Source organism: Paractinoplanes ovalisporus (assembly GCF_016834655.1).
Taxonomy (GTDB): domain Bacteria; phylum Actinomycetota; class Actinomycetes; order Mycobacteriales; family Micromonosporaceae; genus Actinoplanes; species Actinoplanes ovalisporus.
The window spans coordinates 736909-791005 of the sequence record NZ_JAENHP010000001.1 but is presented as its reverse complement, the minus strand read 5'-3'; the positions used below and the strand labels follow the sequence as shown (position 1 = coordinate 791005).

Sequence of the window (54097 nt, the reverse complement as noted above, 5' to 3'; positions counted from 1 at the left end):
GGCGGCCGATGACCTCGGCGATGTCCCGGACGGCGTCCCCCTCGTCGGCCACCGCGTGCCAGGCGGTGCCGGCCGGTGCCTTCTCCAGGGCCAGCCGGAAGAGCACGGCGGCGTCGAGCGCGTGCACGGCCGGCCAGCGCTGGGTGCCGTCGCCGGGATAGCCGGAGACGCCGGTCCGGCGGGCGATCTGGGTCAGCAGCCCCGCGAATCCGCCGTCGCCCGCGTTGTGCACCGTGCGCGGCATCCGGACGGCCGAACTGCGGACCCCGCGCGAGGCCAGGTCGAGCACCCCGATGACCGAGCGGCCGCGACCGCCGACCGGTCCCTCGGTCGGCACCTGGTCGGCCTCGGTCGAGGCGCGGCCCGGCACCCACGGCGTACCCGAAACCGTGACGAACGGCCGGTTGCTGCCGATAAGTTCCTCGCCGATGGCGGCCACGGCGGCGCCCTCCTCGGCCACCGACCGGGCCACCGCCTCGGCGCTGCTGAAGTCGTTGCCGAAGGCCAGGTGGATCGCGCCCTCGCTGCGGGCGGCGCCGGCCCGGATCGCGTCGAGGTCGGCCAGGCCGCCCCGGATGACCTCGGCCCCAGCTGCCTCGGCGGCCGCCGCGGAGGCGTCGGAGCGGGCCAGCGCGAGAACGGTGTGGCCGTGCGCGAGCAGTTCGGCGACGACGGCGGAACCGATCAGGCCGGTGCCGCCGGTGATGAAGACGTGCATGGGACGCTCCTAGTGATGGGACTCTTGTCCCGTCACGCTAGCACGATGACGGGACAAAGGTCCCGTCACTATGATGGTGGTCATGGCTCGTTGGGAACCCGGAGCGCGGGAGCGCCTCGTTCTGGCCGCGGTCGACCTGTTCGCCGAGCAGGGATACGACGCGACCACGGTGGCGCAGATCGCCGAGCGGGCCGGCGTCACCAAGAGCACCTTCTTCCGCCACTTCCCCGACAAGCGCGAACTGCTGGTCGCCGGGCAGGAGGCGCTGAGCCGGCTGCTGGCCGAAGGGGTCGCCGAGGCCCCCGCCGGGGCCGGGCCCCTCGAGGCGGTCGCCGCCGGGCTGGAGCGCGCGTCCGGGGCCATGGGGCCGATGAACCGCGAGCTGGGCCCCCGCATGAAGGCCGCCATCGCGGCCAGCGCCGAGCTGCAGGAACGCGATGCGCTCAAGAGCGTCAGCATGGCCGCCGCGCTGACCGGGGCGCTGGTCGCCCGGGGTGTGCCCGACGCGACGGCCGCCCTCGCCGGTGAGCTCGGCATGCTGGCCTTCAAACGGGGGTACGCCGCATGGTCCGAGGCCGCCGATGACGACCTGGCGCCCCACGCGCTGGCCGCCCTGGCCGAGCTGCGGGCCGCGACCGCAGCCCTGTGACGCGGCCCCTGAGGCCGTACTCCTAAGGTTGTGGTCATGGAATTCGCCGAACTGGGGTTGCGGCCCGAGCTTCTTCGCGCCCTGACCAGCCTCGGCTACGAGGAACCGACGCCGATCCAGCGCGAGGCCATCCCGCCGCTGGTCGAGGGCAACGACCTCGTGGGTCAGGCGGCCACCGGCACCGGCAAGACGGCCGCGTTCGCGCTGCCCGTGCTGCAGCGGCTGACCGCGGGCAAGCGCGCGGGCGGCCCGGCCGCGCTGGTGCTGGTGCCGACCCGGGAGCTGGCCGAACAGGTCTCCCAGGCGGTCCACCGCTATGGCCGCGACCTCGGCGTGCGGGTGCTGCCGGTCTATGGCGGGCAGCCGATCGGGCGCCAGTTGCAGGCGCTGGCCCGCGGCGTCGACGTCGTCGTGGGCACGCCGGGCCGGGTGCTCGACCACATCGAACGCGAGACCCTGCAGCTCGGCGACGTCGGGACGGTCGTGCTCGACGAGGCCGACGAGATGCTCGACATGGGTTTCGCCGAAGACATCGAGGCGATCCTGGCCGAGACCCCGGCCGAGCGGCAGACGGTGCTGTTCTCGGCCACGATGCCGCCCCGCATCGACAGCATCGCCCGCCGCCACCTGCGCGAACCCGTCCGCATCACGATGGGCCGCCAGGCTCCCGAACCGGGCGAGATGCCGCTGGTCAGGCAGAGCGCCTACATTGTCGCCCGCGCCCACCGCCCGGCCGCCCTGGGCCGCATCCTCGACGTCGAGGCGCCCTCGTCGGCGATCGTCTTCTGCCGCACCCGCGAAGAGGTCGACCAGGTCACCGAGACCCTGAACGGGCGCGGTTACCGGGCCGAGGCGCTGCACGGCGGCATGAGCCAGGACCAGCGCGACCGCGTCATGGGCCGGCTGCGCAGCGGCTCGACCGAGCTGCTGGTCGCGACCGACGTGGCGGCCCGCGGCCTCGACGTCGAACAGCTCACCCACGTGATCAACTTCAACGTGCCAGCGGCCCCCGAGGCGTACGTGCACCGCATCGGCCGGGTGGGCCGGGCCGGTCGCGAGGGTTCCGCGATCACGCTGGCCGAGCCCCGGGAACAGCGGATGCTCAAGGCCATCGAACGGCTCACCGGCCAGCGGATCACCCTGGAGAAGCTGCCGACCGTCACCGACCTGCGGGCCCGGCGGCTCGAGAACACCCGGACGGCGTTGCAGGCCAGCCTCGAGACGGACGACCTGGAACGGTTCCGGGTCGTGCTCGACTCGCTGGCCGACGAGTTCGACGTCGAGAACATCGCCCTGGCCGCGGTGAAGCTGCTGCACGAGGCGGCCGGCGGCGACGTCGACGAGGCCGAGATCCCGACGCCGTCGAGCGCGCCCAGCCGCCGCGAGCCGGGCCCGGGCCGCCGCGAGTCGACCCGCCCCGGCAACGCCCGCCCGTCGCAGGACGGCGTCACCCGCCTGTTCTTCGGCATCGGGCGGCGGGCCGGGCTGCGCCCGCAGGATCTGGTCGGCGCGATCGCCGGCGAGTCCGGGCTGAGCGCCCGCGAGATCGGGGCCATCCAGATCACCGACCGGTTCTCGCTGGTCGAGGTGCCCGAGCCGGCCGCCGACATGGTCATCTCGGCGATGCAGCGCAGCACGATCCGCGGTCGCCGCCCGACCGTGCGGCGGGAGCGGTTCGTCCGCTGACCCGTCAGCCGCCTCGGCCGCTGGGCGTTCCGTTGCGGTCGTTCCGGCCGGTGGGCGTTCCGCGCCGGGCGTTTCGGCGGCTGGGTATCCGTGCTGGGCGTTCCGCGGGACGCTCGGTAGGGCGTGAGCTCAGCCGAACGTGAACACGTACGCCTGGGCGCCGGCCTCGGTGAAGACGATCTCGAGGTGGCGCTCTCCGAACGGGCCCGGCTGGCGGATCAGCTGGTACATGCGGCCCTCGGTGAGCACACCGCGGCCGTCGGGGGCAGTGTCCTCGCCGTGGGCGTCGCCGGGCGGCTCGCCGTCGAGGAACACCTGGAACGGCACCGGGGAGGCGGGCGTGGTGAGCACCAGGTTGGCGTCGCGGGCCTCGAAGCGGAACGCGATGCTGCCGCCCGGGGCCTGCACGGAGGCGTATTCGCTGGTCAGCGCCCAGTCCCCGGCGAGCGCCCACTGGTTCGACCCGAGAAAACCCGGATAGCTGTACGCGTGCGGCCCGCCCACCGAGGCGGAGCGCTCGCCGCGGGCGTACCCGAGATAGGTCTCCGGTGTGCGCAACCGCTCCCAGTCGGCCTCGGCCTCGACACCGCGCGCCTCGACCACGGTCGCCGGCCGGGCCACGCCGAGCAGGCGCTGGATGGTCCGCTCGGTCTCGGCGTAGCGGCCCTCCCCGAAATGGGTGTCGCGGATCATCCCGTGCCGGTCGGCCAGATAGAGCGCCGGCCAGAAGTGGTTGTCGAACGCCTTCCACACCGCGTAGTCGCTGTCGACCACCACCGGATAGTCGATGCCACGGGTGGCGACGGCCCGGCGGATCAGATCGGGGTCGTGCTCGAAGGCGAACTCGGGCGTGTGCACCCCGACGACGACCAGACCGTCGTCGCGGTAGGCCCGCCACCAGGCCCGTCGCCAGGGCGCCGTGCGTAGCCAGTTGACGCAGGTCAGCGTCCAGAAGTCGTAGAGCACGACGTGACCGTCGAGGTCGCGGGGCCCGGAGTCGAGCCACTCGGCCTCGTCGAGCGAGGGTGCTCGCATGGCGCCTCCGCTGTCGGGTGCCGTTGGAGCCGAACTCGCCGAGCCTAGGCCCGGCCCGCTCGCGGAAAAGGCGCCCGGGGCGAAGGTGTGCAGACTGAGCACAATGGCCGTCAGGTCGGACCGCTGGGATACGCCGTTCGGCGACACGCGCGGCCCGCAGGAGTGAGCGGCGCAGCGCGGTGCCGGAGTACCGGTCAGGACACCCAGTTGCCTATCAGGGCGCCGCGGACGACAGGCCCGGGCTCTTCGCGGATCAGTGCTCGGGCGCTGATTCGTCCGCACGATCCGCGGCGGACTCCAGCGGCGGCGCGGGTGTGGTGGGTGGCTGCGCGGTTGGCGTGGAAAGAGGGTGTGCGGCCGCCGGGGCGTCCGACCGAGAGAGCGGCGTGGTGGGCGGCTGCAACGCGGGTGGGGCGGGCGCCTGTGTGGCGGACGGGACGGGCAGCGGGCCGGGGCGCGGGGGTGCGACCCGGCGGCGGCGCAGGCGGGGCCAGCGCTTGCCGAGCAGCAGGTAGGCCGCGTAGAAGACGGCGGCCACCGCGACCAGCACGCCCCGCCAGCCCTCGTGGATCACCAGCGGGGGAGCGGTCGACAGCAGCGCCATCGCCAGCACCAGGCGGTGTGTGGGCAGGCGTCCGGGGCCGCCGCCCCGTCGCCCCGCCGATGATCTCGTCCCGTTGCCCACCGAGGCCAGGTTAGACCCCGCTGCCCCGGACCCGGGTCATCCCCTCCAGGCGCCGGGCCCGGGGCAGCGTGGATCAGACGGCGAGCCACCGGTCGGCGGCCCGTAGATCAGACGGCGAGCCACCGGTCGGCGGCCCGTGGATCAGACGGCGGGTCGCCGACCGGCGGCCCCTGGGTCAGGCGGCGAGCCACCGGTCGGCGGCCCGTGGATCAGGCGGCGAGCCGGTAGCCGGCCGGACGCGTGGCGAAGGTCGCCCGGCCCTTCGTACGACTGCGCAGCTCGGTCGCGTAACCGAACAGCTCGGCCAGCGGCACCACCGCCGTCACCGACCCGGGTGTCGAGCCGGTGACCTGGCCGCGGCGGGCCGCGAGGTCGCCGAGCACCGTGCCCAGGGCGTCGGCCGGCGCGCTGACCGTCACGTCGGCGACCGGCTCCAGCCGCGCCATCGTGCACGCTGCCAGGGCCGCGCGCAGACCGGCCCGCCCGGCCGTCCGGAACGCCATCTCGGACGAGTCCTTCACGTGCGTGCCGCCGTCGGTCAGCGTGACCCGCAGCCCGGCCACCGGGTGACCGGCGAGCGGACCGTCGGCCAGTGCGTCCCGGCAGCCGGCCTCGACCGCCCGTACGTACTCGGCCGGTACCCGCCCGCCGGTCACCGTCGAGGCGAACTCGAAGCCGGTGTCCCCGGGCGGGAGGAGCGGCGTCACGTCGAGCACAATGTGGGCGAACTGGCCGGCCCCGCCGTCCTGCTTGACGTGCCGGTGCACGTGACCGGTCACGCCGCGCACGACGGTCTCCCGGTACGCCACCCGGGGACGCCCGACGTTCACGGCCACTCCGGCCTCGCGCAGCCTGGTCACGGCCACCTCCAGTTGCAACTCGCCCTGCCCGGACAGCAGCGTCTGCCCGTCCTCGGCCCCGACCCGTACGGAAAACTCCTCGGCCAGCGCCGCGAGCGCCGCCGGAAGCCGTTGCGCGTCGGCCCGGGTCCGGGGTTCGACCGCGACCGACACCAGAGGCGTGGCCGTCGCCGGAGCCTCGAGCAGCACGGGGTGCTCCCGGGTGGACAGCGTCGTCCCGGCCCGGGCCCGCTTGATCCCGGCCAGCGCGACGATGTCCCCCGCCTCGGCCCGGTCCAGGTCGGTGAGCCGGTCGGCCTGCACCCGCAGGACCCGCCCGGCGCGTTCGGTCCGGCCCTCGGCCGCGTCCCACACGGTGCCGCCCTTGACCAGCACGCCGTCGTAGACGCGGACGAACGTCAGCCGTCCCTGCCGGCCCGTCTGCACCTTGAACGCGAGCGCGGTCAGGGGAGCGGACGGGTCGCCGCCCGGCGCCGGGAGGTAGTCGACCACCGCGTCGAGCAGCGGTTCCACGCCGACGTTGCGATAGGCCGCGCCGCCCAGCACGACAACCGCCTCGCCCGAGATCGTGAGGTCCCGGAGCGCCGCTCTCAAGACAGTGTCCGAAATGTCACCAAGTTCCTCCAGGGCGGCCGGGTGCAGCTCCGCAACGGCCTCCTCCAAACGCTGCCGTGCCTCTCGCGCCGGCCCGAGATCGGCTGGTGCGGGAGCGTCGTTCCAGGTCAGAACCCGCATGGAGACCAGATCGACCACGCCGCCGGGGAACGGCCACTGCACGACCAGCGGAGTCACCCCGAGCCGGTCCCGCAGCGACTCCACGGCCAGGTCGAAGTCCGCGCCCGCCCGGTCCAGCTTGTTGACGAACGCGATCCGCGGCACCCCGTACCGGTCGGCCTGCCGCCACACGGCCTCGCTCTGCGGTTCGACCCCGGCCACGCCGTCGAACACGACCACGGCCCCGTCGAGCACCCGCAGCGACCGTTCGACCTCGTCGGTGAAGTCGACGTGCCCCGGGGTGTCGATCAGGTTCAGTTGTTCGCCGCGCCAGTCACAGCTGACCGCGGCCGAGAAGATGGTGATGCCACGCTCGCGCTCCTGCGGGTCGAAGTCGGTGACCGTGGTGCCGTCGTGCACCTCGCCGCGCTTGTAGGTGGCGCCGGTGAGGAACAGGATGCGTTCGGTCAGGGTGGTCTTGCCCGCGTCGACGTGGGCGAGGATGCCGATGTTGCGCATGGTTGAAGTGGACTTTCCGGGAGTTCCGTCGGATGGGCAGCGCCATCCCGCCGCGCGTGGGAAACGCGGTCAGGAACGTCCAGCCCCGGTGGCGCAGCCGAGGCTGGGCACACGGGACACGAGGAGGAGCGCGGTGCGGTGTCGCACGACGGCCTCCTCTGCGGACTCTCCGGGGCTTCCAGAAAAAGATCAACTGCTATTCACCGTACGGGGATTCGGCCGCGCGTGTCGAAGCATTTAGGGCTTGCCTCTTCCAGGTCACGCCGAGCAAGGCGGCGGTGACCAGGCTGATGCACACGTCGGAGAGCAGCGCCATCGCCGGCGTCGAAACCGCGTAGGTCGGCACCAGATAGGCGATCGCGGCCGAGACGACGAGTCCGGCCCCCCAGCCGGCCAGCACGTGTGCTCGTCCCCAGGTGTCGCGCCGTGACCACCGTACGACCGCCACCGCGACCAGCCCGGTCACCGCGACCTGGATCGCCAGGCCGGCCCAGCCCTGGGCCAGGTCACCGCTGAGGTGGGGGAGGGCCGCGATCACGGCGACGATCAGCGGGTGCGGCATCCAGCCACCGGTCTCCAAGTGCCGGCCGGTGCTTTCCGTGGGCATCTGGGCGGCGCTCTCCGTAGGCGGCCGACGCCTGACGATGTGCGGCCGTCGCCGGATCAGCGCCGCCGCGACGAGGGCGATCACGACGACCATGGTGAACAGCAGCTGCGCGGACGATGGGAGGAAGTGCCCGTTCTCGTACGAGTCGCGGAAGATGAGCAGGCTGCCGAGCACGTAGAGCACCGCGATCACGGCCAGGCCCCGGCGCCCGAGCCACGGCGTCCGGCGGCCGAACGTCTCGACGATCGCGATCGGTGCGCAGATGCTCAGCGCGACGTGCCCACCCACGTACGCGAAAGCCTGTTGTGCACTGAAATCGAGCCCCGGCACCCAGGTGGCGCGGGCGGCGGCGGCATCGGAGGCGAACTGGGTGTCGTCGAGGAACGCCGGGTTGAACAGCGACTGGTCGACGAGCCCGGCCTGCACGAACCCGAAGGCGGCGGCGAGCAGCACGATCGCCGGCCAGCCACCGCCGGTACGCCGGGCGATCTCGCGGATTCCGACGGCGGCGCCCCCGTACATGGGCGCCAGGATGACGACGACGAAGGGCCAGTCGACGACCGTGAAGCCGCCCCAGACACATTCGGCGGTCCACGGTGCGAGCGCGAGAAGCGCGAGAACGGGTGCCATGCCGTCACTGTCGCGATGCCACCCGGCTGCTCGTAACGGCCGACGGTCGCGGCCGGGCGGTCCATCGTCTTTCCCCGGGCGGTCCATCGTCTTTCCCCGGGCCGACTGAAGTCGACGCGGCATTACCCTGGTGGGCGTGCCGCCGACCCGCCTGAACCGCGTCGCCGTCCTGGTGCTCGAGGGGGCCAAGCCGCTCGACGTGGGCATTCCGGCCCAGGTTTTCACGACCAGGGCGAGCATGCCGTACGAGGTGAGGGTCTGTGGCCCCGCGCCCGGCCTGGTGACCGGTGGTGACGGTTTGTCCTACCACGTGGCTGACGGTCTCGACGCCCTGCAATGGGCCGACATCGTGTTCATCCCGGGTTACCGGTTCCCCGACCGCGAAGACCCGCCGCCCGTCGTGGTGAACGCGCTGGTCGCCGCGCACGAGCGCGGTGCCCGGCTCGCGGCCATCTCGACCGGCGCGTTCGCGTTGGCCGCCACCGGGCTGCTCGACGGCAAACGGGCCACCACGCACTGGCACTACACGCGCCAACTGGCCGTCAAGCACCCGCTGATCAAGGTCGACGAGAACGTGCTGTTCGTCGACGAGGGCAGCGTGCTCACCTCGGCCGGCGCCGCCTCCGGCATCGACCTCTGCCTGCACATCCTGCGCGGCGACCTGGGCGTGGCGGCCTCCAACCACGCGGCCCGGCGGCTCGTCGCGGCACCCTACCGAAGCGGCGGCCAGGCCCAGTACGTACCCCGCAGCGTGCCCGAACCCCTCGGTGAACGCTTCGCCGCGACCCGCGAGTGGGCGCTGCACCGGCTCGGCAAGCCGCTCACACTGGAGATTCTGGCCCGGCATGCGGCGGTCTCCCCGCGTACGTTCTCCCGCCGTTTCGCCGAGGACACCGGCTACACGCCGATGCAGTGGGTGATGCGCGCTCGTATCGACCTCGCCCGTGAACTGCTCGAACTCTCGCAGCTGCCGGTCGAGCAGATCGCCGCTCAGGTCGGTCTCGGCACCGGGGCCAACCTGCGCCTGCATTTCCAGCGCATCCTCGGGACCACGCCGAGCCAGTACCGCCGTACGTTCGTGGCGTGATCCTTTCGAACGGTGGCGCGGTCGCCACTGTCGGCTCCCCATGCTCCCGGCCAGGCTTGAGGCATGACTCGCATCGCCATCAACGGATTCGGCCGGATCGGACGCAACGTGCTGCGGGCCCTGCTCGAGCGGGACAGCAAGCTCGAGGTGGTGGCCGTCAACGACCTCACCGAGCCGGCCGCACTGGCCCGGCTGCTCGCCTTCGACACCACTTCCGGGCGTCTCGGCCGTCCGGTGTCGGCCACCGAGAGCGGACTGATCGTCGACGGGCATCCGATCGCCGTGCTCGCCGAGAAGGACCCGGCGAAGCTGCCCTGGTCCGAGCTGGAGGTCGACATCGTCCTCGAAGCCACCGGACGCTTCACCGCCGCCTCGGCCGCGCGGGCCCACCTGGAGGCGGGCGCCCGCAAGGTGCTGGTCGGCGCGCCCTCGGCCGGCGCCGACGTGACGCTGGCCTTCGGGGTCAACAACGCCGCGTACGACCCGTCGGCCCACACCATCGTCTCGAACGCCTCCTGCACGACCAACGCCCTGGCCCCGCTGGCCTCGGTGCTGGACGACCTGGCCGGCATCGAACACGGCTTCATGACCACGGTGCACGCCTACACCCAGGAGCAGAACCTGCAGGACGGCCCGCACCGCGACCCGCGCCGCGCCCGGGCCGCCGCCGTCAACATCGTGCCCACCACAACCGGCGCCGCCAAGGCGATCGGCCTGGTGCTGCCCCGCCTGGAGGGCAAGCTCTCGGGCGACTCGATCCGCGTGCCCGTCCCGGTAGGTTCGATCGTCGAACTGAACACGGTCGTCTCCCGCGACGTGACCCGCGACGAGGTGCTTTCGGCCTACCGTGCCGCCGCCGCGGGCCCCTTGGCCGGCATCCTCGAATACTCCGAGGACGCCCTGGTCAGCTCCGACATCGTCGGCAACCCGGCGTCGTCCATCTTCGACTCGGCCCTGACCCGGGTCGACGGCCGCCACGTGAAGGTGGTCGCCTGGTACGACAACGAGTGGGGCTTCTCCCACCGGGTCATCGACACGCTGGAGCTGCTGGCCGCCTGACCCTTGGCCGCTGCCGTGTCGCCGCACTTGGCCCGGCGGCTGAGCCGCTGTTCGGACGCTTCGTGGGCAGCCCGGGAGTTATCCACAATTCCGGGCTGTCCACAGGCCGGGCACTTCGGTGACCCGTTGATCGGCTCCACCTTGGATAATGGCTGTGGGGAGGCCCCCGGGAGGGTGGGCCTTTGGGTGCGACCACTACCCGGTGATCAAGCGAAGCCGGCCGGGATCACCAACTGAGGGGCCACGGCGTGGGGTCAGGCCCGGGGCAGCGCCTCGCCGGTGGGCAGCGTCCGGCCACTGAGAAGGGCGACAAGCGGCCCACTTCCGGCCCGCACCAACCGGCCGTCGCCCCAGCTCCAAGCCGCGTCAGTGGCTTCGAACCGCAGACCGGTCAGGTCGAGCCCGAACAAGGACCCACCGGCGCCGACCAGCACGTCGAGCACGGCCGTCATCGCCTCGAGCGGTGCTACGGCGGGGCGGTCGAGGGCGATCGTCACGTCCAGGGAGTGGATGACGGCGTGGCTGCGCGCGCCCTCCGCGCCGCCGCCCGGTGGCTGCCACGCGTGCAGAGCGGGGGACCGGAGTTGGCCCAGCAGGTCGGCGACCGGCAGCGAGGCGTCCCGCGCGGCCACGGTCTCGGAGAGCACGGCGAAGTCGCCACCCGCGGCCGCCATCTCGGCCCCGAACGTCTCGGGGGTCAGGCGCACCGGCATCGTGACGTGGGCGACCACATGGCGGACCAGCCACTTCGAACACAGCGTGGGCGCATCCCAGGGTGCGCCGTCGAGGAGATCCGCAAGCCCCTCGTACGTCGTTGCCACCTCGGACTTCATGAGCGGTCTCCTCGGGTCAGCCGGGCCAGATGGTCGTCGAGCTTGTCGAGTGAACTGCTGAAGCCGGCGCGGGCCTCGGGCGTGCGCATCGGCTCGGGGACGTGCCGCTGGTGGATGACGACCGACGTGGTGCCGTCGCCCAGGTCGTCGAGCGTGCTCGTGGTGTGCAGCCCGCTCGCGGGTTCGAACCAGGCCAGCCGCTCGGGCGCGACGACCTCGGTGAAGGTGGCGACCATGCGATGGCGGCCGTGTTCACCGATCATCAGCGTCTCGAAGCGGCCGCCCGGCCGGAGCTCGACCACGATGCCGTCGACCGGCGTGGTCATGCCGCGCGGCCCCCAGAACTGGGCCAGCTCGGCCGGCTCGGTCAGGCACCGCCACACCAGGTCGCGCGGCGCCCGGAAGACCCGGCGGTAGACGAACTCGTCGCTCATCCCTCCGTCCGCTCCTGCAGGCGGGCCAGATGGGTGTCGAGCCGGTCCATGCGCTCGGACCAGGTGCGCCGGCTCTCCTCGATCCACGACGCCGCGAGCTCGAGCGCCGTCGGTTCGAGCCGGCACGGGCGGGTCTGCCGGTCGCGGCCCCGGCTGATCAGGCCCGACCGTTCCAGCACCTGAATGTGCTGGGACACGGCCTGCAGACTCATCGCGTACGGCTCGGCCAGCTCTTTGAGCGTGGCCTCACCCGCGCTGAGCCGGGCCACGATGTCGCGCCGCGTCGGATCACTGAGCGCGGTGAACAGCACGTCCAGCCGCGAACCGTCCAGGGTCGTTGCCATGCCCCGTACTCAAGCACCCTCTTTATAAAGCGTCAACTTGAATAATCGAGGCGCAGGATCGTCTCTTCGATCTCGGCCCCGCGCGCGTTGGCGAAGCCGGAATCGGTTCCGACGATGACGAAACCGGCCCGCTGCAGCACCCGCAGCGAGCCGGCGTTGTCGCTCGCGGCCCGCCCGAACACGGGTCGGTCGGGCACCCGCTCCAGGAGCAGGGCGAGCGCCCGGCCGGCGATGCCCCGCCCCCAGAACGGGCGCGCGATCCAATAGGTGACCTCGGTGTCGCCCTCCATGACGAAGCTGCCGATGCTGCCGACCAGCTCACCGTCGAGCGTGACCGCGAACTGCACCGCGTCGGGCCGGGCCGCGATCTTCGCCATGTGGGCGTCGAAGGCGGGGCGGTCGTCGGGGTCCTTCGCGGTGAAGGCCGCCATCCGCACCGACTCCGGATCGCGCATCTGGTCGAACAGGAAATCGTGGTCGGCCTTCTCGATCGGCCTCAGCGCTACCTCGGACACGAGCACCCCCATGTGGTCTGTCGGTCAGGGCACGAACGTGGCGAGCTGCTCGTCGAGCCACGGGTAGAGCTCCTCGGCCTTCTGGTTGAGCCGGGACTTCAGGTAACGCGTGGACTCGTCGGCCAGCACCTCGATCGAACCGTCCGCGACCGCATCGTAGGCCTGGGCTACGACACTTTCGGGGCTCACCTTGGGCACGTCCCAGCGGGCCGACATCGGGGTGTCGATCATCCCGACGAGCAGGCCGATGACCTGCGTGCCGCGCGGGCCGAGCTCCGTACGCAGGGCGTTGGTGGCCGACCACAGGGCCGCCTTGGAGGCGCCGTACCCGGTCGGCACGTTGATCCAGGCCGCGGTGGACAGGACGTTCAGCAGCGTGCCGCCGCCGTTGGCCGCCAGCACGGGGGTGAAGGCGTTCGCGACGCGCAGGTTGCCGAAGAAGTTCGTCTCGAACGTACGGCGGAGCTCCTCCTCGGGTCCCGAGATCGAGTCGCCCGCGGGTGCCACGGCCGCGTTGTTGACCAGCAGGTCGACGTCCGGGGCGGCCGCCGCGGCCCGCGCCACGCTCGCCGGGTCGGTCAGATCCAGGGCCAGGGCCCGTACGCGGGAATCCTCCCACTGCCTCGGGGAACGCGCGGTCGCATAGACCGTCGAGGCGCCGCGCTCCAGGGCCTGCCGCACGAACTGCTCGCCGAGGCCGCCGTTGGCCCCGGTCACGAGCACCGTACGGCCGTCGAGTGACTGCTTCATCTAGACTCCTTCAACAAGTGGGGAGCATCCCCGGATCGACTATGCGGGGACTCTCCCCACTTAGGCAAGGAGGAGTGTTGATGGCCACTGTCCGGAAGCTGCGCGCCGACGCCCAGCGCAACCGCGACGCGATCCTCGACGCCGCCCGCGCGACCTTCGAGACCGAGGGCGTGCTGACCTCGCTCGACGGCATCGCGCTCAAGGCCGGCGTCGGCAACGCCACCCTCTACCGCAACTTCCCGACCCGCGACGACCTGCTGGCCGCGGTCATGGCCACGAGCATCGAGGCCGCCCTCGCCGAGGCCGACGAGCTGTCAAGCAGCCGTACGCCCCGGGAGGCCTTGTCCGAGTGGCTGGTCCGCCTGACCTGGCAGCTGCGCATCTGGCACGACCTGCCGTACTGCCTGGCCACCGCCCACCACGACGGCGATTCGCCGATGCGGCCGGCCACCGACCCGCTGCTCGACCGTACGGGAGCTCTGATCGAGGCCGCCCGGACCGCGGGCGACGTGCCCGCCACCGTCACCGCGGGGGAGGTCTACGAGCTGGTCCTGGCCCTCTCATGGGCGGTCGACCGCTTCCAGGACGACGAGCCCACCGCCCGCCGACGGGTCACGATGGCGACGGCCGGTCTGTTCGCGTGACGCCGCGCGCCACCGCGCCCGGGCGACAAAGGCGGCGGCCACCGGTGCGGGTGCACCGGTGGCCGCCGGATTCAGGTCAGTATCGCGTTCGGATCAGGGGTAGGCCACCACATTTCGCGGGGTGGTGTTGCCGGCCGGGTTGGGGACGGAACCGCCGGTGTCGTTGACGACGTTGGCGATCGTGCCGACGTCGCCCAGCGAGACGGTCAGGACGCTGCGGAGCTGGACGCCGGACCGGTTGGGCACCTCGAACGCCCGGTCCACCCGCACGCTCGGGTTGACGTTGAAGTAGGCGTACGAGCCGCCGCCCCACAGCTGGTGATCGGTGACGTTGTCGGCCACCTTGTAGGCGGCGTAGCCGTTGCCGCGGGGGCCGATCCAGGCCGCCTGGTTCGGCACGTCGTACGGCTTCTCGTTCTGGAAGAAGATCGTCTTCCCCCGGTTGCCGTTCCAGATCACCTCGTACTTCTGGTAGTGCTCGACGAACAGGCCGGTGGCGAGAACGTCGTCACCGTTCACGAGCAGGCCGGTCTCGCCGGGGTTGACCGTCCAGCCGGTGGGCGCGCCACCGTGGTCGGCCCGCCAGGCCCAGATGTGGTCGATGATCGTGTCGTCGGCGTGCACGGCGAGGGTGGTGGTGGCCTTGCCCTGGACGCTGCTGCCGATGCGGAAGAAGACGTCCTGAAGGCTGATCGGGTTGGCCGCGTGGTCGGTGTGGACACCGGCCCGGCCGACGCTCATCAGGGTCGGGCTGTTGACCGTGCCGGCGTCGAACGTGATGCCGCTGACCTTGACACCGTCGACGTCGGCGATGTTCAGCGCCTCGTTGCCGTTGGTCGGGATCAGCGTCGGGTAGCCGATGCCGGTGACCACGGTGTTGGCCCGGGTGACCCGGATGGTGTCGTTGAGCTGGTAGGTGCCCGGGGTGAAGAACAGGTTCAGGCCCTGGGCCAGCGCCTGGTTGATGCGGGCGGCGCTGTCACCGGGCTTGGCGACGTAGAACTCCCGCATCGGGATCGAGGTGCCGGCGGTGTTCGGCCAGCTGGCGCCGGCCGAGTTGCGCCGCAGGGCGGGCACGAAGACGCGGTAGTTGGCCGAGCCGTCGATGTAGAGGAACGGCTTCTCGCGGGTGACCGGGGTGGTCGCCAGCGTGGTGTGCGGCGGGTTCGGGAACGCGTTGCCCGGGGCGCCCTGCACGCCGGAGTAGACCATGTTCCAGACGCCGCCGTCCCAGCGGGCGATCCGGCTGTCGCGGGTGTACCACTGCTGCTGCGAGCCCGACGACACGACGCCGTCGACCACGGAGTCGGCCAGGTAGCCGCCGCTGGAGTAACCCTGCCCGTTGTCCTGGTTGGAGGGGGCCAGGGTCAGGTTGCCCTTGATGTGCACGCGGCGCATCGGGGCGGCCTGCGAGACGGCCCAGCGGTTGGTGCCGCCCTCGGGCACGATCGACAGGTTCTCCATGCTGCGCCAGAAGTTCTGGGTCGCGTTCTTCTCGTCGCCGTAGTTCCAGCCGGAGTCGACGTTGACCGCACCGTTGATCGTCACGTCGTCGGGGTTGAGCCCGAGACCGGCGACCGTGGTGTAGAAGCCGACGTTGGCCCAGACCCGCCCGTACGTGCCGGGCTTGAACAGGAACACGTGGCGCTGGGTGCCGAACTGCGCGGTCGGGCTGCGCAGCTGCGCGTTGAACGCCGAGTCGACCGCCGACTGGATGGTCGACGCGGCCGTGCCCGGCTCGAAGATCCGCACGTTCGGGCCGAAGTCAGGCCGGTCCGAGGTCGGGAGAGCCGGACCGGTCGTGGGCGGCGTCGTGGGCGGTGTCGTCGTGGTGCCGAAAACCTGGAACTCCCAGAGCGAGTAGCCGTACGGGGTGGCCCGGGTGGTGCCGTTCATACGAACGTAGCGGCCGCTGCCGGAGACGGTCAGCGTCTGCTCACCGGCCCGGCCCGTCGTGACCGGGCTGATGTTCGTCCACGAGGTGCCGTTGGCCGAGGTCTGGATGGTGAAGGCCGACGCATAGGCCGCCTCCCAGTTCAGCACGACCCGGGCGATCGACTGGGTGCTGCCCAGGTCGACCTGCAACCACTGCGGGTCGGCGAACGTGCTCGACCAGCGGGTGCCGGCGTTGCCGTCGACGGCGGCCGACGCGGGGAAGGCGGCGCTCTCGACGGACGAGGCGGTGGCGGGCTTGCCTTGCGACAGCGGGACCTCGGCGGCGCTGGCGTTGGTGGTCACCGCGGCGACCGTGATGCCCAGCGCGGTGGCGAGGGTCGCGCTCAGCACGACCATGCCGCGGCGTCTGTTCGTGCGGGGCGGGGATGTTGATGTCGGGGATGTCATGGGGGCCTGCCTTCTCGGGCGTGTATCCGTGCGTCCGTTGGGGACGGACACACGGCGAAGCGGGAGATGACCTTACGGCGCTGATCAGAAAGCGCTTTCTTGGGGAGTGTTACTTCCCCGTTGCGACTCGTCAATATCCCGGCAACAAAGGGACAGCGGACCTGCCCTTTCAGCTCAGATCCGTGCCGGCGGCGAGAATTTGGGCCCGAAAAATGACGGAAAGCGTTTCCCAAAAAGTGTTATCCCGCCCGGTGGGGACGGACCAGAATCGGGGCCGGCGGGGCCAGCACCGGTACCTGGCGCAGGCGCACCGAGAGCAGACCGCTCACCGCGACGAACAACGACGCCAGCAGGACCACCGCCGGCCAGCCACCCAGCGACCAGGCGGTCCCGGCCAGGCTGCCGAACGCCGAGGAGCCGGCGTAGTAGGCGAACAGGTAGTACGAAGCCGCCTGGGCGGCCCCCACCCCGGCCGCGTGGGCCCGCACGGGCACCCAGCCGCTGGCGATGCCGTGCACACAGAAGAACCCGGCGGTCATCACGGCCACTCCGGCGACCACGACCGGCAGCCGGCCGGAGAGCGTGAACAGCAGGCCGAGAAAGGTGAGGACACAGCCGAACGGCATCACGGCCCTGCGGCCGTACCGGTCGGCCAGACGTCCGGACAGCGCCGAGCTCAGCGATCCGACCGGGTAGACCAGGAAGACCGCCCCGGCGGCGGCCACGCCCAGACCGAAGTCCGAGGTCAGCCGGAACCCCATGGCGTTGTAGACGGCCACGAACGCACCCATCGCGCACGCCCCGATCCCGTACAGGCTCAGCAGCGCGGGATCGGTGAGCGCCCGCCGGGTCGCGGGAGCGGACGGACGGGGGGCGAAGTGGCGGGAGCGGGGTAGCAGCACGGCGGCCAGCAGGGCACAGAGCAGGCCGAGCGCGCCGACCGCGGCCAGGGCCCACCTCCAGCCGTACGGCTCGGAGACCGCCCCCGAAAGCAGGCGCCCGGTCATGCCGCCCAGCGCGGTGCCGCCGACGTAGAGGCCGGCCGCGCGGGCGTGGAACGAGGGGTGCAGCTCCTCGCGCAGATAGGCGGTGGCGACCGCGGGCAGGCCGGCCAGCGCGACCCCCTGCACGAACCGCAGCGCGAGCAGCGCGGGCCAGCCGGGAGCCACCGCGCAGGCCAGGCCGACCAGGGCCGACAGGGTGAGCGAGAGGTGGATCAGGCGGGTCCGGCCGACCTTCTCGGACAGCGGCCCGGTGATCAGCAGCGCCACGCCGAGGCCGATCGTGGCCAGCGACAACGACCACGAGCTCTGCCCGGGCGTGACATGGAAGGCCGTCGCCAGCTCGGGCAGCAGCGCCTGGGTGCTGTAGAGGGCGGCGAACGTGGCCACGCCGGCCGTGAACAGGGCCAGACAGACGCGGCGGTAGCCCGGCTCGCCGGCCCGGTATCCGGTTTCCATGCCCGCCACTCTCCGCCGTGGTCAGGCATGCGTCCAATGCATGGAAATCATCGGTCCCATGTGTGGAACGTATGATGAGCCTCGTGCAGATCGAGGATCTCCGCGCGTTGACCGCGCTCGGTGACTACGAACACGTCACCGAGGCCGCGGCCGCGCTCGGCACCACCCAGCCCACGCTGTCGCGGCTGCTGTCCCGGGTCGAGGCCGAGCTGGGCGCGCGGCTGTTCGAGCGGGACGCCAAAGGTGTGCACCCCAACCCGCTCGGCCGGCTGGCCCTGGACGCCGCCCGTGACATCGTCGAGCGGCACGACCGCCTGCGCCGCGACATCGCCGGCCGGGTCGACCCCGACGCGGGCACGGTCCGTCTCGCCTTCCTCGATTCGATGGCGACGTCGCTCGTTCCCAAGATCCTTCGCGACGTCCGGCGCCAGGCCCCGCACCTGCGCGTCGAGCTGCGCCAGGAACCGGCCCACGAGATCCTGCGCGACGTCGACGCCGGGGAGGCCGAGCTGGCCCTGGTCTCCCCACGACCCGACGGCCCGTACGCCTGGATGCCCCTGCAACGCCAAGGCCTGTCGCTGATCGTCCCGCCCGGCCACCGCCTGGCCGGCCGCCGCCGCGCCCGCCTGGCCGACGCCGCCGGCGAAGACCTGGTGACGATCCCGCCCGGTTTCGGGTTCCGCCGCCTGGTCGACGACCTGTTCGCGGCGGCCGGGGTCACCCCGCGCATCGCCCTCGAGATCGGCGACCTGGCCACCATCGAGGGCCTGGTCGGGGCCGGCCTGGGCGTGGCCGTGGTCCCCGACCAGTTCGTCGGCGTCTCGGGCACGGTCGGCCTGCCCGTGCACGCCCCGGGCGCCGAGCGGGTGGTCGGCCTGAGCTGGCGCACCGACCGCCCCCTGACCCCGGCCGCCGACCGCTTCCGCGAGCTGGTGAAGGGCCCCTACGACGAGGGCTAGGTCCAGGCCAGGCCCGAGCGGGTCTTCCAATATTGCTCGGGCGATTCGGCCACGGCGGTCAGGCGGGCCAGCTGGTCGGGGGAGAGGGGCATGGCCGCGGCGGCCAGGTTGGAGGTCAGCTGGGCCTCGGTGGCCGCGCCCGAGAGCACGACCGGCGACCACGGCTGGCGCAGCACGGCGGCCAGCGCGACCGCGTCGGGCGTGGTGCCGAGCTCGGCCGCCACCGCGCGGACGGCCCCGACCGACTCGCCGGCCAGGCGGCCGTTGGCCATGGCCTCCTTGACGATCACGTCGCAGCCGGCGGCGCGGGCCTCGGCCAGGGCCGGGCCGGCGCTGGTCTCGAGCACGTTCCAGGTCGACTGCACGCTGCGGAACAGGCGGGCGCCGTCGACCTCGACGGCCAGCGCGGCGCGGATCGTGTCGGCCTGGCGGGGGCCGCTCGTCGAGAAGCCGACCGGCACCCCCAGCCCGGCCAGGCGGCGGTGCAGCACGGTGTCGGTGAGCGCGGGGCTGTCGGGCGTGACCGAGTGGATCTGGTAGAGCGCCAGGCGGTCGCCGAGCAGGGCGCGGGTCTCGCCGATCTGCCGGTCGAACGTGGCCACGCTGTGGTCCTTGACCTCGTGCACGTCCGCGGTGACCTGCCAGTCCGCGGTGTAGGTGTAGCCCCACTTGCTGCCCGCGATCGCGTCGTCGTGCCCGGGCAGCCAGGAGGCCAGAAACTCCTCGGCCCGCCCGTAGGAGCGCGCCACGTCGAAATAGCGCACGCCGGCGTCGTAGGCGTCCGAGAGCAGCTGGTGGGCCCGTTCCCGCATGGCCTCGACGCTGCGCGACGGCGGCAGGTCGGTGTCACGTCCGAGGTTGATGTAGCCGGGCCGGCCCACCGCGGCCAGTCCCAGCCCGATGCGCGCCACCCCGGTCAGCTCGTCGAAGAGTCCCATACCGCTATCCAAGCAGGCCGCGCCGGTATCCCTCGGCAACGGCCGACGCCCGGTCCCGCGCACCCAGCCGGGAATAGATGCGCAGCAGGTACGCCTTCACGGTCGCCTCGCTGACGAACAGGGCGGCCGCGGCCTCCTTGTTGGTGGCGCCCGACGCGACCAGCCGCAGCAGCTCGTGCTCGCGCGGCTTGAGCAGCTCCGGTTCGCGGACGTGACCCACGAGCCGCCCGGCCGCCGTACGGGAAAGGACCGTCTCGCCCCGGGCCGCCGCCCGGACGCCCTCCCGCAGCTCCTCGCGCGAGACGTCCTTGAGCAGATAGCCGATCGCCCCGGCCGCCATCGCCGGCACCACGTCCCCGTCGGTGTCGTAGGTGCTCAGCACCAGCACCTGGACCTCCGGGAAACCGGCCCGGATCCGCTCGATGGCCGTCACGCCGTCCATCCGCGGCATGTGCAGGTCCATCACCACCACGTCGGCCGCCGCCGACTTCAGCACGGCCAGCGCCTCGGCCCCGTTCCCGGCCTCGCCCACCACCTGGAACTCGACGCCGTCGGACAGGAGCTGGCGCAGCCCGTCGCGGAACATCGGATGGTCGTCGACGATCAGCACCCGGATCATCGGATCGGCACCGCCGCCCGCAGAGCCGTCCCCGCGCCCGGTTCGGACTCGACGTCGAGGCGGCCGTCCAGTTCCCCGAGCCGCTCCCGCATCCCGTCCAGCCCGAACCCGCGCCCGGCAGCCGGCTCGGAAGCGAAACCCACACCGTCGTCCCGGATGTCCAGCACCACCTCGTCGTCCAGATAGGACAGGGTCACGTCGACCCGCGTCGCCGACGCGTGCTCGGCCACGTTGGCGAGCGCCGACTGCCCGATCCGGAACAAGGCGGCCTCGGTCGCGGCATCCAGGGGCCGTGCGTCCGGGTCAGAGTCGAAGTTTCCCCGTACGCCCGTTCGCGCGGCCCATGCGGCGACGAGCCCGCGCAGCGCCCCGGGCAGGCCGTCCCCGTCGAGCGACCGCGGCCCGAGCGCCAGCACCGACCGCCGTGCCTCGGCCAGACCCGACCGGGCCAGGTCGCGGGCCTGCCCCACCCGCTGCTCGCCGACGCCGTCGTGGATCGCCCCTTCCAGCAGGGCGACGGCGGCGCTCAGATCCTGGGCGATGGTGTCGTGGATCTCGCGGGCCATCCGGTTCCTCTCCTCGCGCACCCCGGCCAGCTTCGCCTGCTCGACCAGCCGGTCACGCAGCGCCACGTTCTCGCGCAGGGCGGCGCTCAGGAACCAGCCGGCGGCGACGAGCGGCGCGAGCAGGCTGATCACGGCCGGCACGGCGAGGTCACGTGTCTGCGCGAACGTGATGGCCAAGGCCCCCACCACCGACCAGGCGAACGCCGCCCGCGGCCCGAACAGCACGAACGCGTGCAGCGCGAGGACCCACGAGGCGAACATCGCGTACGGCACCAGAAACACCGAGGCCGTCATCAGCGCCAGCAGGGCCGGGTAGTAGAGCCGGGCGGGCGGCGGCCAGCGCCAGGCAGCAGCCAGCAGCAGGGCCGCGGGCGCGAGCGTCCACCGCGTCAGCGTGCCCGCGGCGACGGCCACCAGCACAACGGCGGCCAGGATCGCGGCGGGGCGCCCGGCCTTCCGGGGCGGCCAGCCGGCGGTGCGTTCCATGACCCCATCCTCTCCTCGCCGGACTGCTCGGCCGTCAATAGCCGATCGGTTATTACCCCGTCGCCGCCGCCCCCTGAACCAGACCTCGACATCGGCCGAGGCTGGAGTCATGAAGAAGATCGCAGGACTGCTGCTGACCGCCGCGCTGACCGTTCCCGGATGCGCGGGCGACCCTCCCGACCTGGTCGCCGAGACGAGCGCCGGGGCCGTCGAGGGCGTCCGTGACGACTCGGTGACGCGCTTCCGGGGCATCCCGTACGCGGCCCCGCCCGTCGGCGACCTGCGCTGGCGCGCGCCGCAGCCCGTGGCCGCGTGGGACGGCGTACGGGAAAGCTCGGAATCCGGGCCCGCATGCGCGCAGGGACCCCAGCGCAAGGACGCCTCGGAGGATTGTCTCCACCTCGATGTGACGACACCGGCCCCGGACGGGGAACGGCCGGTCGTGGTGTGGCTGCACGGCGGTGGCTTCTCCGAGGGCGCGGGCTTCGACTACGACCCGCGGCGGATGGCCGCCCAGGGTGACGTCGTGGTCGTGACCGTCGAGTTCCGGCTCGGCCTCTACGGGTTCCTCGGCGACAATTACGGCTTCCAGGACCAGCAGGCCGCGCTGCGGTGGGTGCGCGACAACATCCGCGAGTTCGGCGGCGACCCCCGCAACGTCACGCTGATGGGACAGTCGGGCGGCGCGATCGGCGCCTGCGCCCAGCTCACCGCGCCCGGCGCCCGCGGGCTGTTCCACCGGGCGATCCTGATGAGCGGCGAGTGCGACGCCGCGATGCCGAAGGACTTCACCCCGACCGGAAGCGCGCCGTTCGACTTCTTCCGCCCGGCCGCCGCGACGCAGGCCGTCGTGCGGAGCACGATGACCGCCTTGGACTGTGACGACCTGGACTGCCTGCGCCGCAAGCCGGTGGCCGAGTTCGAGAAGGAGTACCCCAAGTACGGTGCGGCCACCTACGGCGTGCCCACGCTGCCGCAGGACCCGGGCGCCGCGGTTGCCGCCGGGAACTACGCCAAGGTGCCCGTCCTGGCCGGGCTGACCCGCAACGAGCACCGGCTGACCTCGGGCATCTTCGCCGTGGCGGGCTGGCGCATCTCGGCCGGCGAGTATCCGGGCGTGATCGCCAAGGCGTTCGGGGCCGGGGCCGGGGCGCGGATCGTGGGGGAGTACCCGGCCTCGCGCTACGGCGGTGACGGCGCGGTGGCCTGGGGTGACGTGTTCACCGACAGCATGGCCTGCCAGACCGGCGGTTCCCTGGACGAGCTGCCCTCGTTCCGCTACGAGTTCGCCGACCCGGACGCCCAGCCGCTGATCGACCTGCCGTCCGACTTCGACGCCGGCGCCTCGCACGGCTCGGAGCTGCCGATGCTGTTCGAGGTGGCGGGCCGTGAACCGGTCACGTCGGACTACTACACCGACGCCCAGCGCGACCTGGCGGCGAGGATGATCGGCTACTGGACGGCGTTCGCCCGCAGCGGCGACACGGGGTGGGACGCCGAGGACACGATGCAGCTCGCGCCCGGGGCGACCGGGCCGGTTGATGTGGCGGAGGAGCACCGCTGCGACTTCTGGCAGTCATTGGGCTGACCGACCGAGCCGGAGAGACCTTCGATGGCGGCCGAGGGTCTCTCCGGCGGCCTGGTGAAGAGAACGGGAGTTCGCGCCCCGCCCGCCGAACCGGCGGGCCGGGCGCGGACCCTGTGGGGAGGGTTCGTTCCCGCTGTCCATGCTGCTGGCGACCGATGGCGAACGCCCTCCGGGCATATGACGGTTGCATGACGAAACCGCGGTTTCCCTGCACAACCGTGTCGCCGGGGGTTCGGCGCGGCATCATGCGGATATGAGTGCCGTGCTGTTGATCGAGGATGACGACCGGATCCGGCTGTCGCTGGCCATGGCTTTGGAGGACGAGGGGTATGTGACCCACGCCGTCGCCACCGCCGAGGAGGGCCTCGAGCTGCAGCGCCGGCAGCCGGCCGACGCCGTGCTGGTCGACCTGATGCTGCCGGGCATGGACGGCTTCGAGTGCATCCGGCAGCTGCGCCGCACCGACGACGTGCCGGTCATCGTGGTCAGCGCCCGCGACGACACCCATGACATCGTGGCCGGTCTCGAGGCCGGCGCCGACGACTACGTGGTCAAGCCGGTGGCCGTGAAGGAGCTGGCCGCGCGGCTGCGGGCGCTGCGCCGCCGGGGCCGGGCCGCCGCCCAGGCCGGCCCGGCGATGACCGTGCTGACTTTCGGTGACCTGGAGATCCGGCCCGAGGCGGGGGAGGTACGGCTGCACGGCGAACCGGTCGCGGTCACCCGCACCGAGTTCCGGCTGCTCTGCGAGCTGGCCGAGCACCCGGGCCAGGTGCTGTCGCGCCAGCAGCTGCTCAGCCGGGTCTGGGAGTACGAGATCGGCGACGAACGGCTGGTGGACGTGCACGTGGGCCGTCTGCGCCACAAGATCGAGGACAACACCGGCCGCCCCCGGCACCTGGTGACCGTGCGCGGTCTGGGCTACAAGCTCCAGCCGTGAGACGGGCCGGCCTGCGCACCCGGGTCAGTGCCGCGTTCGCGATCGGCGCGCTGGCGCTGTCGGCATGTGTGACGTTCGTGTCGTACGAGCTGATCAGCAACACGCTGTTCCGGGAGCGGGAGCGGGCCGCCGTGCGGGCCACCTACTTCGACGCCACCGTCATCAACTCGGGCCTGACCGGCGGCGAACCCGAGGTGCGGGAGCTGCTGCAGGCCCTCGACATCGGGGCCGACCGCTACGTGCTGCTCTACCGGTCGGGCCAGTGGTATTCGCGCAGCGCCGACGAGGCGGCCGGCTCCGCCGTGCCCGTGAAGCTGCAGGAGATGGCGGCGAGCGGCGAGGCCGGCGCCCAGCGCATCCGCCGCGACAACGAGGCCGCCCTGGTCGTGGCCGTCCCCGTGCAGGGCCAGGCGGTGTTCTACGAGATCGTGTCACTGCGCGAGCTCGAACGCACGCTGCAACTGCTGGCTCTGGTGCTGACCGCCGTCGCCATCATGGTGTCGGCCGGCGGGGCGGCCGTCGGCTGGTACGTCACCCGGCACGCCCTGCGCCCGCTCGCCGCCGTCGCCGAGGCGGCCAGCGGCATCGCCGACGGTGACCTGGACACCCGCCTCGACCCCGACGCCGAACCCGAACTGGGCCGGCTCACCGCCTCGTTCAACCACATGGCCGACGAGCTGTCCCGCCGCCTGAAACGCGACCGCCGGTTCGCCGCCGACGTGAGCCACGAACTGCGCTCACCCCTGCAGACCCTGGCCGCCGCGGTCAGCGTGCTCAACCGGCGCCGTGACACCCTCGACGAGCGCTCGGCGGCGGCCGTCGGCCTGATCGCCGACGAGGTGGCCCGGTTCCAGGCGCTCGTCGACGACCTGCTCGAACTCGCTCGCAGCGACAAGCCCGTGCAGCGGGAACCGGCCGACATCGGGCTGCTGGCCGGGCGGGTGCTGCGCAGCCGGGGACTGCCGGCCGACCTGGTCGAGATCGTGCCGGGCACGCCGGTGGACTGGACCGTCGACCGCCGCCGGGTCGAGCAGGCCCTGGGGAACCTGCTCGACAACGCCGTGCGTTACGGGGGCGGGCCGGTGGCCGTACGGATCGGGAAGGGTTTTCTCGAGGTGGACGACGACGGACCCGGGGTGCCGGCCGACGCCCGTTCCACGATCTTCGACCGGTTCGTGCGGGGACCGGCCGCCAACGCGCGCGGCGGCGGCGACGGCACCGGGCTGGGCCTGGCCATCGTCGCCGAGCACGCCGCGGCCCACGGCGGCAAGGTCGTGCTACTGGACCGGCCCGGCGGCGGCGCTCGGTTCCGGATCGAGCTGCCGGACGAGTAGCGCGGCCTCGACATCGGGGTAGAGCGTGAAGACCTGGTGCAGCTTCATCGTGTGCAGCACCGTCACCACGTATCGGGAGGGCGCGGCCAGGCTGAACGTGCCGCCGCGGGCCTTGGCCTCGTTGTAGAAGCGCACCAGCAGGCTGAGCCCGGCCGAGTCGATGGTCGGGGCGGCGTGCAGGTCGACGATCACGTGGTGATGGTCGCGCACCGCCTCGGCCAAGGCCTCGCGCAGCAGCTCGGCGGCGGCCGCATCGAGGTCGGTGGAGGGGGTGACGACCGCGACGTCGTTGCTGACGGCAATCATCGCAGGCCTTCCTTCTCGGCCGGGGACCGGCGTTCGGCGGGGGTGTGACGGTCGGCGGTGACCACGACGGCGGCGACGGCGCCCGCCGCGAAGAGCACCTGGAGGGTGAACTCGCCGGCGCTGAACCCGGAGGGCAGGTCGGCGGCGATCCGGGCCACGACCGTGGCGAACACGGCGGCCCCGACCCCGGCCGCCGGTGGCAGCCAGAACGGCACGCCCCGCCGGGCCAGACGACCGGCGACGCCCAGGGCGACGCCGACGGCGACGGCGGTGACCAGACTGGTGACCGTCATGCGGATGCTCTTCCTCACGGGTCGATGAACCAGGACGCCTCCACCGTGCGCCCGCGAGTTGTCGGAACCTCTCCGGCGATGTGACAGTTCCATGACGGACGCCGGGCGCCGCCGGGAGCCGGGGCATCATTCGGTAATGCGCAGGTTGTGGTTGACCACGTCGGCGGCCGTCGTGCTGCTCGGTGGCTGCGGCGTCGGGGCCCAGGACGAGCCGCACGCCGTCGAGCTGCCTCGGCACGCGCTGACCAGCCCCGGCGCCGGCCCGGCGGAGCAGGTCGGCGAGGTCGCCCAGGTGCTCTGCCTGGTCCGCGACGACAAGCTGGTGCAGACCGTGCGGCGTACGCTGTCCTACCCCACGCCCCAGGCTCAGCTCGACAGCCTGACCGCCGGGCCGAACGAGGCCGAGCGGGCGGCCGGGCTGACCACCGTGCTCTCGGGCGCGGCCCTGATCGCGCGCGGCATGTCGGGCGCCGGCCTCACCGTGGAGGTCCCCGACACCAACGAGGGCAACGGCCGTAACGACGACATCCTCGCCTATGGGCAGATCGTCTGCACGCTCACCGCGCGGCCCGACGTGGGCGAGGTCGTCTTCACGCGTGACGGGCAGCGCCTCGAGGTGCCGCGAGGCGACAGCACCCTCACCAACGCACCCCTGCGGAGCAGCGATTACGCCGGCCTGGTGCTGCCGGGCTGACCGTCAGCTGACGCTCAGCGCGCCGACGCCGTCCGCGCCACGATCATCTGTTTGGCGGTGAGGCGGTCACCGCGCGTACGCCGCGGGGCCCGGCGGAACCCGTCGGCGCCCGGCCCCGATCGGGCCGAGGCCAGCTCGGCCGTGTCGATCATCGGAGCCTGTTCGCCGAGCGCGGGCCGGGCCAGGGCCGGATGCCGCTTCTCCCACTCCTGCCGCACCTTGGCCGGCAGGTGCAGGTGGCGCCAGATCCGGCGCAGCACCCCGGGGTTGAGCAGGTCGTTGATCTCGCAGCAGTCAGCGGCCTGGCAGAGCACCGTCTGGTAGGCCTGGCGCTGCTGGGCCGGGTCCTCCAGGTTCAGCAGGCGGCGGCTTCGATGCCCGGCGGCCATGTGGCGCGGCAGTTCGAGCACGCCGACGCTGTGGCCGTGCAGATCGTCGAGGCTGTCGGGGACACTGGGAGCCCGGTCGTTGGGGCCGCGCTGCTGGCGGCCGTCACGGGCGGCGACGTACGGCATGTGCCCAGGCTAGGCTCGCCGGGGTGCGCCGGTCGGCGGGTCGGCCGGACAGGTTACCTGGGTGCCAAAAGGTCGTCCGAGGTGCCGCGAGTGCTGCGAGGGAAACATGGACACACCGATGCTGCGACGGCTGCGCGAGGGGTCGATCGGCGCGGGGGCGGTGCTCGACGGGCCGTACGGGACGCGCCGGGTCACGTACGCCGACCAGACCGCCTCGGGCCAGGCGCTGGACTTCGTCGAGGACTACATCCGCCGGACGGTCCTGAACGGCTACGCCAACACGCACACCGAGGCTTCGTCGACCGGTGCTCAGACCGGGGCGCTGCGCGAACAGGCCCGCGCGGTCATCCACCGGGCGGTCGGCGGCGGCCCCGACGACGTGGTGCTGTTCTGCGGCTCGGGGTCGACGATGGCGGTCAACAAACTGGTGGCGCTGCTCGGCCTGCGCATCCCGGAGAGCCTGGACGAGCGGTACGCCCTGTCCGACCGCATCCCCGCCGCGGCCCGTCCGGTGGTGTTCGTCGGCCCGTACGAGCACCATTCCAACGTGCTGCCCTGGCGCGAGTCGATCGCCGACGTCGTCGAGATCGGCAGTGACGAACGCGGCCATCCCGATCTCGACGATCTGCGCAAGGCCCTGGATGCGTACGGGAAAAGGCCTTTGCGGATCGGCAGTTTCAGCGCGGCCTCCAATGTGACCGGTCTGATCACCGACGTCGAGGCGATCTCGGCGCTGCTGCGCGAGCACGGCGCGCTGTCGGTCTGGGACTACGCGGCCGGCGGGCCGTACCTGCCGATCAGCATGGCCGGCAAAGATGCGATCTTCCTGTCGCCGCACAAGTTCCCGGGCGGTCCCCAGACGCCGGGCGTGCTGGTCGTCGGCAAGCACCTGATCGTCAACCCGGTGCCGACGGCGCCCGGCGGTGGCACGGTCGCGTTCGTCGACCCGGACAGCCACCGCTACCTCGACGACCCGGTGGCCCGCGAGGAGGGCGGCACCCCGGCCATCGTCGAGTCGATCCGGGCCGGGCTGGTCTTCGGAGTGAAGGAGGCGGTCGGCGCCGACGTGATCACCGCGCGGGAGCACCGCATGTGGGAACGGGCCCGGGAGCGCTGGGCCGGCGAGCCGCGCATCGAGATCCTGGGCGACCTGACCTCGCCGCGCCTGCCCATCGTGTCGTTCCAGATCCGCGCGGGCGAGCACTACCTGCACCACAACTACGTGGTGGCCCTGCTCAACGACCTGTTCGGCATCCAGGCGCGCGGCGGGTGTTCCTGCGCCGGCCCGTACGGGCACCGCCTGCTCGGCATCGGGCCCGAGCTCTCGCGCCGCTTCGAGAACGAGATCGACGCCGGTTGGGAGGGCATCAAGCCCGGCTGGTCGCGGCTCAACTTCGCCTACTTCCTGTCCGACCAAGTCGCCGACTACCTGTCGTCGGCGGTGTCGCTGATCGCCTCACACGGCGCGCGCCTGCTCACCGACTACCGCTTCGATCCCCGTACGGGCCAGTGGCGGCACGTCGGCTTCCATGCCGTCCGGCCGAGCCTGTCCGACCTGCAGTTGCACGCCGACGGCACGGTCACGATGCCGGATTGTCCCGCGCCGATCGGTGAGGACGCGCTGCCCGGCTACCTTTCAGCGGCGCGAGCGCTGATGGAGAGCCGGCCCGAGCCGGCCGACGGGGGAGCGCAGCTTCCCGCGGCGTTCGAGAAGCTGCGCTGGTTCCTACTGCCCGCGGAATGCCTAAGCGAGTACCGGGGTGCGCCACTGCTCTGAGCCGAAGACCTCGTAGCGGATGCGCTCGTCGGCGACGCCGCGTGATCACAGGTCATGATTTAGTTGACGAAACAAGTTTCTGGCGTAAGCTGGAGGAGCTTTAGGCTTCAACTTTCCTCGGGAGCTCCCATGACCAGCACGACCTCGGCGGCGGACGCTCGTATCCCCGCCTCGCACCCGTTCGCGGCGCACGCGCGCCGGGCCGCTGCCGCCGAGGCCGCCGACCCGCACCGCGGCTGGACGCCGGAGGACGGGCCGATGCCCAGCCTCTATGTGAGCCACGGCGGCGGGCCGATGCCGTTCGAGAGCCCGGAATGGCTCAACCCGCTGCGCCGCTGGGCCCGGTCGCTGCCCAAGCCGAAGGCCATCCTGGTGGTCAGCGCCCACTGGGAGTCGGCGCCGCTGTCGCTGAGCGCGGCGCGAGCCCCCGAGCTGGTCTACGACTTCGGCGGCTTCAACCCGATGTACTACGAGTTCCGCTACGACACCCCTGACGCGGGTGAGCTGGCCCGGCAGGTCGGCGCCATGATGCCGGACCGCGAGCGGGCCCACGAGCACAACAGCCGCGGCCTCGACCACGGTGCCTGGGTGCCGCTGAAGATCATGTATCCGCTGGCCGACGTGCCGGTACTGCAGCTCAGCCTGCCCACCGAGGACCCCGACCAGCTGCTCGCCCTCGGCGCCCGCCTGCGGCCGCTGCGTGAGCAGGGCGTGCTGGTCATCGGCTCGGGTCACATGACGCACGGCCTGCCGTTCCTGACCCGCGAGATGTTCACCGAGAACAAGGTGCCGGGCTGGTCGGCCGACTTCGACGCGTGGGCCGCCGACGCCCTCGACCGCGGCGACGTGGCCGAGCTGGCCCGCTTCCGCAGCGCGGCCCCGGGCATGCCGTTCTCGCACCCCACGGTCGAACACTTCACCCCGCTGTTCGTGACCCTGGGCGCGGCCACCGACCCCACCGCGCCCGTCATCACCAAGCTCGAGGGCTACTCGGTCGGCCTGTCCCGCCGCTCGTTCCAGGCCGCCTGAGAAACTTTCCGCACTTTTCCTCGCGGAGCTGTCGAAGTCCGGTCGCCGGCTTCGTTCTGCGGGTGAGTGGGAAGGAGCGGAACCGTGATTCTGCAGAACAAGACGTCTGTCGTGTACGGGGGATCGGGGCACGTCGGCGGCGAGATCGCCCGGGTCTTCGCGCGCGAAGGGGCGCGGGTGTTCCTGGCCGGGCGCAAGCTCGACGAGCTCGAGAAGCACGGGGCCGACATCGGGGCGGCCGGCGTCGCCCACGTGGACGCCGGCGACCGGGCCGGGGCCATGACGCGTACGGTCATGAACCTCAGCTGCGGCTCGGTGACGGACTGACGAGGTCCGGATCCGGCCCTTACACGACGCTTACATGGGCGGCCTAGCGTCGCCGGCATGACCGATCGTGCTCAGGTGTCGCATCTGCTCCGACGGCTGACCTTCGGGCCGACCGCGGCCGAAGTGGACGCGGCCGTGCGGGACGGGTTCGACGCGACCCTCGAGCGGCTGCTGAGACCCGTCGCCGTGCCGCAGGCTCCGCCGATGGGGGAGGAGCCTGCGGCCGGCGCCACCCGCGAGGAGCGTCTGGAAGCCCGCAAGAAGCAACGGGAACAGGTCGTCGCGCTCGGCCGGTGGTGGCTGGGCCGGATGGCGGCCGGGAGCGCGGCCGAGAAGCTGACGTTCTTCTGGCACGGCCACTGGGCCACCAGCGCCCAGAAGGTGCGCTCGGCCCACCTCATGTTCGCGCAGCAGCAGACGTTCCGGCGCTACGGGACGGGCGACACCTCGCCGCTGGTGCGGGCCATGCTGCGCGACCCGGCCCTGATCCTCTGGCTCGACGGGCAGAAGAACACGCGCAAGGCGCCCAACGAGAATCTCGCCCGCGAGGTCATGGAGCTGTTCACGCTCGGCGTGGGGGCGTACGGGGAAAGTGATGTGAAGGCCGGCGCGCGCGTGCTGACCGGGTGGCAGGTCGACCGCACCACCGGCCAGGCGCGGCTGGTGGCCCGGCGCCACGACACCGGCCGGGTGACGCTGCTCGGGCAGACCGGGGTCTTCGACCTCGACGCGTACGCGGATCTGCTCGTCCGCCACGAGGCCCACGTGCCGTTTCTCGCCGGCCGGCTGTGGGCGCGCTACGCCGGATCCTTCACCGTGCCGGGGTCGGTGGCGGCGGCCGGGCGCAACACGACGGCCCTGCTGCGCGCGGTGTGCCGGGCCCCGGAGTTCGCCGAGACGGCCGGCACGCTGGTCAAGCAGCCCGTCGAATGGCTGGTGGGAGCCGTACGGCAGCTGGGAATCGCCCCGACCGGCCTGGACGGGACCCTGCGCGCGCTGGGCCAGGTGCCGTTGCGGCCGCCGTCGGTGGGTGGGTGGCCGGAGGGTGCCGCCTGGCTGACCACGTCGTCGACGCTGACCCGCCTGCGCGCGGGGCAGAAACTGGCCGCCCAGTCGCAGGAGGCGCCGGCCGATCCCGAAGCCCTCGCGAACCTGCTCGTCGTCGACGGCTGGAGCGACCGTACGTACGCCGTGCTGAAGGAAGTCAGGAAGCCGCGCGAGCTCGTAGCGCTCGGCCTGGCCAGCCCCGAGTACGCCGTCCACTGAGGAGGACCGACATGGACGTCATCACGCGACGCCGTTTCCTGATCGCCAGCGGAGTGGTCGCCGGAGGAGCGGCCGCGGCCGGGGCCACGCTCGGCCTGCGCGAGATCCTGGCCACGGCCGGCGACGGCGACCCGGCCGCGAAGACCCTGGTGCTGGTCACCCTCTATGGCGGCAACGACGGGCTCAACACCGTCATCCCGTACGGGGATCCGGCCCTGGCCGCCGCCCGCCCCGACTTCGCCTACGCCGAGAACGAGCTGCTCGACCTCGGCCAGGGGGAGGCGCTGAACCCCGGGATGACCGGCCTGCACAAGCTGTTCGGTGAGGGCCGGCTGGCGGTCGTGCGCGGGGTCGGCTATCCGAAACCGAACCGCAGCCACTTCCAGTCGATGGACATCTGGCAGACCGCCCAGCCCGACCGCCCCGGCACCACGGGCTGGCTGGGCCGCTGGCTCGACACCGCCGGCGGCGATCCGCGCTCGGCCATCTCGTTCGAGCCGGTGCTGCCGCCGTTGCTGGCCGGGGCGAGCAGCGCCGGAGCCACCGTGCCGGGCGGCGAGCTGAAGCTGCCCGCCGGCGTGACCCCCGACCTGCTCAACGCGCTGGGCGCCGCCGACGAGGGCGAGTCGCCGGCCCGGGCCCGGGCCGCGGCCTGCTTCTCCGACCTGGCCCGGGTGCGCGACCTGGTGTCGGCGCCGCTGTCGTCCGACGACGACGACAGTGACGCGCCCGCTACCGCGACCGGCGGCGCCGCCCCGCCCCTGGACCAGCAGCTCGCCCTGGTGGCCCGCTGCATCGAGGCGAACGTGGCCACACGCGTGTATTCGGTGTCGCTGGGCGGCTTCGACCTGCACGCCGACGGCAAGGATGCCCAGAAGGCGTTGCTGACCAAGCTGGACAAGGCTTTGGCGGCGTTCGCCGAGCGGGTCGCCGGCAAGAACGTGGTGACCGCCGTCTACTCGGAGTTCGGCCGGCGAGTCAAGGCCAACGCCTCGGACGGCACCGACCACGGCACCGCGTCCAACGTCTTCCTGCTGGGCGACGGCGTGCAGGGCGGCCTGCACGGCGAACCCCCGAACCTGACCGACCTCGACGAGGGCGACCTGAAGTTCACCACCGACTTCCGAGACGTCTACGCCACCCTCCTGCGCGACGTGCTGGCGGCCGACCCGGAACAGATCCTGGACGGCTGGTCCACCCACCTCGACAAGGTCCTCACGGGATAAGCCCTAGAGGTGGTACGCGTACTCGCGGAACTCCCAGTCGGTCACCCACCGGGAGAAGCGCTCCAGCTCGTTGCGCTTGTAGGCGACGAACGCGGCCACGAAGCGCGGCCCCAGCATCTCGGCCAGCTCCGTGTCGGCGGTCAGGGCGTCCAGGGCCGTCCCCAGATCGTCGGGCAGGCGTGGGGCCTTGTCCACGTCGTAGCCGTAACCCTCCAGCTTGGCCGGCGGCTCCAGCTTGTCGCGGATGCCCAGATAGGCGGCGGCCATCACGGCGGCAATTCCCAGGTACGGGTTGGCCGACGCGTCCCCCAGGCGCAGCTCGACGCGGGCGGCGCGGCCCCGCTCGGGCGGGATCCGGACCATGGCGCTGCGGTTGTCCAGCCCCCAGTCGACCAGCCACGGCGCGAGCGTGTCGGGCCCGAAACGCTTGTACGAGTTGATGGTCGGGTTGAGCAGGGCGGCCAGCGCGGGCGCGTGGGCCAGCATCCCGGCCACCGCCGAGCGGGCGACCATCGACAGTCCATCCTGGCCGGACGGGTCGTCGAACAGGGCGGTCCCGTCGTCGGCGCAGGCCGAGAAGTGTACGTGGAAGCCCGAACCGCCCTCGTCGTTGAACGGCTTCGCCATGAAGGTGGCCAGCTTGCCTCGCATGCGGGCCAGTTCCTGCACGGCCGTCTTGAACCGGAACGCCCGGTCGGCGGCGTCCAGCGCGCCCGAGTGCCAGAGGTTGATCTCGAACTGGCCGGACGCGAACTCGTGGTTGGCCGCCACCACGTCGAGCCCGTACGCGTCGAGGCGGCGCAGTGAGGCGAGCAGCGTGTTCTCCGGATCGCCCTTGTAGCCGGCCGTGTAGACGTTGCCCGTGCCCTCGCCGTAGCGCTTCCAGCCGGTCGGCGACTCGGGGCACGGCTCCAGCACGTAGAACTCGAACTCGGGCCCGATCACCGGCCGCATCCCGAGCGAGGAGAACCGTTCGACCACGCGCCGGAGCACGTTGCGCGGGCTCTCCTGCGAAGGGGTCCCGTCGGGGTCGAAGACGTCGGCGATCATGTGCGCGACCCCGGGCTCCCACGGCACGTCCTGCACCGTCGAGAGATCGGGCACGGCGATGACGTCGGGCAGCCCGGCCGACAGGCCGCCCTCGATGTCGATCACGTCGCCCATCGGTGAGGTGCCGTAGACCGAGCGGCAGAACGCGACCCCGTCGCCGACCGTGCGGGCGAACCGCCTCACGAGAAGGTCCCGGCCCCGCTCGGTGCCGATCAGGTCGCTGTAACCGAGGCGCACCACGTCGATCTGGCGTGCGCTCATGTCTTCCTGGGCTTGTTCCATGGCCTGGGCGTCGACGGCGAGCATGGGCGCTCCTCAGTGGAAGTGCGGTGTGTCCCCCGGATCGTACGAACCCGGGCAACTCCGCCGAGGGGCCGGGAACCGCGGCCGGACCGTACCATCGTCGCCATGAAGGACCACCCGAATCTCGCCGAGACCGAGCTCGCCATGCGACAGCACGTCGAGTCGCTCGGTCTCGATTTCGAGGCGGCCATGGCCGTGTCCAGCATCTACCGCGCCGCGAACGCGGTTCGCTCGTACGCCTGGAACGATGTGCTGCGCCCGTACGACCTGACGTGGACCGGTTTCGTCGTGATGTGGGTGGTCTGGATCTTCGACGGCATGGAGACGCGTCATGCGGCCGAGGCGGCGGCCATCTCGAAGGCGACCCTGACCGGCGTCGTGAAAACGCTCGAGGGCAAGGGCTGGATCACCCGGCACGGCCGCCAGGACGACCGCCGCCTGGTCGAGATCCACCTGACCGGCGAGGGCAAGCGCCTGATGGAGGAGATCTACCCGAAGTTCAACGCGATCGAGGCCAAGCTGGTGGCCGGCCTGTCGCGCACCGGGCAGAACGAGATGACCGAGAGCCTGCGCGCCATCGTCCGGACGATCGAGGAGATCGAGCGGCGCTGACCCGTGCCGGCGCTCCATCACGACGCCCGGGGCTTGCGGATGCCGCGGAACCCCCAGTCGCCGCCCTGAGCCGTGGAAAGCACCTCTTCGCTCTCCGTCGGCTGCGCCCCCACGTCCGTACGGATGGAGGCCGGTCCTTCGACGATGTGGTTGCGCAGTGTCCCGAGCCCCTCGACCCGCACCTCGACGACGTCGCCCGGGTAGACCGTGCGGGAGACGGCGGGCGTGCCCGAGAGCAGCACGTCACCGGGCTGGAGGGTGATGGTCCGGGCGATGTCGGCGACGAGGTAGTGCATGTCCCAGGTCATCTCGTCGGTGGTGCCGTCCTGCCGTAGCTCGCCGTTGACCAGCGTGCGGATGGTCTTGCCGCGGAAGTCCCAGCCCTCCACCACGCCCGGGCCGAGCGGGCAGAGCGTGTCGGCGCCCTTGACCCGCAGCATCGAACCGGCGTCGGTGTCGCGGAAGTCGTGCAGCCCGAAGTCGTTGCCGATCGTGTAGCCGCGGATGTGGTCGCCGGCGTCGGCCGGGGCGATGTTGCGGGCCGTGCGGCCGATGACGATCGCGATCTCGCCCTCGTAGTTGAGCCACTTGCAGCCGGCCGGGCGCACCACCGCCGCGTCGTGGCCGGTGAGCGCCGAGACCGGCTTGTGGAAATAGGTGGGCGCGGCCGGCAGCGTCGTCATCATCTCGGCCACCCGCGAGGCGTAGTTGAGATGCACGCAGATGATCTTGGATGGGGTGACCGGGCTCAGGTGCACGGCCTCGTCGACTTTGACCGTGCGGCCGTCGCCGGCCACCAGCAGGCCGTCGTGGCGTTCGACGTCGACGGCGGTGCCGTCCAGCAGGATCCGGCGGAACTCACGCATGCGTCTGCCTCCGGTAGTCGGGGTCGTCCGGCGTACGGCGGGGTCGCGGGAAGCCGCCGGCGGGCCGGTCGAACCACACGTGGACCTGGCCGGTGCCGACCGAGTTCTCGTACTCGCCGTACCGCCGGCCCGGGGCCGTGCAGTCGCCCTCGCCGAGCGCGCCGATCATCATCAGGTAGTGGCCGAACCGGGCCTCGGGCTTGAACCTGAAGAACTGGGGCATGGTGTCCAGGACGCGGGCGTGGTCGCCGGCCGCGAACCACTCCAGGCGTTCGGCGTCGGCCGCGGCCGCCTCAGGCGTGAAGATGTGCTCGACCTCGGCCGCCTCGTGGTCGCGCAGCCGGCGCAGCGGCCAGAACGTGTGCGACATGGCCCCCGAGGCGATCAGCAGCACCCGGCGGTCCGACTCGGCGATCGCGTCACCGAGCGCGCGGCCGAGGCGCAGGTTGTCCTCCACGTCGGCGGTCTGGCAGACCCCGATCGAGATCCAGCGCTTGTCCGGCAACCCCTTCCCCAGGAACTCCCACACGTTCGTGGTCGCGTAGAAGATCGGCAGGTGGTCGTCGTCGATGGCGGTGATCCAGGTGCTGTGCGCGGCGGCCCGGCCCGCGATGAGGTGGGCCAGTTCGGGGTCGCCCGCGAAGTCGTACGGGCGTTGACTCATGCCTCGCGGCAGCTCCTCCGACGTGAAAAGGCCGGCCCGCCGTTGTTGGGCGGTCACGACGAACTCCACTGTGGTCGCCCAGTGCGAGTCGAGCACCACCACGGTGTCGTAGTCGAGCACGTCGAACACGTCTTTGCGCAGCTGGTGCAGCCCCGAGACGAGCGTCGAGTCGGCGCCGTTGTTCAGCTCGCGCCGCACCGGCTCGGGCAGCACGATCGTGGGAACGTGGGCGATGAGGCCGGCGCCGGCCACCTCTCCCATCACGCCTCCTTCCCGGTCCAGCCGATCGGGGCGAAGACCGTGTTCTTGACGTCGCAGTAGAAGTCGAACGAGTACGTGCCGCCCTCGCGGCCGATGCCCGATCGGCCGTTGCCGCCGAAGGGCGCGCCCAGGTCGCGGACGAAGAAGCAGTTGACCCAGACCGTGCCCGCCTTCAGGGCGGCGCTGACCCGTTCCGCGCGCTCGGCCGAGCCGGTGACGAGCGTGGCCGCCAACCCGAAGCGCGTGTTGTTGGCCATGCGCACACCCTCGTCCTCGGTGCCGAACGTCTGCACGGTCAGCACCGGCCCGAACACCTCCTCGGTCAGGATCTCGCTACCGGGGCGGGCGTCGGTCAGGATCGTGGGGAAGTAGTACAGGCCGCGCAGTCCGGTGTTCGGGCCGCCGCCGGCGATCGCTTTGGCGCCGTCCGCGAGTGCGCGTTCGACAAAACCGCTCACCCGGTCGAAGTGCGCGCGGCTGACCAGAACGCTCACATCCGTACGTTCATCGCGCGGGTCGCCCTGCACGAGGGTGCGCGTTCGCTCAGTAACGCGCAGGACGAATTCGTGAGCGATGCCCTCCTGAACGAGCAGCCGGAACGCGCCCAGGCAGACCTGGCCGGCGTTGTCGAACTGTTCGACCGCCAGACTTACGGCCAGGTCGAGGTCGCAGTCGTCGAAAACGAGCAGCGGCGACTTGCCGCCCAGCTCGAACGAGAGCGGCACGATGTTCGGCGCGGCCGCGGCGGCGACGACCCCCGCGGTGGGCACCGAACCGGTGAACGACAGCCGGTTGATGTCCGGATGGCGGCTGAGCGCGGCCCCCGCCTCGGCGCCGGTTCCCTGCACGACGTTGAACACGCCCGGGGGCAAACCCGCCTCGTGCGTGATGTCGGCCAGCAGCGAAGCGGTGAGCGGCGCCCACTCCGGGGGCTTGAGCACGACGGTGTCGCCCGCGGCCAGGGCCGGGCCGGCGCGCCAGGTGGCCAGCATGAGCGGGGCGTTCCAGGGGGTGATGACCGCGACGACGCCGGCCGGGTCGTAGGTGATGCGCTCGCGGTGGTCACGGATCTCGCGCGGTTCGGGGGCCAGCGTCTCGGCGTGGTCGGCGAACCAGCGGAAGTTCAGGGCGACCCGGGGCATGACGCCGCGGCGGTGTGACCTGAGCAGGGAGCCGTTGTCGCGCGTCTCGACCCGGGCCAGGTCTTCGCGGCGGGTGTCGATACCGTCGGCCACCCGGTGCAGGATCTTCCCTCGCTCGGCTGCGGTCAGCGCGGCCCAGGCGGGGAAGGCGGCGCGGGCGGCTGCTACCGCTCGGTCTACTTCCTCGGCGCCGCCGGCTGCTATCTCGCCGAGCACCGTTTCGTCGATCGGTGACAGGTCGGTGAACGTTCGATCCGACGACACGCGCGCGCCACCGATCCAGTGGCGTGTGTCGACCCGTACGCCCTCGACCTCGATCTTGTGCGCCCGCTCAGCCATGGTAGTCGGGTCTTTCCGCTTCCAGGCGGGCCAGTGTGCGGCCGCCGTCCCAGACGACGCCGACCTGGCGGTAGTAGCCGCCGATGATCTCGTCGACCCGCAGCCGGGCCAGCTCCTCGGTCGGTGACTCGAACAACCGCAGTTCCACGTCCCCGCCCCACGCCTGCCCACCCTGGAACTCGGCCGCGCCGGAGGAGATGAGTTCCCCGTACGAGTCGGAAGCTCCTCGCTCGATGCCGGGATAGACGCGGTGATGCGCCATCGGGTGCGCGTTGACGAATCCGTTGCTCTCCACCGGTTCCCGCAGCGTCAGCACCGCCTCGGCCAGCCGCCGGTCGGCCGCGGCCAGGGTCGCCCCGAACACGCCGCCCGGCCCGATCGAGGGCGCCGCCTGGGCGAACGGATGCGGCCGGGTCTGCCACACCGATCCGAGCTTCTTCGGGTAACCCTGGTGCAGGCCGCGCGCGACGGCGAAGTCCTTGTCGACCCAGATGTAGACGCACCGCGAATACACCTCGCCGCGAAACGCGCATCGGACGACCACAAACGCCTCTTTGTACTGCGAACGAACAGGATCGAGCAGTTCGGTGCGACCGGACGAACAGGACTGCCAATCGGCCCAGATCAGCGCGACCGCACCGGGATCGTCCGGCGCGGGCTCGAGCGGAGGCGGCAGCAGTTCGGCGACTCGGGCCGGGTCGGTGCGGTACTCGGCGGTCAGCAGGTCGCCGCTGTAGTACCAGGGCGGGTCCGGGATGAGCGAGGCGTCGCCGCTCGCGCTGCGCGGATAGAAGAAACCTCTCATCGGGTCTTCACCGACACCGGGAACGTCTTGACGCCGTTGACGAAGTTGGAGCGGACCCGAGTGACGTCGCCGACCAGGTCGATGTCGCGGATGCGGGGGATCAGCTCCTCGAACATCAACCGGATCTCGATACGGGCCAGGGCGCCGCCCATGCACAGGTGCCGGCCCTGGCCGAACGTGAGGTGGTCGACGTTCTCCCGGCGTACGTCAAGCTTGTAGGGATCTTCGAAGACCGACTCGTCGCGGTTGCCCGACGCGAACCACATGACGACCTTGTCGCCGGCCCGGACGGGCTGCCCGCCCAGGTCAAGGTCGCGGGTGGCCGTACGGCGGAAGTGATAGACGGGCGACGCCCAGCGCAGCAGCTCCTCCAGACCGGAAGCGATCAGGCCCGGATCCTCCTGGAGCAGGCGCAGCTGGTCGCGCTGCTGGATGAGCGCGAGCATGGCGTTGCTGATGGCGTGCCGGGTCGTCTCGTTGCCGGCCACCACCAGCAGCAGGAAGTAGTTGTCGAAGTCCCGGTCGCTCAACGGCACGCCGTCGCTCGGCATCGTGTTCGCGAGCCGGCTGATCAGATCGGTGCCGTCCCCGCCGCGGCGGCGGTCGCGCAACACCCGGCCGTAGTCGAACACGTCTTGCGCGGCCGGTGAGCGGAACGGCAGGTGTTTGTACTGCTCGCTCGCGTTCGAGTCGATCTGGTGCTCGGTATAGTCCGGATCGGTGTTCCCGACCATCTTGTTGCCCCACGCGATCAGCTGCCCGGTGTCCGCGCGCGGCACGTCGAGCAGCCGGGCCAGCACCTGGATCGGGAAGTCGGCGCTGATCTTCTCGACGAAGTCGAACTCGGTGGACGACAGCGCCTCGTCGACTGTCCGCCGGGTCAGCTCGCGCAGAAAACCTTCGTAGTTCTTCATCAGGTTGCGCGGGCTGAACTCGCGCGCGAGGAGCTGCCGCAGCGCGAGGTGACGCCGGCCGTCGGTCTCGAGCATGGACCGCCGGATGTCCATCAGGTCGTCGTCGACCTCCTCCAGGTTGACGAACTGCTCGCTGGTGAACGACGCCGTGTCTCGGTCGACAGCCCAGATGTCGGCGTGGCGGGTGACCGCCCAGAAGCCCTTGTTCGGCGCGGCTTCGGGGTTCCAGTGCACCGGGTCCTCGCGGCGCAGGACGTCGAACTGGGCCCAGGCCCCGTCGGCCTGGAAGCGGTCGTAGTCGGTGAGGTCGACTTCGGAGAGCAGCATGGGTTCCTCCGATCGTTCGGGCCCAAACGTTACGAGCGGTGCAACGGCGGACGCAAGGGGCTTGTGCGCCGCCCGCCACAGTCCTAACGTTCGGACCCAAACGACCCGCATTCCTGGGACGGCGTCATGGCGCATCGGCTCCGCCGGGGCAGCCTCGGCGTAATCGGCATCTCCTTCTTCGTCATCTCCGCGGCCGCGCCGCTGACCGCGATGGCCGGCGGCGCGCCGGTCGCCATGCTGCTGGGCAACGGGCCCGGCATCCCGGCCGCGTACATTGTGGTCAGCCTGCTGTTGCTGGTGTTCTCGGTCGGTTATACGGCGATGGCCCTGGCGTCGTTCGCCGTGGTCGTGTTCCTCCGGCGCAACCCCGGCCTGGGCGGCAAACTCTGGCGCACCCTGATCGCCCCCGTCGTCGGCGGCGTGGCCACGGCCCTGGTGGCGATATACGCGGCCTCCCAGTTCGGCCTGCTCATCGGCGACGAGACCAGCCCGCTGAGCTGGGCCCTGCCGGCCTTGATCCTGGTGGCGGCCGCCGCCGGCATCGTCTCGTCGCTGATGCTCAAATCGAAAGACGTTTCCCTGTACGCCGAGATGGGCCGCAACCGGGAGTAGCTATACCTCAGGGCATAGGTGGATCTCCGGCTCGCGCCAGATCCGCCGGCCCCGCCTCGTTCGCCAGACTTCCCCCCATGACACGCACCTGGATCCGCCGCCTGATGATCGCCCTCGCCTGCGCCCCGCTGGCGGTGATCAGCATCCTGCACACGATGGGCCGCACCGGCGATTTCGGCCTGCTGGGCAAGTGGTACGTGATGGTCCCGCTGGCCGTGGCGGGCTTCTTCGCCTGGACCCTGGTCGAGAAGGCCGTCGAGCGCTTCGTCCCCGCTGCTTCTTCACCGTCGTCGCCGCAGGACGGGGATGCCCCGGTGCGGGAGACGGTGGCGGGCGGCGAGCTCGAGCCCAGCGGGCGCCAGCTCCCGTAACTGATTTCCGTACACGTCCACGAACTCGAACAGCCCGCCCGTTCTTGTCATGCCGCCATCATGATCCCCGGTTTCCCGGCTGTGCTCGCGGGTAGACGTCGTGCCGTGGCTGAGCTGGATGACGAGACGATCGCGTACGCGCACCGGATGTTCGACCTGGCCCGCGCCGGCGACACGGACGAGTTGGTGGGCCATGTCGCCGCGGGGTTGCCGGCCAACCTCACCAACGACAAGGGCGACACGTTGCTGATCCTCGCGGCGTACCACAAGCACACGGCCACGGTGGCGGCGCTGCTGGCCCACGGCGCCGACCCGAACCGGACCAACGACCGGGGCCAGACCGCACTGTCGGCCGCGGTCTTCCGCCAGAACCCCGAAACGGTCCGGACGCTGCTCGCTGCGGGCGCCGACCCCTCCGGTGGCGAGCCGTCCGCACTGGCGACGGCCGACTACTTCCAGCTGCCCGAGATGGCACTCCTCCTGCGCGGCGCCTGACACAACAGTCTTGGCCGCGAGGTCGCTGAGGACTTCTTACGCGGCGACCTGCGCGACGCCCGCGAGTGACGGCACCGGGGGCCGGCAAAGTGATTTGCCCTGCTCAGGCGATCTTTCGTCGCGGGAAAGAAACACCGTTGAAACATTGACTGGATGCAGAATGCATTCTACGGTGTGGGCTACGTCACGAACTGGTCACCGATGGTGACGAAAGACTGCACTGCCGCGCACCGGCACACCCCTCGGTCGTCTCCGCAACCTCTCCCACCGGCAGCACCACCCGACAGCGAGATCGGGTGGCGATGGCGTGTGCCCAGAGCGCGGCCGGCCTCGAACCGCCAGGAGTCCGCCCATGTCGCAGACCACTCAGGAGACCGCTGAAAAGACCCGCACCGTGGACGCCGTCATCGTCGGCGCCGGCTTCTCGGGGATGTACCTGCTGCACAAGCTGAGGCAACAGAACCTCACCGCCGTCGTGTTCGAGGCCGGCACCGGCGTCGGCGGCACGTGGTACTGGAACCGCTACCCGGGGGCCCGCGTCGACGTGGAGAGCCTCGCCTACTCGTACTCCTTCTCCGAAGACCTCGAGCAGGAATACCCGTGGGAGGAGCGCTACCCGACGCAACCCGAGATCCTCAAGTACGCCAACCACGTCGCCGACCGCTTCGACCTGCGCAAAGACATTGTTTTCCGTACGCGGGTGACCGGCGCGACCTGGAACGACGAGAACCGGACGTGGCTCGTGCGCACCGAGCACGAGGACACCGTCCACGCCCGCTTCCTGATCATGGCGACCGGGTGCCTGTCGTCGCCGAAACTCCCCGAGATCCCGGGCATCGAGAACTTCCAGGGCACGTCGTACCAGACCTCACGCTGGCCGCACGAGCAGATCGACTTCACCGGGCAGCGGGTCGGCATCATCGGCACGGGGTCCTCGGGTGTGCAGTCCATCCCGGTGATCGCCGAGACCGCGGCCGACCTGACCGTCTTCCAGCGCACCCCGTCGTACTCGCTGCCGGCCCGCAACCGGCGCCTGCGCGACGACGAGATCGCCGACATGCGCGCCAACTACCGCGCCTACCGCAAGGCCCAGAAGGAATCCGGCGCCGGCGTACCGGTGGTCGTGCCGACCCAGTCGGCGCTCGAGGTGTCGGCCGAGGAGCGGAACGAGGCGTTCGAGGCCGCCTGGGAGAGCGGCAGCCTGGTCAACCTGCTGTCGACGTTCACCGACTTCGCCACGAACCAGGCCGCCAACGACACCGCCAAGGCCTGGATCCACGACAAGATCCGGCAGATCGTCCAGGACCCGCAGGTGGCCGAGGACCTGTGCCCCGACTACCCGGTCGGCACCAAGCGGCCCTGCCTCGACACCAACTACTTCGAGGCGTTCAACCTGCCCAACGTGCACCTGGTCAACCTGCGGCGCACCCCGCTGGTCGAGGTCACCGGCAAGGGCATCCGCACCAGCGACCGGGAGTACGAGTTCGACGTCATCGTCTACGCGACCGGCTTCGACGCGATGACCGGCGCGCTGACCAACGTGGACATCCGCGGGCGGGACGGGCTCTCGCTCAAGGAGACGTGGAGCGCGGGACCCCGTACGTACCTCGGCATCGGCTCGGCCGGCTTCCCCAACCTGTTCATGATCACCGGGCCGGGCAGCCCGTCCGTGCTCTCCAACATGATCGTGTCGATCGAGCAGCACGTCGACTGGGTCGTCGACGCCATCGAGCACCTCGACCGGCAGGGGCTGCGGACGATCGAACCGACCGCGGAGGCGCAGGACGCGTGGGTCGACCACGTCAACGAACTCGCCAGTTACACGCTCTATCCGCGAGCCAACTCCTGGTACATGGGCGCCAACGTGCCCGGCAAGACCCGCGTCTTCATGCCCTACTGCGGCGGCGTGGGGGAGTACCGCAAGAAGTGCGACGACGTGGCCGCGCGCGGCTACGAGGGCTTTTCCCTGGCTGCCTGATCCTGCTTTCCGCGTACGAAGGAGAAACCATGTCCCGTCGTGAACTGATCGACGCCGAGGTCGCCGTCCCGCTCAATCAGCTGCTCGAGGCCATGCCGGGCGGCTTCAACTCGGTGCCCGACATCGTGCAGCGCCGCGCCACCGTCGAGGCGATGCTCAGCGGCATCGAGATCCCGGAGAACCCCGACGTCCGCAAGGAGGACCGCACGGTTCCGGGGCCCGAGGGAGAGCCCGACATCACCGTACGGATCTACCGACCGGTCAACGCCACCGGCCCGCTGCCAGGCATCTTCTACATCCACGGCGGCGGCATGATCCTGGGCAGTGTGGACGGCGAGGACCCGAACGCCACCTACATCTGTGACGAGGTCCAGGCCGTGGTCGTCTCGGTCGAGTACCGGCTCTCGCCCGAGCACCCGCACCCGGCGCCGGTCGAGGACTGCTACGCCGGGCTGGTGTGGATGGCCAAGAACGCGGCCGAGCTGGGGTACGACCCGTCCAGGCTGGCGATCTACGGCGCGTCGGCCGGTGGCGGGCTCACCATCGCCACCGCCCTTCTCGCCCGTGACCGGGGCGGCCCGCAGCTGTCGTTCATGATGCCGATCTACCCGATGATCGACGACACCAACACGACCGCCTCCAGCCACGAGATCCTCGACATCGGGATCTGGGACCGGGCCGGCAACATCGAGGCCTGGGCCTGGTATCTGGGCGGCAAACCGGCCGACCAGTACGCGGCCCCGACCCGCGCCGAAGATCTGGCCGGGCTGCCTCCGGCGTTCATCGACGTCGGCACGGTCGACCTGTTCCGCGACGAGGACATCGCGTTCGCCCAGCGTCTGATGGCCGCGGGTGTGCCGACCGAGCTGCACATCCACCCGGGCAGCTACCACGCGGCGGAGACGTTCGCGGCCGAGGCTGCCCTCTCCCGCCGCATCTGGGACCTGCGCCTGGACGCTCTGCGCCGCGCACTGAAGTAAGGGAGTTGTCAGGAGCCGCCGCGGGGTACTAGCGCAAATAGGTTTGCTGTGGAAACCTATTGCCATGACCACCGACTCGATGTCCGCCGGCAGTGACCCCCGGCGGCTCCTCTCCGAGACCCGGGCGCTGGCCCACCGCGTACGGCTCGATCAGCGGTTGACCTGGGCGGCGCTGCTCGTCCTGGGCGTCGTGGCCCTCGTCGCGATCCCGTTCGACTACTTCGGCCTGGTCGAGCGATGCGACGGCGACAGCTGCGCGTCCTGGCGTCGAGGCTCGCTCTTCTATTGGCCTCCGGCACTGCTCATCGCGTACGGGGGAATCGCCTTCGCTTATATGCGGGCCGCCCGGGCGCGGGGGCTCGGCGCGCGCGTGCTGCCATTCGTGATCACCGGCGGCGTCCTGACCCTCATCTCGATGGTCGCCTGGCTGCTGGCCCGCGCGTACTGGTGGAACAACCCGCCGGCCGACCCGTTCCCGGCGTGGGTGATGGTGCTCGACCGCCTGATCGCACCGGCCGGCACCATCGGGCTCGCGCTGCTCGTGCTGGCCTGGCTGGAACGCAACGTCGCGCTGGCCGCGTTCACCGGCGTCTACCTGGTGATCGTCCTGGTGCCGGTCACGTTCGGCTGGGAGATCAACACGTCGACCGCCGCCTCGTTCGTGCCGCCGCAGGTCATCACCGCCGTCGTGCTGCTGCTGGGCGCGGCCGGTTTCGCCCGGGCCCGACGGCGGCGGCCGTGACCGACGAACGGGTCGAGCACCCGGTCACCGGCCTCGACGAGACCGTGCACCAGCGGGTCCGGCTCGGCATCCTCACCATCGCCCACGAGGCCCGGCGGGTCGAGTTCGGCTACCTGCGCGACCATCTCGGGCTGACCGCCGGCAACCTGTCGAAACACCTGAGCGTCCTCGAGGCGGCGGGCCTGGTCGGCATCGAGAAGGGCTACGAGGGCAAACGCGCCCGTACGTGGATCACCCTGACCGCGGCCGGCAGCCGGGCCCTGGCCGAGGAGATCGAGCGGCTGAAACAGCTCATCTCGCGGGTAGAGTCCACGGGAAACGTCTGAGGAGGTCGGTCACGGTGCATCCGGTCTAGCGACGGCCCCACCCCGGGGCGTCACGGAGCCGAAAGGCGACCGTATGAGCCGGACCGACAAGACCCGCCCCTGGTGGGTCCAGATGGCCGATGCCCCGATGAGGGCGTGCCGGCCGCACCACGACCACCGTTTCGGGCCGTGCACGCTGCCGCCCGAGATCACCCGCGACACGGCCGGGCTGGGCGATCGTCGCGACGGTTGCCGCTGGGTGGGCACCCAGTCGTACTGGTACCGCCGCTGTGAGAGCAAGGGCGCCCGCGAGTGGGCGTTCTGGCGTCGTACGGAGAACCGTCGCGACCGCCACCAGGAACGCCGGCGCCTCTACACTGCGCGCCGTGAATGTGGACGACTTCTGGACGTTTCTCGAGGCCTCGGGGCGTGACGGCGGTGGCCAGGAACCACGCGAGGCGTTCCTGAGCCACCGGCTGGGCCGGATCCCGCGTGAGCACGTGCTCGACTTCGCGCAGCACCTGTCGGCCACGCGGGAACCGGCCAACACCTACCGGCTGTGGCGTGCGGCCGACATCATCCTCGACGGATGGTGCAGCACCGACGGGTTCCACTACTTCCAGATGTGGCTGGCCGGGCTCGGCCGGGAGGCGTACGAGGGTGCGATCGCTGCCCCGGACAGCCTTGCCGGGCATCCCGAGGTGAGGCGGCTGGCGGCGCTGCCCCGGCCGTGGGCGGACGAGGACTATCCGATGTGGGAGTCGCTGGAGTACGTCGCGGTCGGGGTCGGCGAACAGCGGCCCGACATCGGCGGCGACGTGCGTGACCTGCTCACCGAGGAACGCGCCTTCTACCCGCGGATGGACCCGGACCCCGACGACACCGAATGGCTCAACCTGGACCGCGACGAGCTGGCCGTGCGCTATCCCCAGCTATGGGACCTCTTCGGTGACCGCTGGCGTACGTGACTCGCGGGCGACGCCCCAGTCGTACATGGCCTGCAACACCGGAATGAGGGTGCGGCCCTCCTCGGTCAGGTCGTACTCGACGTGGGGCGGCACCGTGCCGAGGTCACGCCGGACCACCAGGCCGTCCGCCTCCAGTTCGCGCAGCCGCTGGCTCAGCATCTTCTCGCTGATGCCGGGTGTGAGACGGCGCAGCTCGCCGTAGCGGTGCACGCCCTCCTTGAGGCGGGCCAGCAGGACCGTACGCCATCGTCCGCCGATCACGGAGACGGTCAGGTCGACGGGGCAGCCGTATCGCTTGGGCACGCACCATTATGTGCGTACTTGCCGGTCGATCACGGTCCTGCTGAGCTGGTCGGCATGACGGACACGACACCGACACTCCACGAGTGGGCGGGCGGGGACGCGGCCTTCGAGCGGCTGACCGACGCGTTCTACACCCGGGTCGTGCGGGACGACCTGCTCGCGCCGCTGTTCGCGCCCATGTCGCCGGAGCATGCGCGGCACGTGGCGGTCTGGCTGGCCGAGGTGTTCGGTGGGCCGGCCACCTACACGGCCGCGCACGGCGGTTATCCGCGCATGCTCGCCCACCACCTGAACATGGCCATCACCGAACCGCAGCGGCGGCGCTGGGTGAACCTGATCCAGGACGCCGCCGACGAAGCGGGGCTGCCCGACGACCCGGAGTTCCGGGCCGCCTTCCTGGGCTACATCGAGTGGGGCACCCGCCTGGCCCGGCTCAACTCGCAGCCGGGCGCGGAGGTGGTGCGCGACGCTGCGGTGCCGCGATGGGGCTGGGGCGTGGCGCCGCCGTACCAGCCGGCGCTCCGTGCCGAACACTTAAGCTCCGGGGATGAGTCTTGACGTCGCCCGCATACGGTCCGGTTATCCCGCGCTCGCTGAGGGGTTCGCCCACTTCGACGGGGCCGGCGGCACCCAGCCGGCCGAACCGGTGATCGAGGCGATCGGTGCCGCCATGCGTACGGCGGTCTCGAACCGGGGCGCCGCCCACGAGCCCGCCCGCCGCTCGGGTGAGATGGTCGCCGCCGCCCGGGCCGCCGTGGCCGACCTCGTGGGCGGTGACCCGGAAGGTGTCGTGTTCGGGCCGAGCGCCACTGCCCTGACCTACCTGGTGGCGCGCACCCTGTCCCAGAGCTGGGGTCCGGGCGACGACATCGTGGTGTCGCGGCTCGACCACGACGCCAACGTGCGCCCGTGGGTGCAGGCGGCCGAGGCGACCGGAGCGACCGTACGGTGGGCCGGGGTTGATCTGGCGACCGGTGAGCTGCCGGTGGGGCAGTACCAGGACCTGGTGGGGCCGCGCACCCGGTTGGTGGCGGTCACCGCGGCCAGCAATGCGACAGGCACAGTTCCCGCCGTACGGGACATCTCCGCCCTCGCCCACAAGGCCGGTGCCCTGGTTTACGTGGACGGCGTGCACGCGACCGCCCACCGCCCGACCGACGTGGCCGCGCTCGGCGCCGACTTCTACGTGACCAGCGCGTACAAATGGTCCGGCCCGCACTACGCGGCGGTGATCGCCGACCCGGAGGTATGGGCGCCGTTGCAGCCGGTGAAGCTCATCCCCTCACCCTCGGTAGCACCCGACCGGTTCGAGTACGGCACGTTGAGCTTCGAGCTGCTGGCCGGAGTGACCGCCGCCGTCGACCACCTGGCCGGCCTCGTCCTCGGCCCGGGCAGTCGTCGCAGCCGGGTGCTGGCGAGCATGGCCGCGGCCGAGGAGTACGAGAACGCCCTCGCCGCCCGCCTCCTCGAGGGCCTGCAGGCGATCGACACCGTGACCCTGTTGCCGTCCGGGCGCGAGCGCTGCCCGACGATCTCGTTCCGCGTCGACGGCCGGACCCCGGCCGAGACCGCGCGAGCCTTGGGCGAGCAGGGCCTCTGCGTCTCCCATGGCGACTATTACGCGGTCGAATACTTCGAGGCGGCGGGCCTGCGCGCCACCGGCGGAGCGGTGCGCGCGAGCATCTACCACTACAACACCGCCGACGAGATCGACCGCCTCCTCGAAGCGATCAAATAACAGACCCTAGGCGACCCACCACCAGCCATCGCCCACTTCGCGTTTGGGGCGGCCGTTGTCGCCGTCGGCAGTGGCGATCAGTGTGTCCGCGGTGGGTGGCCGGGTGAAGTAGCCGAGGCCGGTCCCGGACTCAGCCCGCCAGTTCTGCCACATCTGGACGAAGAGCGCCTCCTGACCCGCGTACGCGAACCCGGACGGGCACAGCGAACGCAGGTCAGCCGGCACGGTCAGCATGTCGTGGAGGCGCCCGGCCCGGTAGTCCTCGGCCAGCTCCGCCAGCGCGGCCCGATGGATCCGGTACTGGTTGTCGACATAGTCGAACTGCGAAGCCTGCCGGGTGGCGACAACGATGGCCGTGGCGGCCAGGGCCAGGCTCACCAGGGCGACTCCCCACGACCCCCGCACGCAGGCGACCAGGATGACCACAGTCGACTCCAGCGCGGCGATCACGAACAGCACCAGCACGAGCGCCAGGCCGAGCAACGAGCCGCCGTACGGGGAGGTCTGAGTGAATGACCAGAGCAGCGCCAGAAGCAGCCAGCCGAGACCGCCGAGCCCAACCTGAAGCAGTCCCCGCCGGCTCCGCAGAACGGCCCGCGGCTTGACGCGCACCGCCGGGGCCGGCTCATCCGCCCCATCCCACAGAAATGTCATCTGGTGACCCCGGCTACCGGGTGATGTCTTCTGTGGACAGCGGAATGCGGTGTTGAGTTTCCATGCCGACGATCCTGCGGGCGCCGGCGCGGTGGGGAAAGCAGTTACACAGAACCTCCACACGATCTCCTCGACGCCGGACGTTTCCACGGCGTCGACCGGTGGCCTGCTGCCGCGGCGCGCACTGATACAGCGTGATCACCGACTACCGTGGCTGTTTAGAGCGCGGACGACTGGTTGGCCGATACCCGGACCTCCCACGACACGGTCGCCGTCAGCTATGCCGACCTGGTCCGCAACGCGCTTTCCGAGCTTTCATCACCTACGCGCCGCTTTGACGCTGTTCGCCGACGGCGTGCTTGCTGCGGGCGGCGGGCCGGTGGCGAACATCGGATGCGGGCCTGGACACATCACCTCCCGTCTGCACGAACTCGCTCTTGAGGTCTTCGGCGTCGATCTGTCGCCGGGAATGATCGCCGTCGCCCGGCGCGATCACCCGCACCTACGGTTCGAGGTGGGACCCATGACAAGCCTGAGCCCCCGGCCTCCTCACTCGCCGGTCTCCTGGCCGGGCAGGCGTTGATCCATATACCCGACGAGGACGTGCCTGCCGTCTTCGAACACTTCCTTCGATCCTTGCGCCCGGGCGGACTGCTGCTGCTCTTCCACACCGGCGACAGCTAGCGACTGAAGACCGAAGGCTACGGGCTCGGGCATGTCGAGCCTCAGGCGCGGCAGGCGCATGGCCAAGGCAGCGGTCGCGGCGGCGAAGGCGAAGCCGAGGACCGGTTGCGCGGGCGGGAGCGCGAAGCCCGACACCGTGAAGAGTGGCAGCAACACCGCGAAGGCGATGCCGTGCGGGCGCAGGCGATGGTCGGCGTGGGTGATGGCTACGCCCAGGCTGATCGCGGCGATGATCAGGAGGAGGGAAGCGGAGAGGGCCGTGATGACCAGGGCGGAGCCGTAGGCGGTGTCGTTGTTGAGGGCGGGCATTCCGGGCGTGCCGGCCAGGTGGGCGCGCCCGAGGCCGGGCTGCACGAACGCGGCGCTGCCGAAAGCGGCCGACAGGAAGACGTTGGCCACCGTGAACAGGGCGAAAGGCTTGGAGCTGCGCACGTACGGGGTCAGGGCGGCGGCGCCGAGGATGGCCGGCGCGGCGCCGAAGATGCTGGCGCCCAGGTGGCTGAGCAGGAACGAGCTCGACGTCACGTAGCGGGCGTACGTGTCGAAGTCGGAGACGGGCGGCTGGTGGGTCAGGGTGCTGAGGCCGAGCAGGAGGCCATAGGCGGGTAGCGCCCAGAGGGCGGCGGGTTTCACGAGAGGAATCCCTTCGCGAGGTCGCGGGCCTGGGCGTGCGCGAGGCGGCGCGGGGTGTCGGCGTCGGCGGTGGCCAGGTTCGGGCGGAAGTGGACGGTGCGCAGGTCGTCGATGCCGGCCCAGCGCAGCCAGTCCTCGACGTACGGGGCCTGGAAGTCGGCACCGAACGCCGGACCGCGGCCGGGACCGTAGACGGCGCTGGTGTAGATGACGGCGGCCCGCTTGTCGCGCAGCAGCCCGCGGTAGCCCTCGGCCGGGTCGAAGCCGAAGATCAGGCCGGGCTGGCTGATGACGTCGATGAACTGCTTGAGGATGTACGGGATCCCGGCGTTCCACATGGGCACGCTGAACAGGTAACGGTCGTAGGCGTCGAAGCGGTGGAACGCGTCGACGGCGGCCGTCCACGCGGGGCTGTCGGGCTGTTCTCCGGCGAAGACGGCCATCTTGGCCGCCGCCGCCTCGGGGCCGAACGCGGGGAGCGTGCCGTCCCAGAGGTTCCACTCCGTGACGGTCGTGCCGGGGGAGACCTCGCGGAGCGTGTCGAGGAACGTCGTCGCGATCGCGAGCGACTCGGAACGCGGGCCGCGGGGCGAGGCGGAGATGTGCAGGACCTGGTTCATGGCTGCTCCCTTGGGTTTCTGGAAAGTGCGTGCGCACGCACATTGTTACTCCGATGCGTGCGCACGCACAAGACTGTGGCTAGGGTGGGGTGATGAGCGACACCGACACGGCCGCCTGGGCGGCGTTGCTGCGCGTGCACGCGGCTCTGGTCCCGCGCATCGACCGCGAACTCCAGCGGCGGTGCGGGTTGCCGCTGACCTGGTACGACGTGCTGCTCGAACTCAACTCGGCCCCCGGCCGGCGGTTGAGCATGGGGGAGCTGGGCGAGGTGGCGGTGGTGTCGCGCACGCGGGCCAGCCGGGTCGTCGATCAGCTGGTGGCGGCCGGTTTCGTGAGCCGTTCGAGCAACCCCGAGGACAAGCGTTCCGCGTACGCGGTGATCACCGACGAGGGGCGCAAGGTGTTGCGCGCGGCGGCGCCGGTCTATCTGGCCGCGATCGAGCGTTTCTACACGTCCCACATGAGCGCCGCCGAGTCGCGGACCGTGGCGGCGGCGCTGGAGAAGGTGCTGGCGGCCGGGCCGCATACTTAGGCCGTGCTGTATTTCGTTCTTTTCGCCATCGTGGTCGTCGGGCTGGCCGTGATCGTGACGGTGCAGCACTACCTGGACAAGCGCCGGCCGAGGGTCGCCGAGGACAAGGGCGGCGATTCTGGTTCGCCGTTCGGCACCGACGCCAGCCGCTACGCCGACAGTGATGGCGGCGGCGGGTTCGGTTCCGACTGAGCGTTCGTGCGCGTTGCTCGCGGTTGAGTGTTCGCGCGTTGAGGTGCGTTGAGCGTTTGCACGTTGCTCGCGTTAAGCGTTCGTGCGCGTTGCTCGCGGTTGAGCGTTCGCGCGCGTTGAGCCGCGTTGCGCGCGTTGAGCGCTTGCGCGAGTTGGGTGCGTGTCGAGCGTTCGCGCGTTGGCGCACTCGGCATCCGTTGATCGGGTCGCGCGGCGGGGAGCGCTCCCACCCGCTGCGAAATGCAAACACTGCAAACGCTTGCCCACGTTATCGACTTGTTTCTATTCTCGCTGAGGTAAGCGCTTTCCTCCATACGGATCGCCGGGTCGGCGTGGGTGGCTGATCCGCGGCTCCCTCATGGCCGCGGGTCCGAGACAACGGTTCGTAGTGGCAGCGCCCGGTATGCGAAGAGGAGCGAGACACCATGAAACGTTCAGCCAAACGCGCACTAGTGGCGCTGACGACGGGCGCGGTCGGCGCGGCCGTCGTCGTCGCACTACCCCTGCCCTGGGCGAGCGCGGCCGCGGTGGGCTCCGCGACCGGTTACGCCTCGGTCAACGGCGGCACGACCGGCGGCAACGGCGGATCCACCGTACGGGCCACCACCGGCACCCAGATCCACCAGGCGCTGTGCTCGCGGGCCAGCAGCAGCACCCCGATCACGATCGAGGTCTCCGGCACGATCAACCACGGCAACACGACAAAGGTCTCGGGCGACAGCTGCAACACGGCCGCCGACAAGATCGAGCTCAAGGAGATCAGCAACGTCACGATCATCGGGGTCGGCAGCGGCGCGGTCTTCGACCAGCTGGGCATCCACATCCGCGATTCCAGCAACATCATCATCCAGAACGTGACCGTGCGGAACGTCAAGAAGTCGGGCTCGCCCACCTCGAACGGCGGTGACGCCATCGGCATGGAGAGCACGGTCCGTAACGTCTGGGTCGACCACGTCACCCTCGAGGCGTCGGGCGGCGAGTCGGAGGGTTACGACGGCCTGTTCGACATGAAGGACAACACGCAGTACGTCACCCTGTCGTACAGCATTCTGCGCAACTCCGGCCGCGGCGGACTGATCGGTTCGAGCGAGAGCGACACGTCGAACAGCTTCATCACGTTCCACCACAACCGCTACGAGAACATCGACTCCCGTACGCCGTTGCTGCGCGGCGGCGTCGCGCACATCTACAACAACTACTACTACAGCCTGAACGAATCGGGCATCAACTCGCGCGCCGGCGCCCGGGCCAAGGTCGAGAACAACTACTTCCAGAACTCGAAGGACGTCCTCGGCACCTTCTACACCGACGCCGCCGGCTACTGGCAGACCGCGGGCAACATCCTCGACAACGTGACCTGGTCGGCCACGAGCAGCGACCACAAACCGGCCGGTCCGAGCATGGCGTCGACGACCACGGTGAGCGTTCCGTATTCGTACCGTCTGGACGGCGCTTCGTGCACGCCGGACATTGTTCGCTCAACCGCGGGCGCGAACACCGGGATCCGTACGTCGAACGGAAGTTGCGGCACCACCAACCCGACCAACCCGACCACGCCGCCCCCGACCACTCCGTCGACCCCGACCCCGACGACCCCGACGCCCACCCCGACCCAGCCGAGCGGCACCAACCTCAGCCTGAGCGGCGGAGCCGACGGTTCGAGCAAGGCGAGCGGCACCAGTTACGGCAACGTCAAGGACGGCAGCCTGACCACGTACTGGTCGCCGAGCGGCACCACCGGCAGCATCTCGATCAAGTGGAGCGCCGCCACCACCGTCGGCCGCATCAACATCCGCGAGGTCTCGGCCGCCGTCACCGCCTACCGGGTCCTGAACGCCGACACCGGCGCCGTCCTCAAGACCGGTTCGGGCGCGGGCGTCATCTCGTTCACGCCGACCTCGCTCAAGAAGGTCACGTTCGAGATCACCAGCGCGAGCGCGACCCCGCGGGTGGCCGAGTTCGAGACGTACGCGAGCTGAAAGCAGAAACCCACACTGCAGACGTACGGGAGATAGACGCACCAAAAGCACCAAGGCTGAACCGCCGCGCCTCGCGACCGGGTCGGTGGTCACGGCCATAGCGCGTCACCGGGACGTTCCCGCGTCCCCGGCACGACGCCTTCCGGCCTCCTGGCGAGTCACCTTGCCGGGAGGCCGGCCCGTAACCGGTCCACGGTGTCGTGATACCCGCCGGCCTCGGCCCATTCGATCGCCGTACGGCCCTGGCCGTGGTCCTCCCGCCGTTCCGGGTCGGCGCCGGCGTCCAGCAACATCGCCACCGTCGTCCGATGTCCCCAGCAGGCCGCGCCGCACAACGGCAGGCCCTCGTCGCCGGTGCCGCTCTCCAGGTTCGGGTCGGCCCCCGCGCTCAGCAGTGCCCGCACGTTCTCCACCCGGTCCGAAACGCTCGCCCGATAGAGCGCGGTGCTGCCGTCGCGGTCGGGCGTGTCCGGTTCGGCGCCCGCGCGCAAAAGCGTATGCACCTCACCCCAGCCGGCCCGCTCCACGAGTTGCCGCTGCAGCTTCTTCCGCCGCCGCCGTTTCATCCGCGCAGCCTTTCACGCCGCCGCTCGCT

The 54097-nt window shown here is 71.1% G+C and carries 61 protein-coding genes (1 of these 61 cut by a window edge); 31 read left to right on the top strand and 30 right to left on the bottom strand.

The features are described 5' to 3' along the window. Positions 1 to 718, bottom strand: partial view of an SDR family oxidoreductase gene (locus tag JIG36_RS03630; protein WP_203374520.1) — the 5' portion only. Its footprint begins 164 nt before the window's first position; 718 of the gene's 882 nt are visible here — the first part of the coding sequence; its start codon is at positions 716 to 718; its stop codon lies beyond the left edge, outside the window. Positions 719 to 800: 82 nt separating this feature from the next. Here JIG36_RS03630 and JIG36_RS03625 point away from each other — a divergent pair, with 82 nt between their 5' ends. Beyond that, positions 801 to 1367, top strand: a complete 567-nt coding sequence (locus tag JIG36_RS03625) for a TetR/AcrR family transcriptional regulator (protein WP_203374519.1) — start codon at positions 801 to 803, stop codon at positions 1365 to 1367. Positions 1368 to 1403: 36 nt separating this feature from the next. Beyond that, on the top strand, positions 1404 to 3053 hold the full coding sequence (locus JIG36_RS03620) for a DEAD/DEAH box helicase (protein WP_203374518.1): 1650 nt from the start codon (positions 1404 to 1406) through the stop codon (positions 3051 to 3053). A 129-nt stretch (positions 3054 to 3182) separates the two neighbouring features. Here JIG36_RS03620 and JIG36_RS03615 read toward each other — a convergent pair whose 3' ends face one another. The 4 genes from JIG36_RS03615 to JIG36_RS03600 all read right to left on the bottom strand — a co-directional run bounded on the left by JIG36_RS03615 (position 3183) and on the right by JIG36_RS03600 (position 8103). Continuing rightward, positions 3183 to 4088, bottom strand: a complete 906-nt coding sequence (locus JIG36_RS03615) for a thioredoxin family protein (RefSeq protein WP_203374517.1) — start codon at positions 4086 to 4088, stop codon at positions 3183 to 3185. A gap of 253 nt (positions 4089 to 4341) precedes the next feature. Continuing rightward, a complete protein-coding gene (locus tag JIG36_RS03610; RefSeq protein ID WP_203374516.1) occupies positions 4342 to 4773 on the bottom strand; it encodes a hypothetical protein in 432 nt (143 codons plus the stop codon). 209 nt (positions 4774 to 4982) lie between these two features. Next, positions 4983 to 6866 carry an elongation factor G gene (locus JIG36_RS03605; RefSeq protein ID WP_203374515.1) on the bottom strand — a complete coding sequence of 628 codons (1884 nt, stop codon included), beginning with the start codon at positions 6864 to 6866 and terminating at the stop codon, positions 4983 to 4985. Positions 6867 to 7062: 196 nt separating this feature from the next. Then, positions 7063 to 8103, bottom strand: coding sequence for a hypothetical protein (locus tag JIG36_RS03600; protein ID WP_203374514.1), 1041 nt, complete (start codon positions 8101 to 8103; stop codon positions 7063 to 7065). 136 nt (positions 8104 to 8239) lie between these two features. On the opposite strand from JIG36_RS03600, the gene JIG36_RS03595 reads away from it, so the two are divergent. Together JIG36_RS03595 and gap are read left to right on the top strand one after the other, a co-directional pair. Next, positions 8240 to 9190, top strand: coding sequence for a GlxA family transcriptional regulator (locus tag JIG36_RS03595; protein ID WP_203374513.1), 951 nt, complete (start codon positions 8240 to 8242; stop codon positions 9188 to 9190). A 63-nt stretch (positions 9191 to 9253) separates the two neighbouring features. Next, positions 9254 to 10249, top strand: a complete 996-nt coding sequence (gene gap, locus JIG36_RS03590) for a type I glyceraldehyde-3-phosphate dehydrogenase (protein WP_203374512.1) — start codon at positions 9254 to 9256, stop codon at positions 10247 to 10249. A 254-nt stretch (positions 10250 to 10503) separates the two neighbouring features. On the opposite strand, the gene JIG36_RS03585 is transcribed toward gap, so the two are convergent. Genes JIG36_RS03585 through JIG36_RS03565 form a run of 5 tightly spaced genes read right to left on the bottom strand, consistent with a single transcriptional unit; the run spans position 10504 to position 13125 of the window. Continuing rightward, positions 10504 to 11082: a maleylpyruvate isomerase family mycothiol-dependent enzyme gene (locus JIG36_RS03585; protein WP_203374511.1), complete on the bottom strand. Its 579-nt coding sequence runs from the start codon at positions 11080 to 11082 to the stop codon at positions 10504 to 10506. After that, positions 11079 to 11516, bottom strand: a complete 438-nt coding sequence (locus JIG36_RS03580) for an SRPBCC family protein (protein ID WP_203374510.1) — start codon at positions 11514 to 11516, stop codon at positions 11079 to 11081. The genes JIG36_RS03585 and JIG36_RS03580 overlap by 4 nt, the downstream gene beginning before the upstream one ends. Then, the gene (locus JIG36_RS03575; RefSeq protein ID WP_203374509.1) at positions 11513 to 11860 is read right to left on the bottom strand and encodes an ArsR/SmtB family transcription factor; all 348 of its coding nucleotides are present in this window, start codon (positions 11858 to 11860) and stop codon (positions 11513 to 11515) included. The genes JIG36_RS03580 and JIG36_RS03575 overlap by 4 nt, the downstream gene beginning before the upstream one ends. A gap of 32 nt (positions 11861 to 11892) precedes the next feature. Beyond that, the gene (locus JIG36_RS03570) at positions 11893 to 12375 is read right to left on the bottom strand and encodes a GNAT family N-acetyltransferase (RefSeq protein ID WP_307872552.1); all 483 of its coding nucleotides are present in this window, start codon (positions 12373 to 12375) and stop codon (positions 11893 to 11895) included. Positions 12376 to 12399: 24 nt separating this feature from the next. Continuing rightward, entirely contained in the window at positions 12400 to 13125 is a 726-nt protein-coding gene (locus JIG36_RS03565) for an SDR family oxidoreductase (protein WP_203374507.1), read from the bottom strand. Between the two features lie 80 nt (positions 13126 to 13205). Between JIG36_RS03565 and JIG36_RS03560 the strand changes: the two genes are divergently transcribed. Continuing rightward, positions 13206 to 13769, top strand: coding sequence for a TetR/AcrR family transcriptional regulator (locus JIG36_RS03560; protein WP_203374506.1), 564 nt, complete (start codon positions 13206 to 13208; stop codon positions 13767 to 13769). 93 nt (positions 13770 to 13862) lie between these two features. Here the strand turns inward: JIG36_RS03560 and JIG36_RS03555 are convergent, their stop codons facing one another. Both JIG36_RS03555 and JIG36_RS03550 read right to left on the bottom strand, forming a co-directional pair. Beyond that, positions 13863 to 16061, bottom strand: coding sequence for a pectate lyase-like domain-containing protein (locus tag JIG36_RS03555; protein ID WP_236045501.1), 2199 nt, complete (start codon positions 16059 to 16061; stop codon positions 13863 to 13865). A gap of 290 nt (positions 16062 to 16351) precedes the next feature. Continuing rightward, entirely contained in the window at positions 16352 to 17572 is a 1221-nt protein-coding gene (locus tag JIG36_RS03550; protein WP_203374504.1) for an MFS transporter, read from the bottom strand. An 83-nt stretch (positions 17573 to 17655) separates the two neighbouring features. Here JIG36_RS03550 and JIG36_RS03545 point away from each other — a divergent pair, with 83 nt between their 5' ends. Further along, complete coding sequence (locus JIG36_RS03545) at positions 17656 to 18531, top strand: LysR family transcriptional regulator (RefSeq protein WP_203374503.1); 876 nt, start codon at positions 17656 to 17658, stop codon at positions 18529 to 18531. On the opposite strand, the gene JIG36_RS03540 is transcribed toward JIG36_RS03545, so the two are convergent. Genes JIG36_RS03540 through JIG36_RS03530 form a run of 3 tightly spaced genes read right to left on the bottom strand, consistent with a single transcriptional unit; the run spans position 18528 to position 21140 of the window. Next, positions 18528 to 19469 (bottom strand): aldo/keto reductase, encoded by a 942-nt coding sequence (locus JIG36_RS03540; protein WP_203374502.1) that lies wholly within the window; start codon positions 19467 to 19469, stop codon positions 18528 to 18530. The two genes, JIG36_RS03545 and JIG36_RS03540, sit on opposite strands and share 4 nt — an antisense overlap. Before the next feature lie 4 nt (positions 19470 to 19473). Continuing rightward, on the bottom strand, positions 19474 to 20088 hold the full coding sequence (locus JIG36_RS03535; RefSeq protein WP_203374501.1) for a response regulator: 615 nt from the start codon (positions 20086 to 20088) through the stop codon (positions 19474 to 19476). After that, positions 20085 to 21140: a sensor histidine kinase gene (locus tag JIG36_RS03530; protein WP_203374500.1), complete on the bottom strand. Its 1056-nt coding sequence runs from the start codon at positions 21138 to 21140 to the stop codon at positions 20085 to 20087. Before JIG36_RS03530 ends, JIG36_RS03535 begins: the two co-directional genes overlap by 4 nt. 109 nt (positions 21141 to 21249) lie before the next feature. Between JIG36_RS03530 and JIG36_RS03525 the strand changes: the two genes are divergently transcribed. The 3 genes from JIG36_RS03525 (at position 21250) to JIG36_RS03515 (ending at position 24999) form a co-directional block, all read left to right on the top strand. Then, on the top strand, positions 21250 to 22728 hold the full coding sequence (locus tag JIG36_RS03525) for a carboxylesterase/lipase family protein (RefSeq protein WP_203374499.1): 1479 nt from the start codon (positions 21250 to 21252) through the stop codon (positions 22726 to 22728). A gap of 253 nt (positions 22729 to 22981) precedes the next feature. Then, positions 22982 to 23665: a response regulator transcription factor gene (locus JIG36_RS03520; RefSeq protein WP_203374498.1), complete on the top strand. Its 684-nt coding sequence runs from the start codon at positions 22982 to 22984 to the stop codon at positions 23663 to 23665. Continuing rightward, complete coding sequence (locus JIG36_RS03515) at positions 23662 to 24999, top strand: sensor histidine kinase (RefSeq protein WP_203374497.1); 1338 nt, start codon at positions 23662 to 23664, stop codon at positions 24997 to 24999. Before JIG36_RS03520 ends, JIG36_RS03515 begins: the two co-directional genes overlap by 4 nt. Here JIG36_RS03515 and JIG36_RS03510 read toward each other — a convergent pair. Together JIG36_RS03510 and JIG36_RS03505 are read right to left on the bottom strand one after the other, a co-directional pair. Beyond that, on the bottom strand, positions 24943 to 25305 hold the full coding sequence (locus tag JIG36_RS03510; protein ID WP_203374496.1) for an STAS domain-containing protein: 363 nt from the start codon (positions 25303 to 25305) through the stop codon (positions 24943 to 24945). The two genes, JIG36_RS03515 and JIG36_RS03510, sit on opposite strands and share 57 nt — an antisense overlap. Next, positions 25302 to 25598 carry a GlsB/YeaQ/YmgE family stress response membrane protein gene (locus JIG36_RS03505; protein WP_203374495.1) on the bottom strand — a complete coding sequence of 99 codons (297 nt, stop codon included), beginning with the start codon at positions 25596 to 25598 and terminating at the stop codon, positions 25302 to 25304. The genes JIG36_RS03510 and JIG36_RS03505 overlap by 4 nt, the downstream gene beginning before the upstream one ends. A 136-nt stretch (positions 25599 to 25734) precedes the next feature. Between JIG36_RS03505 and JIG36_RS03500 the strand changes: the two genes are divergently transcribed. After that, the gene (locus JIG36_RS03500; protein WP_203374494.1) at positions 25735 to 26292 is read left to right on the top strand and encodes a GerMN domain-containing protein; all 558 of its coding nucleotides are present in this window, start codon (positions 25735 to 25737) and stop codon (positions 26290 to 26292) included. A gap of 14 nt (positions 26293 to 26306) precedes the next feature. Here the strand turns inward: JIG36_RS03500 and JIG36_RS03495 are convergent, their stop codons facing one another. Next, on the bottom strand, positions 26307 to 26807 hold the full coding sequence (locus JIG36_RS03495) for a hypothetical protein (protein ID WP_203374493.1): 501 nt from the start codon (positions 26805 to 26807) through the stop codon (positions 26307 to 26309). A 106-nt stretch (positions 26808 to 26913) separates the two neighbouring features. Between JIG36_RS03495 and JIG36_RS03490 the strand changes: the two genes are divergently transcribed. From JIG36_RS03490 to JIG36_RS03470, 5 genes are all read left to right on the top strand, one after another. After that, a complete protein-coding gene (locus JIG36_RS03490) occupies positions 26914 to 28584 on the top strand; it encodes an aminotransferase class V-fold PLP-dependent enzyme (protein ID WP_203374492.1) in 1671 nt (556 codons plus the stop codon). A gap of 129 nt (positions 28585 to 28713) precedes the next feature. Then, positions 28714 to 29613, top strand: coding sequence for a dioxygenase family protein (locus JIG36_RS03485; RefSeq protein WP_203374491.1), 900 nt, complete (start codon positions 28714 to 28716; stop codon positions 29611 to 29613). A gap of 84 nt (positions 29614 to 29697) precedes the next feature. Continuing rightward, a complete protein-coding gene (locus JIG36_RS03480; RefSeq protein WP_203374490.1) occupies positions 29698 to 29940 on the top strand; it encodes an SDR family oxidoreductase in 243 nt (80 codons plus the stop codon). A gap of 57 nt (positions 29941 to 29997) precedes the next feature. After that, positions 29998 to 31206, top strand: coding sequence for a DUF1800 domain-containing protein (locus JIG36_RS03475; protein WP_203374489.1), 1209 nt, complete (start codon positions 29998 to 30000; stop codon positions 31204 to 31206). Between the two features lie 11 nt (positions 31207 to 31217). Next, positions 31218 to 32432, top strand: a complete 1215-nt coding sequence (locus JIG36_RS03470; protein WP_203374488.1) for a DUF1501 domain-containing protein — start codon at positions 31218 to 31220, stop codon at positions 32430 to 32432. Positions 32433 to 32435: 3 nt separating this feature from the next. Here JIG36_RS03470 and JIG36_RS03465 read toward each other — a convergent pair whose 3' ends face one another. After that, positions 32436 to 33788: a glutamine synthetase family protein gene (locus JIG36_RS03465; protein ID WP_203374487.1), complete on the bottom strand. Its 1353-nt coding sequence runs from the start codon at positions 33786 to 33788 to the stop codon at positions 32436 to 32438. A gap of 102 nt (positions 33789 to 33890) precedes the next feature. On the opposite strand from JIG36_RS03465, the gene JIG36_RS03460 reads away from it, so the two are divergent. After that, complete coding sequence (locus JIG36_RS03460; RefSeq protein WP_203374486.1) at positions 33891 to 34397, top strand: MarR family winged helix-turn-helix transcriptional regulator; 507 nt, start codon at positions 33891 to 33893, stop codon at positions 34395 to 34397. A gap of 17 nt (positions 34398 to 34414) precedes the next feature. Here the strand turns inward: JIG36_RS03460 and JIG36_RS03455 are convergent, their stop codons facing one another. From JIG36_RS03455 to JIG36_RS03435, 5 genes are read right to left on the bottom strand one after another with little or no spacing between them, the layout of a single operon-like run. Then, complete coding sequence (locus tag JIG36_RS03455; protein WP_203374485.1) at positions 34415 to 35263, bottom strand: fumarylacetoacetate hydrolase family protein; 849 nt, start codon at positions 35261 to 35263, stop codon at positions 34415 to 34417. Continuing rightward, on the bottom strand, positions 35256 to 36188 hold the full coding sequence (locus JIG36_RS03450) for a DODA-type extradiol aromatic ring-opening family dioxygenase (protein WP_203374484.1): 933 nt from the start codon (positions 36186 to 36188) through the stop codon (positions 35256 to 35258). Before JIG36_RS03450 ends, JIG36_RS03455 begins: the two co-directional genes overlap by 8 nt. Further along, complete coding sequence (locus JIG36_RS03445; protein ID WP_203374483.1) at positions 36188 to 37669, bottom strand: aldehyde dehydrogenase; 1482 nt, start codon at positions 37667 to 37669, stop codon at positions 36188 to 36190. The genes JIG36_RS03450 and JIG36_RS03445 overlap by 1 nt, the downstream gene beginning before the upstream one ends. Then, entirely contained in the window at positions 37662 to 38474 is an 813-nt protein-coding gene (locus tag JIG36_RS03440; RefSeq protein WP_203374482.1) for an acetoacetate decarboxylase family protein, read from the bottom strand. Before JIG36_RS03440 ends, JIG36_RS03445 begins: the two co-directional genes overlap by 8 nt. Continuing rightward, a complete protein-coding gene (locus tag JIG36_RS03435) occupies positions 38471 to 39715 on the bottom strand; it encodes a cytochrome P450 (RefSeq protein WP_203374481.1) in 1245 nt (414 codons plus the stop codon). Before JIG36_RS03435 ends, JIG36_RS03440 begins: the two co-directional genes overlap by 4 nt. A gap of 126 nt (positions 39716 to 39841) precedes the next feature. On the opposite strand from JIG36_RS03435, the gene JIG36_RS03430 reads away from it, so the two are divergent. From JIG36_RS03430 to JIG36_RS03390, 9 genes are all read left to right on the top strand, one after another. Beyond that, positions 39842 to 40327, top strand: a complete 486-nt coding sequence (locus JIG36_RS03430; protein ID WP_203374480.1) for a hypothetical protein — start codon at positions 39842 to 39844, stop codon at positions 40325 to 40327. 77 nt (positions 40328 to 40404) lie between these two features. Continuing rightward, entirely contained in the window at positions 40405 to 40698 is a 294-nt protein-coding gene (locus JIG36_RS03425; RefSeq protein ID WP_203374479.1) for a hypothetical protein, read from the top strand. A 105-nt stretch (positions 40699 to 40803) separates the two neighbouring features. Continuing rightward, a complete protein-coding gene (locus JIG36_RS03420; RefSeq protein WP_203374478.1) occupies positions 40804 to 41193 on the top strand; it encodes an ankyrin repeat domain-containing protein in 390 nt (129 codons plus the stop codon). A gap of 352 nt (positions 41194 to 41545) precedes the next feature. Further along, complete coding sequence (locus tag JIG36_RS03415; RefSeq protein ID WP_203374477.1) at positions 41546 to 43171, top strand: flavin-containing monooxygenase; 1626 nt, start codon at positions 41546 to 41548, stop codon at positions 43169 to 43171. 29 nt (positions 43172 to 43200) lie between these two features. Next, positions 43201 to 44151, top strand: a complete 951-nt coding sequence (locus JIG36_RS03410; RefSeq protein WP_203374476.1) for an alpha/beta hydrolase — start codon at positions 43201 to 43203, stop codon at positions 44149 to 44151. 64 nt (positions 44152 to 44215) lie between these two features. Next, positions 44216 to 44893 carry a hypothetical protein gene (locus tag JIG36_RS03405; RefSeq protein WP_203374475.1) on the top strand — a complete coding sequence of 226 codons (678 nt, stop codon included), beginning with the start codon at positions 44216 to 44218 and terminating at the stop codon, positions 44891 to 44893. Next, complete coding sequence (locus JIG36_RS03400) at positions 44890 to 45219, top strand: transcriptional regulator (RefSeq protein ID WP_203374474.1); 330 nt, start codon at positions 44890 to 44892, stop codon at positions 45217 to 45219. The genes JIG36_RS03405 and JIG36_RS03400 overlap by 4 nt, the downstream gene beginning before the upstream one ends. A 73-nt stretch (positions 45220 to 45292) precedes the next feature. Further along, the gene (locus JIG36_RS03395; protein ID WP_203374473.1) at positions 45293 to 45631 is read left to right on the top strand and encodes a hypothetical protein; all 339 of its coding nucleotides are present in this window, start codon (positions 45293 to 45295) and stop codon (positions 45629 to 45631) included. After that, positions 45585 to 46166 (top strand): DUF4240 domain-containing protein, encoded by a 582-nt coding sequence (locus tag JIG36_RS03390; protein WP_203374472.1) that lies wholly within the window; start codon positions 45585 to 45587, stop codon positions 46164 to 46166. Before JIG36_RS03395 ends, JIG36_RS03390 begins: the two co-directional genes overlap by 47 nt. On the opposite strand, the gene JIG36_RS03385 is transcribed toward JIG36_RS03390, so the two are convergent. Further along, complete coding sequence (locus JIG36_RS03385) at positions 46131 to 46469, bottom strand: winged helix-turn-helix transcriptional regulator (protein ID WP_203374471.1); 339 nt, start codon at positions 46467 to 46469, stop codon at positions 46131 to 46133. The genes JIG36_RS03390 and JIG36_RS03385 overlap by 36 nt on opposite strands. A gap of 54 nt (positions 46470 to 46523) precedes the next feature. Here JIG36_RS03385 and JIG36_RS03380 point away from each other — a divergent pair, with 54 nt between their 5' ends. Together JIG36_RS03380 and JIG36_RS03375 are read left to right on the top strand one after the other, a co-directional pair. After that, positions 46524 to 47027, top strand: coding sequence for a group II truncated hemoglobin (locus JIG36_RS03380; protein WP_203374470.1), 504 nt, complete (start codon positions 46524 to 46526; stop codon positions 47025 to 47027). After that, on the top strand, positions 47017 to 48207 hold the full coding sequence (locus tag JIG36_RS03375; RefSeq protein WP_203374469.1) for a cysteine desulfurase-like protein: 1191 nt from the start codon (positions 47017 to 47019) through the stop codon (positions 48205 to 48207). The genes JIG36_RS03380 and JIG36_RS03375 overlap by 11 nt, the downstream gene beginning before the upstream one ends. A gap of 6 nt (positions 48208 to 48213) precedes the next feature. On the opposite strand, the gene JIG36_RS03370 is transcribed toward JIG36_RS03375, so the two are convergent. Both JIG36_RS03370 and JIG36_RS53880 read right to left on the bottom strand, forming a co-directional pair. Beyond that, the gene (locus JIG36_RS03370; protein ID WP_203374468.1) at positions 48214 to 48861 is read right to left on the bottom strand and encodes a hypothetical protein; all 648 of its coding nucleotides are present in this window, start codon (positions 48859 to 48861) and stop codon (positions 48214 to 48216) included. A gap of 322 nt (positions 48862 to 49183) precedes the next feature. Then, positions 49184 to 49363, bottom strand: a complete 180-nt coding sequence (locus tag JIG36_RS53880) for a hypothetical protein (RefSeq protein WP_307872590.1) — start codon at positions 49361 to 49363, stop codon at positions 49184 to 49186. On the opposite strand from JIG36_RS53880, the gene JIG36_RS53875 reads away from it, so the two are divergent. Then, the gene (locus JIG36_RS53875; RefSeq protein ID WP_307872587.1) at positions 49283 to 49444 is read left to right on the top strand and encodes a class I SAM-dependent methyltransferase; all 162 of its coding nucleotides are present in this window, start codon (positions 49283 to 49285) and stop codon (positions 49442 to 49444) included. The two genes, JIG36_RS53880 and JIG36_RS53875, sit on opposite strands and share 81 nt — an antisense overlap. On the opposite strand, the gene JIG36_RS51550 is transcribed toward JIG36_RS53875, so the two are convergent. Both JIG36_RS51550 and JIG36_RS03360 read right to left on the bottom strand, forming a co-directional pair. Further along, the gene (locus tag JIG36_RS51550; RefSeq protein ID WP_236045499.1) at positions 49411 to 50178 is read right to left on the bottom strand and encodes a hypothetical protein; all 768 of its coding nucleotides are present in this window, start codon (positions 50176 to 50178) and stop codon (positions 49411 to 49413) included. The two genes, JIG36_RS53875 and JIG36_RS51550, sit on opposite strands and share 34 nt — an antisense overlap. Continuing rightward, on the bottom strand, positions 50175 to 50798 hold the full coding sequence (locus tag JIG36_RS03360; RefSeq protein ID WP_203374467.1) for an FMN-dependent NADH-azoreductase: 624 nt from the start codon (positions 50796 to 50798) through the stop codon (positions 50175 to 50177). Before JIG36_RS03360 ends, JIG36_RS51550 begins: the two co-directional genes overlap by 4 nt. Positions 50799 to 50890: 92 nt before the next feature. Between JIG36_RS03360 and JIG36_RS03355 the strand changes: the two genes are divergently transcribed. From JIG36_RS03355 to JIG36_RS03345, 3 genes are all read left to right on the top strand, one after another. After that, positions 50891 to 51331, top strand: coding sequence for a MarR family winged helix-turn-helix transcriptional regulator (locus JIG36_RS03355; protein ID WP_203374466.1), 441 nt, complete (start codon positions 50891 to 50893; stop codon positions 51329 to 51331). A gap of 3 nt (positions 51332 to 51334) precedes the next feature. Further along, a complete protein-coding gene (locus JIG36_RS03350; protein WP_203374465.1) occupies positions 51335 to 51523 on the top strand; it encodes a hypothetical protein in 189 nt (62 codons plus the stop codon). A gap of 425 nt (positions 51524 to 51948) precedes the next feature. After that, the gene (locus tag JIG36_RS03345) at positions 51949 to 53502 is read left to right on the top strand and encodes a pectate lyase family protein (RefSeq protein ID WP_203374464.1); all 1554 of its coding nucleotides are present in this window, start codon (positions 51949 to 51951) and stop codon (positions 53500 to 53502) included. 158 nt (positions 53503 to 53660) lie between these two features. Here JIG36_RS03345 and JIG36_RS03340 read toward each other — a convergent pair whose 3' ends face one another. Then, positions 53661 to 54068 (bottom strand): ankyrin repeat domain-containing protein, encoded by a 408-nt coding sequence (locus JIG36_RS03340; RefSeq protein ID WP_203374463.1) that lies wholly within the window; start codon positions 54066 to 54068, stop codon positions 53661 to 53663. Positions 54069 to 54097 lie beyond the last annotated feature (29 nt).

Coding starts and splice junctions, on each gene's coding strand:
- JIG36_RS03625 (WP_203374519.1), top strand. CDS start 801: ATGGCTCGTTGGGAACCCGGAGCGCGGGAGCGCCTCGTTCTGGCCGCG.
- JIG36_RS03620 (WP_203374518.1), top strand. CDS start 1,404: ATGGAATTCGCCGAACTGGGGTTGCGGCCCGAGCTTCTTCGCGCCCTG.
- JIG36_RS03615 (WP_203374517.1), bottom strand. CDS start 4,088: ATGCGAGCACCCTCGCTCGACGAGGCCGAGTGGCTCGACTCCGGGCCC.
- JIG36_RS03605 (WP_203374515.1), bottom strand. CDS start 6,866: ATGCGCAACATCGGCATCCTCGCCCACGTCGACGCGGGCAAGACCACC.
- JIG36_RS03600 (WP_203374514.1), bottom strand. CDS start 8,103: ATGGCACCCGTTCTCGCGCTTCTCGCGCTCGCACCGTGGACCGCCGAA.
- gap (WP_203374512.1), top strand. CDS start 9,254: ATGACTCGCATCGCCATCAACGGATTCGGCCGGATCGGACGCAACGTG.
- JIG36_RS03585 (WP_203374511.1), bottom strand. CDS start 11,082: ATGAAGTCCGAGGTGGCAACGACGTACGAGGGGCTTGCGGATCTCCTC.
- JIG36_RS03580 (WP_203374510.1), bottom strand. CDS start 11,516: ATGAGCGACGAGTTCGTCTACCGCCGGGTCTTCCGGGCGCCGCGCGAC.
- JIG36_RS03575 (WP_203374509.1), bottom strand. CDS start 11,860: ATGGCAACGACCCTGGACGGTTCGCGGCTGGACGTGCTGTTCACCGCG.
- JIG36_RS03565 (WP_203374507.1), bottom strand. CDS start 13,125: ATGAAGCAGTCACTCGACGGCCGTACGGTGCTCGTGACCGGGGCCAAC.
- JIG36_RS03560 (WP_203374506.1), top strand. CDS start 13,206: ATGGCCACTGTCCGGAAGCTGCGCGCCGACGCCCAGCGCAACCGCGAC.
- JIG36_RS03555 (WP_236045501.1), bottom strand. CDS start 16,061: ATGGTCGTGCTGAGCGCGACCCTCGCCACCGCGCTGGGCATCACGGTC.
- JIG36_RS03550 (WP_203374504.1), bottom strand. CDS start 17,572: ATGGAAACCGGATACCGGGCCGGCGAGCCGGGCTACCGCCGCGTCTGT.
- JIG36_RS03540 (WP_203374502.1), bottom strand. CDS start 19,469: ATGGGACTCTTCGACGAGCTGACCGGGGTGGCGCGCATCGGGCTGGGA.
- JIG36_RS03535 (WP_203374501.1), bottom strand. CDS start 20,088: ATGATCCGGGTGCTGATCGTCGACGACCATCCGATGTTCCGCGACGGG.
- JIG36_RS03530 (WP_203374500.1), bottom strand. CDS start 21,140: ATGGAACGCACCGCCGGCTGGCCGCCCCGGAAGGCCGGGCGCCCCGCC.
- JIG36_RS03525 (WP_203374499.1), top strand. CDS start 21,250: ATGAAGAAGATCGCAGGACTGCTGCTGACCGCCGCGCTGACCGTTCCC.
- JIG36_RS03520 (WP_203374498.1), top strand. CDS start 22,982: ATGAGTGCCGTGCTGTTGATCGAGGATGACGACCGGATCCGGCTGTCG.
- JIG36_RS03510 (WP_203374496.1), bottom strand. CDS start 25,305: ATGATTGCCGTCAGCAACGACGTCGCGGTCGTCACCCCCTCCACCGAC.
- JIG36_RS03505 (WP_203374495.1), bottom strand. CDS start 25,598: ATGACGGTCACCAGTCTGGTCACCGCCGTCGCCGTCGGCGTCGCCCTG.
- JIG36_RS03500 (WP_203374494.1), top strand. CDS start 25,735: ATGCGCAGGTTGTGGTTGACCACGTCGGCGGCCGTCGTGCTGCTCGGT.
- JIG36_RS03495 (WP_203374493.1), bottom strand. CDS start 26,807: ATGCCGTACGTCGCCGCCCGTGACGGCCGCCAGCAGCGCGGCCCCAAC.
- JIG36_RS03490 (WP_203374492.1), top strand. CDS start 26,914: ATGGACACACCGATGCTGCGACGGCTGCGCGAGGGGTCGATCGGCGCG.
- JIG36_RS03485 (WP_203374491.1), top strand. CDS start 28,714: ATGACCAGCACGACCTCGGCGGCGGACGCTCGTATCCCCGCCTCGCAC.
- JIG36_RS03475 (WP_203374489.1), top strand. CDS start 29,998: ATGACCGATCGTGCTCAGGTGTCGCATCTGCTCCGACGGCTGACCTTC.
- JIG36_RS03470 (WP_203374488.1), top strand. CDS start 31,218: ATGGACGTCATCACGCGACGCCGTTTCCTGATCGCCAGCGGAGTGGTC.
- JIG36_RS03465 (WP_203374487.1), bottom strand. CDS start 33,788: ATGCTCGCCGTCGACGCCCAGGCCATGGAACAAGCCCAGGAAGACATG.
- JIG36_RS03460 (WP_203374486.1), top strand. CDS start 33,891: ATGAAGGACCACCCGAATCTCGCCGAGACCGAGCTCGCCATGCGACAG.
- JIG36_RS03455 (WP_203374485.1), bottom strand. CDS start 35,263: ATGCGTGAGTTCCGCCGGATCCTGCTGGACGGCACCGCCGTCGACGTC.
- JIG36_RS03450 (WP_203374484.1), bottom strand. CDS start 36,188: ATGGGAGAGGTGGCCGGCGCCGGCCTCATCGCCCACGTTCCCACGATC.
- JIG36_RS03445 (WP_203374483.1), bottom strand. CDS start 37,669: ATGGCTGAGCGGGCGCACAAGATCGAGGTCGAGGGCGTACGGGTCGAC.
- JIG36_RS03440 (WP_203374482.1), bottom strand. CDS start 38,474: ATGAGAGGTTTCTTCTATCCGCGCAGCGCGAGCGGCGACGCCTCGCTC.
- JIG36_RS03435 (WP_203374481.1), bottom strand. CDS start 39,715: ATGCTGCTCTCCGAAGTCGACCTCACCGACTACGACCGCTTCCAGGCC.
- JIG36_RS03430 (WP_203374480.1), top strand. CDS start 39,842: ATGGCGCATCGGCTCCGCCGGGGCAGCCTCGGCGTAATCGGCATCTCC.
- JIG36_RS03425 (WP_203374479.1), top strand. CDS start 40,405: ATGACACGCACCTGGATCCGCCGCCTGATGATCGCCCTCGCCTGCGCC.
- JIG36_RS03415 (WP_203374477.1), top strand. CDS start 41,546: ATGTCGCAGACCACTCAGGAGACCGCTGAAAAGACCCGCACCGTGGAC.
- JIG36_RS03410 (WP_203374476.1), top strand. CDS start 43,201: ATGTCCCGTCGTGAACTGATCGACGCCGAGGTCGCCGTCCCGCTCAAT.
- JIG36_RS03405 (WP_203374475.1), top strand. CDS start 44,216: ATGACCACCGACTCGATGTCCGCCGGCAGTGACCCCCGGCGGCTCCTC.
- JIG36_RS03395 (WP_203374473.1), top strand. CDS start 45,293: ATGAGCCGGACCGACAAGACCCGCCCCTGGTGGGTCCAGATGGCCGAT.
- JIG36_RS03380 (WP_203374470.1), top strand. CDS start 46,524: ATGACGGACACGACACCGACACTCCACGAGTGGGCGGGCGGGGACGCG.
- JIG36_RS03375 (WP_203374469.1), top strand. CDS start 47,017: ATGAGTCTTGACGTCGCCCGCATACGGTCCGGTTATCCCGCGCTCGCT.
- JIG36_RS03370 (WP_203374468.1), bottom strand. CDS start 48,861: ATGACATTTCTGTGGGATGGGGCGGATGAGCCGGCCCCGGCGGTGCGC.
- JIG36_RS03360 (WP_203374467.1), bottom strand. CDS start 50,798: ATGAACCAGGTCCTGCACATCTCCGCCTCGCCCCGCGGCCCGCGTTCC.
- JIG36_RS03355 (WP_203374466.1), top strand. CDS start 50,891: ATGAGCGACACCGACACGGCCGCCTGGGCGGCGTTGCTGCGCGTGCAC.
- JIG36_RS03345 (WP_203374464.1), top strand. CDS start 51,949: ATGAAACGTTCAGCCAAACGCGCACTAGTGGCGCTGACGACGGGCGCG.
- JIG36_RS03340 (WP_203374463.1), bottom strand. CDS start 54,068: ATGAAACGGCGGCGGCGGAAGAAGCTGCAGCGGCAACTCGTGGAGCGG.